This is a genomic window from Streptomyces anulatus (genome assembly GCF_014650675.1).
Lineage (GTDB): Bacteria > Actinomycetota > Actinomycetes > Streptomycetales > Streptomycetaceae > Streptomyces > Streptomyces anulatus.
The window spans coordinates 57,672-113,899 of record NZ_BMVK01000017.1 but is presented as its reverse complement, the minus strand read 5'-3'; the positions used below and the strand labels follow the sequence as shown (position 1 = coordinate 113,899).

General features: G+C 71.3%; 52 protein-coding genes (2 of these 52 cut by a window edge). 15 read left to right on the top strand and 37 right to left on the bottom strand.

The window, feature by feature from the left end; genetic code table 11:
* From IE272_RS31290 to IE272_RS31255, 8 genes are all read right to left on the bottom strand, one after another.
* Positions 1-479, bottom strand: partial view of a GNAT family N-acetyltransferase gene (locus tag IE272_RS31290; protein WP_190009155.1) — the 5' portion only. The gene continues 91 nt to the left of window position 1, outside the view; only the first 479 of its 570 coding nucleotides appear in the window; its start codon is at positions 477-479; its stop codon lies beyond the left edge, outside the window.
* Positions 476-1,753, bottom strand: a complete 1,278-nt coding sequence (locus IE272_RS31285) for a lysine N(6)-hydroxylase/L-ornithine N(5)-oxygenase family protein (protein WP_190009153.1) — start codon at positions 1,751-1,753, stop codon at positions 476-478. Before IE272_RS31285 ends, IE272_RS31290 begins: the two co-directional genes overlap by 4 nt.
* Positions 1,737-3,185: a pyridoxal phosphate-dependent decarboxylase family protein gene (locus IE272_RS31280; protein ID WP_190009152.1), complete on the bottom strand. Its 1,449-nt coding sequence runs from the start codon at positions 3,183-3,185 to the stop codon at positions 1,737-1,739. The genes IE272_RS31285 and IE272_RS31280 overlap by 17 nt, the downstream gene beginning before the upstream one ends.
* A gap of 341 nt (positions 3,186-3,526) precedes the next feature.
* Positions 3,527-4,129, bottom strand: coding sequence for a hypothetical protein (locus IE272_RS38910; protein WP_229897853.1), 603 nt, complete (start codon positions 4,127-4,129; stop codon positions 3,527-3,529).
* 659 nt (positions 4,130-4,788) lie between these two features.
* Positions 4,789-5,670 (bottom strand): siderophore-interacting protein, encoded by an 882-nt coding sequence (locus IE272_RS31270; RefSeq protein ID WP_050360915.1) that lies wholly within the window; start codon positions 5,668-5,670, stop codon positions 4,789-4,791.
* 119 nt (positions 5,671-5,789) lie between these two features.
* On the bottom strand, positions 5,790-7,214 hold the full coding sequence (locus tag IE272_RS31265; RefSeq protein WP_190009150.1) for an FG-GAP repeat domain-containing protein: 1,425 nt from the start codon (positions 7,212-7,214) through the stop codon (positions 5,790-5,792).
* Positions 7,215-7,335: 121 nt separating this feature from the next.
* On the bottom strand, positions 7,336-7,977 hold the full coding sequence (locus IE272_RS31260; RefSeq protein ID WP_056707631.1) for a GNAT family N-acetyltransferase: 642 nt from the start codon (positions 7,975-7,977) through the stop codon (positions 7,336-7,338).
* A gap of 133 nt (positions 7,978-8,110) precedes the next feature.
* A complete protein-coding gene (locus IE272_RS31255) occupies positions 8,111-9,568 on the bottom strand; it encodes an MFS transporter (RefSeq protein ID WP_056707115.1) in 1,458 nt (485 codons plus the stop codon).
* 230 nt (positions 9,569-9,798) lie between these two features.
* Between IE272_RS31255 and IE272_RS31250 the strand changes: the two genes are divergently transcribed.
* From IE272_RS31250 to IE272_RS31240, 3 genes are all read left to right on the top strand, one after another.
* Complete coding sequence (locus IE272_RS31250) at positions 9,799-10,242, top strand: winged helix-turn-helix transcriptional regulator (RefSeq protein WP_050360911.1); 444 nt, start codon at positions 9,799-9,801, stop codon at positions 10,240-10,242.
* An 87-nt stretch (positions 10,243-10,329) separates the two neighbouring features.
* The gene (locus tag IE272_RS31245; RefSeq protein WP_373304219.1) at positions 10,330-10,839 is read left to right on the top strand and encodes a DUF1707 SHOCT-like domain-containing protein; all 510 of its coding nucleotides are present in this window, start codon (positions 10,330-10,332) and stop codon (positions 10,837-10,839) included.
* A gap of 141 nt (positions 10,840-10,980) precedes the next feature.
* A complete protein-coding gene (locus IE272_RS31240; protein ID WP_050360909.1) occupies positions 10,981-11,676 on the top strand; it encodes an alpha/beta hydrolase in 696 nt (231 codons plus the stop codon).
* 86 nt (positions 11,677-11,762) lie between these two features.
* Here the strand turns inward: IE272_RS31240 and IE272_RS31235 are convergent, their stop codons facing one another.
* From IE272_RS31235 to IE272_RS31220, 4 genes are read right to left on the bottom strand one after another with little or no spacing between them, the layout of a single operon-like run.
* Entirely contained in the window at positions 11,763-12,929 is a 1,167-nt protein-coding gene (locus IE272_RS31235; RefSeq protein ID WP_050360908.1) for an acyl-CoA dehydrogenase family protein, read from the bottom strand.
* Between the two features lie 8 nt (positions 12,930-12,937).
* Complete coding sequence (locus IE272_RS31230; RefSeq protein WP_050360907.1) at positions 12,938-13,909, bottom strand: hydroxymethylglutaryl-CoA lyase; 972 nt, start codon at positions 13,907-13,909, stop codon at positions 12,938-12,940.
* Positions 13,906-15,858 (bottom strand): acetyl-CoA carboxylase biotin carboxylase subunit, encoded by a 1,953-nt coding sequence (locus tag IE272_RS31225; protein ID WP_057662958.1) that lies wholly within the window; start codon positions 15,856-15,858, stop codon positions 13,906-13,908. The genes IE272_RS31230 and IE272_RS31225 overlap by 4 nt, the downstream gene beginning before the upstream one ends.
* A 7-nt stretch (positions 15,859-15,865) precedes the next feature.
* Entirely contained in the window at positions 15,866-17,488 is a 1,623-nt protein-coding gene (locus IE272_RS31220) for a carboxyl transferase domain-containing protein (RefSeq protein WP_007452781.1), read from the bottom strand.
* Positions 17,489-17,600: 112 nt separating this feature from the next.
* On the opposite strand from IE272_RS31220, the gene IE272_RS31215 reads away from it, so the two are divergent.
* Together IE272_RS31215 and IE272_RS31210 are read left to right on the top strand one after the other, a co-directional pair.
* Positions 17,601-18,218 (top strand): SACE_7040 family transcriptional regulator, encoded by a 618-nt coding sequence (locus IE272_RS31215; RefSeq protein WP_007452780.1) that lies wholly within the window; start codon positions 17,601-17,603, stop codon positions 18,216-18,218.
* Positions 18,219-18,301: 83 nt separating this feature from the next.
* Entirely contained in the window at positions 18,302-18,967 is a 666-nt protein-coding gene (locus tag IE272_RS31210) for a GOLPH3/VPS74 family protein (RefSeq protein ID WP_050360905.1), read from the top strand.
* A gap of 25 nt (positions 18,968-18,992) precedes the next feature.
* Here the strand turns inward: IE272_RS31210 and IE272_RS31205 are convergent, their stop codons facing one another.
* Positions 18,993-19,904 carry an NmrA family NAD(P)-binding protein gene (locus IE272_RS31205; RefSeq protein WP_050360903.1) on the bottom strand — a complete coding sequence of 304 codons (912 nt, stop codon included), beginning with the start codon at positions 19,902-19,904 and terminating at the stop codon, positions 18,993-18,995.
* 119 nt (positions 19,905-20,023) lie between these two features.
* On the opposite strand from IE272_RS31205, the gene IE272_RS31200 reads away from it, so the two are divergent.
* Complete coding sequence (locus tag IE272_RS31200) at positions 20,024-20,593, top strand: TetR/AcrR family transcriptional regulator (RefSeq protein ID WP_190009148.1); 570 nt, start codon at positions 20,024-20,026, stop codon at positions 20,591-20,593.
* Between the two features lie 18 nt (positions 20,594-20,611).
* On the opposite strand, the gene IE272_RS31195 is transcribed toward IE272_RS31200, so the two are convergent.
* Both IE272_RS31195 and IE272_RS31190 read right to left on the bottom strand, forming a co-directional pair.
* On the bottom strand, positions 20,612-23,641 hold the full coding sequence (locus IE272_RS31195) for an SGNH hydrolase domain-containing protein (RefSeq protein WP_190009194.1): 3,030 nt from the start codon (positions 23,639-23,641) through the stop codon (positions 20,612-20,614).
* A gap of 23 nt (positions 23,642-23,664) precedes the next feature.
* Positions 23,665-25,365, bottom strand: a complete 1,701-nt coding sequence (locus IE272_RS31190) for a glycosyltransferase family 2 protein (protein ID WP_057662949.1) — start codon at positions 25,363-25,365, stop codon at positions 23,665-23,667.
* Positions 25,366-25,733: 368 nt separating this feature from the next.
* Between IE272_RS31190 and IE272_RS31185 the strand changes: the two genes are divergently transcribed.
* A complete protein-coding gene (locus tag IE272_RS31185; RefSeq protein ID WP_056707100.1) occupies positions 25,734-26,561 on the top strand; it encodes a phosphatase in 828 nt (275 codons plus the stop codon).
* Between the two features lie 75 nt (positions 26,562-26,636).
* Positions 26,637-27,071, top strand: coding sequence for a YdeI/OmpD-associated family protein (locus tag IE272_RS31180; protein ID WP_056707098.1), 435 nt, complete (start codon positions 26,637-26,639; stop codon positions 27,069-27,071).
* 19 nt (positions 27,072-27,090) lie between these two features.
* Here IE272_RS31180 and IE272_RS31175 read toward each other — a convergent pair whose 3' ends face one another.
* Genes IE272_RS31175 through IE272_RS31165 form a run of 3 tightly spaced genes read right to left on the bottom strand, consistent with a single transcriptional unit; the run spans position 27,091 to position 30,157 of the window.
* Positions 27,091-28,059 carry a cation diffusion facilitator family transporter gene (locus IE272_RS31175; RefSeq protein ID WP_190009146.1) on the bottom strand — a complete coding sequence of 323 codons (969 nt, stop codon included), beginning with the start codon at positions 28,057-28,059 and terminating at the stop codon, positions 27,091-27,093.
* Positions 28,060-28,097: 38 nt separating this feature from the next.
* Positions 28,098-28,982: an acyl-CoA thioesterase gene (locus tag IE272_RS31170; protein ID WP_050360895.1), complete on the bottom strand. Its 885-nt coding sequence runs from the start codon at positions 28,980-28,982 to the stop codon at positions 28,098-28,100.
* Between the two features lie 17 nt (positions 28,983-28,999).
* Positions 29,000-30,157: an acyl-CoA dehydrogenase family protein gene (locus tag IE272_RS31165; protein ID WP_056707092.1), complete on the bottom strand. Its 1,158-nt coding sequence runs from the start codon at positions 30,155-30,157 to the stop codon at positions 29,000-29,002.
* Positions 30,158-30,387: 230 nt separating this feature from the next.
* Between IE272_RS31165 and IE272_RS31160 the strand changes: the two genes are divergently transcribed.
* The 4 genes from IE272_RS31160 (at position 30,388) to IE272_RS31145 (ending at position 34,199) form a co-directional block, all read left to right on the top strand.
* Complete coding sequence (locus IE272_RS31160; RefSeq protein ID WP_190009144.1) at positions 30,388-30,729, top strand: DUF5713 family protein; 342 nt, start codon at positions 30,388-30,390, stop codon at positions 30,727-30,729.
* Between the two features lie 60 nt (positions 30,730-30,789).
* Complete coding sequence (locus IE272_RS31155; RefSeq protein WP_007452768.1) at positions 30,790-31,209, top strand: helix-turn-helix transcriptional regulator; 420 nt, start codon at positions 30,790-30,792, stop codon at positions 31,207-31,209.
* Between the two features lie 10 nt (positions 31,210-31,219).
* A complete protein-coding gene (locus IE272_RS31150) occupies positions 31,220-31,633 on the top strand; it encodes a VOC family protein (RefSeq protein ID WP_190009142.1) in 414 nt (137 codons plus the stop codon).
* Between the two features lie 178 nt (positions 31,634-31,811).
* Positions 31,812-34,199, top strand: a complete 2,388-nt coding sequence (locus IE272_RS31145; RefSeq protein ID WP_050360892.1) for an excinuclease ABC subunit UvrA — start codon at positions 31,812-31,814, stop codon at positions 34,197-34,199.
* A gap of 30 nt (positions 34,200-34,229) precedes the next feature.
* On the opposite strand, the gene IE272_RS31140 is transcribed toward IE272_RS31145, so the two are convergent.
* A complete protein-coding gene (locus IE272_RS31140) occupies positions 34,230-34,475 on the bottom strand; it encodes a DUF397 domain-containing protein (protein ID WP_057662944.1) in 246 nt (81 codons plus the stop codon).
* On the bottom strand, positions 34,432-35,229 hold the full coding sequence (locus IE272_RS31135) for a helix-turn-helix domain-containing protein (RefSeq protein WP_190009140.1): 798 nt from the start codon (positions 35,227-35,229) through the stop codon (positions 34,432-34,434). The genes IE272_RS31140 and IE272_RS31135 overlap by 44 nt, the downstream gene beginning before the upstream one ends.
* Before the next feature lie 133 nt (positions 35,230-35,362).
* Here IE272_RS31135 and IE272_RS31130 point away from each other — a divergent pair, with 133 nt between their 5' ends.
* Positions 35,363-35,701, top strand: a complete 339-nt coding sequence (locus IE272_RS31130) for a hypothetical protein (RefSeq protein ID WP_056707085.1) — start codon at positions 35,363-35,365, stop codon at positions 35,699-35,701.
* Positions 35,702-35,725: 24 nt separating this feature from the next.
* Entirely contained in the window at positions 35,726-36,310 is a 585-nt protein-coding gene (locus tag IE272_RS31125) for a GNAT family N-acetyltransferase (protein ID WP_056707083.1), read from the top strand.
* Between the two features lie 115 nt (positions 36,311-36,425).
* Here the strand turns inward: IE272_RS31125 and IE272_RS31120 are convergent, their stop codons facing one another.
* The 6 genes from IE272_RS31120 to IE272_RS31095 form a co-directional block, all read right to left on the bottom strand.
* Positions 36,426-36,830 carry a peptidase inhibitor family I36 protein gene (locus tag IE272_RS31120; protein ID WP_056707081.1) on the bottom strand — a complete coding sequence of 135 codons (405 nt, stop codon included), beginning with the start codon at positions 36,828-36,830 and terminating at the stop codon, positions 36,426-36,428.
* 169 nt (positions 36,831-36,999) lie between these two features.
* The gene (locus IE272_RS31115) at positions 37,000-38,490 is read right to left on the bottom strand and encodes a serine/threonine-protein kinase (RefSeq protein WP_190009138.1); all 1,491 of its coding nucleotides are present in this window, start codon (positions 38,488-38,490) and stop codon (positions 37,000-37,002) included.
* The gene (locus IE272_RS31110; protein WP_056707077.1) at positions 38,487-39,227 is read right to left on the bottom strand and encodes a hypothetical protein; all 741 of its coding nucleotides are present in this window, start codon (positions 39,225-39,227) and stop codon (positions 38,487-38,489) included. The genes IE272_RS31115 and IE272_RS31110 overlap by 4 nt, the downstream gene beginning before the upstream one ends.
* A gap of 223 nt (positions 39,228-39,450) precedes the next feature.
* Positions 39,451-40,365, bottom strand: coding sequence for an alpha/beta hydrolase (locus IE272_RS31105; protein WP_190009136.1), 915 nt, complete (start codon positions 40,363-40,365; stop codon positions 39,451-39,453).
* Positions 40,366-40,497: 132 nt separating this feature from the next.
* Positions 40,498-40,767, bottom strand: coding sequence for a DUF1905 domain-containing protein (locus tag IE272_RS31100; RefSeq protein WP_050360883.1), 270 nt, complete (start codon positions 40,765-40,767; stop codon positions 40,498-40,500).
* 136 nt (positions 40,768-40,903) lie between these two features.
* Positions 40,904-41,779 (bottom strand): class I SAM-dependent methyltransferase, encoded by an 876-nt coding sequence (locus IE272_RS31095; RefSeq protein WP_190009134.1) that lies wholly within the window; start codon positions 41,777-41,779, stop codon positions 40,904-40,906.
* A gap of 206 nt (positions 41,780-41,985) precedes the next feature.
* Here IE272_RS31095 and IE272_RS31090 point away from each other — a divergent pair, with 206 nt between their 5' ends.
* A complete protein-coding gene (locus IE272_RS31090; protein WP_190009132.1) occupies positions 41,986-43,410 on the top strand; it encodes an FG-GAP and VCBS repeat-containing protein in 1,425 nt (474 codons plus the stop codon).
* 85 nt (positions 43,411-43,495) lie between these two features.
* Here the strand turns inward: IE272_RS31090 and IE272_RS31085 are convergent, their stop codons facing one another.
* From IE272_RS31085 to IE272_RS31035, 11 genes are all read right to left on the bottom strand, one after another.
* Positions 43,496-43,816: a hypothetical protein gene (locus IE272_RS31085; RefSeq protein ID WP_190009130.1), complete on the bottom strand. Its 321-nt coding sequence runs from the start codon at positions 43,814-43,816 to the stop codon at positions 43,496-43,498.
* 25 nt (positions 43,817-43,841) lie between these two features.
* Positions 43,842-44,477 (bottom strand): hypothetical protein, encoded by a 636-nt coding sequence (locus IE272_RS31080; RefSeq protein WP_190009128.1) that lies wholly within the window; start codon positions 44,475-44,477, stop codon positions 43,842-43,844.
* Between the two features lie 47 nt (positions 44,478-44,524).
* Entirely contained in the window at positions 44,525-45,271 is a 747-nt protein-coding gene (locus IE272_RS31075) for an immunity 49 family protein (protein WP_308433888.1), read from the bottom strand.
* 420 nt (positions 45,272-45,691) lie between these two features.
* Positions 45,692-45,982: a hypothetical protein gene (locus tag IE272_RS31070; RefSeq protein ID WP_190009124.1), complete on the bottom strand. Its 291-nt coding sequence runs from the start codon at positions 45,980-45,982 to the stop codon at positions 45,692-45,694.
* Positions 45,983-45,994: 12 nt separating this feature from the next.
* Positions 45,995-48,628: a hypothetical protein gene (locus tag IE272_RS31065; RefSeq protein WP_190009122.1), complete on the bottom strand. Its 2,634-nt coding sequence runs from the start codon at positions 48,626-48,628 to the stop codon at positions 45,995-45,997.
* The gene (locus IE272_RS31060; protein ID WP_069754008.1) at positions 48,625-49,050 is read right to left on the bottom strand and encodes a DUF6507 family protein; all 426 of its coding nucleotides are present in this window, start codon (positions 49,048-49,050) and stop codon (positions 48,625-48,627) included. Before IE272_RS31060 ends, IE272_RS31065 begins: the two co-directional genes overlap by 4 nt.
* A 72-nt stretch (positions 49,051-49,122) precedes the next feature.
* Positions 49,123-49,434, bottom strand: coding sequence for a pore-forming ESAT-6 family protein (locus tag IE272_RS31055; protein WP_069754007.1), 312 nt, complete (start codon positions 49,432-49,434; stop codon positions 49,123-49,125).
* Between the two features lie 60 nt (positions 49,435-49,494).
* A complete protein-coding gene (locus IE272_RS31050; protein WP_030085439.1) occupies positions 49,495-49,827 on the bottom strand; it encodes a hypothetical protein in 333 nt (110 codons plus the stop codon).
* A gap of 132 nt (positions 49,828-49,959) precedes the next feature.
* A complete protein-coding gene (locus IE272_RS31045; protein WP_190009119.1) occupies positions 49,960-51,378 on the bottom strand; it encodes a DUF6177 family protein in 1,419 nt (472 codons plus the stop codon).
* A gap of 73 nt (positions 51,379-51,451) precedes the next feature.
* A complete protein-coding gene (eccCa, locus tag IE272_RS31040) occupies positions 51,452-55,444 on the bottom strand; it encodes a type VII secretion protein EccCa (protein ID WP_190009117.1) in 3,993 nt (1,330 codons plus the stop codon).
* Between the two features lie 73 nt (positions 55,445-55,517).
* Positions 55,518-56,228: the 3' portion of a MinD/ParA family ATP-binding protein gene (locus IE272_RS31035; RefSeq protein ID WP_229897851.1), read on the bottom strand. It continues 453 nt past the right edge of the window; only the last 711 of its 1,164 coding nucleotides appear in the window; the start codon falls outside the window, past its right edge; its stop codon occupies positions 55,518-55,520.

Here is a 56,228-nt window from a genome sequence, read left to right as displayed (position 1 = left end):
AGCACCTCGAAGCCGACGGCCTTGTTGAGGGCCTGCACGGCGCTGTTGGTCACGTCGGGCTCGACGACGACCCGGCGCACCGACGGGTCGGCGAACAGGAAATCCATCACCGCGGTGATCACGGCCCGGGTGAAGCCGTGCACCGGGGTGTCGGTGGGGGCGACCAGGAAGTGCATCCCGATGTCGCCGGGCTCCGCCTCGTACAGCCCCTTCAGCTCGACCTCGGTGGGGTCGTAGCGCTCGATCAGGAAGGAGGGTTCGCCGTTGTGCAGCCCGATGAACGCGTCGTGGTGGGGGTGGGCGGCGATGTCCCGGTACTCCCGTTCCACGTCCGCGAGCACGGCGTCGCCCATCAGCCAGAACGCGGCCTTGGGGTGGGTCACCCAGCCGTGCACCAGCTCGGCGTCGACGGCGGGGTCGAGCGGGCGGACGGCGAAGGCGCCGAGTGTGTCGGGGCGTCGGTTGCCGGGGCGGCTCATACGGCGAACTCCTGGAAGGCGATGGACTTCTCGACCGGGTAGACCTCGCGGTCGAGCAGCTCGCCGATGATGTACGCGTTGCGGTAGGCGCCCATGCCGAGGTCGGGCGAGGTGATCGAGTGGGTGTGCACCGAGGCGTTCTGGAGGAAGACCCCGCGCCCGGTGGTGTCGATGCTGTAGTTGCGGGCCACGTCGAAGCGGCCCCGGCTGTCGTGGCGCAGCCGCCCGGTGATGGGCGCGAGGAAGGCGGGCGCCTCGTACCGGTAGCCGGTGGCGAGGATCAGGCCCTCGGTGGTCAGGGAGTAGTCCTTGCCCTGCTCCTCCTGGCGCAGGGCAAGGCTGTACGCGCCGCCCTCCTCGTCGTAACGTGCGCTGACGAGCGCGGAGTTGGTCAGCAGCCGGGTCGGCGCGGGGCCGGACAGGTTCTTCTGGTAGAGCAGGTCGAAGATCGCGTCGATCAGCTCCCCGTCGATGCCCTTGAACAGCCCCTTCTGGCCGGTCTCCAGCCGGTAGCGGGTCTCCTCGGGCAGCGCGTGGAAGTAGTCGATGTACTCCGGGGAGGTCATCTCCAGCGTCAGCTTGGTGTACTCCAGCGGGAAGAACCGCGGGGAGCGGGTGACCCAGGTGAGCCGGTAGCCGTACGTGTCGATCTCGGAGAGCAGGTCGTAGTAGATCTCCGCCGCGCTCTGCCCGCTGCCGACCAGGGTGATCGACTTCTTCTTCTGGAGCTCGGCCTTCCCCGCCAGATAGCGGGAGTTGTGCAGGAAGTCCCCGCCGAGCCCCTGGCAGGCGTCGGGAATGTGCGGCGGGGTGCCGGTGCCGAGGACCAGGTGCCGGGACCGGAACAGCTCACCGGAGGCGGTGCGCACGGTGTAGAGCTCGGAGCCCTCGTCGTACGTCACCGTCTCCACGGTCTCGCCGAACCGGATGCTGCTCAGTTTCGCGGCGGCCCAGCGGCAGTAGTCGTTGTACTCGGTCCGCAGCGGGTAGAAGTTCTCCCGGATGTAGAAGGAGTAGAGCCGGCCGCGCTCCTTGAGGTAGTTCAGGAACGAGTACGGCGAGGTCGGGTCGGCCATGGTGACCAGGTCCGACATGAACGGCGTCTGGAGATGGGCCCCTTCGAGGAACATCCCGGCGTGCCACTCGAAGTCCGGCTTGGACTCCAGGAAGACGCCGTTCAGCTCGTCGATCGGCTCGGTCAGGCAGGCCAGGCCGAGGTTGAACGGGCCGAGCCCGATCCCGATGAAGTCGTGGGGTTCAGGAAGCGCGGTCAAGGGAGTCTCCCAGGTACTTCTCGGCGTGGCCGGAGATCAGATCGAGGACCGCGGCGATGTCCCGCACGGTCGTTTCGGGGTTGAGCAGGGTGAACTTCAGGTACTGGCGGTCGCCCACCTTGGTGCCCGCGACGATCGCCTCGCCGGAGGTGAACAGCGCCTTGCGGGCGTGGAGGTTGGCGCGGTCGATCTCGTCGGGGGAGGTGACACCGGCCGGGATGTAGCGGAAGACGAGCGTGGAGAGCTGCGGCTCGACGACCACGTCGAAGCGCGGGTCGGCGGCGAGCAGCTGCCAGCCCTCGGCGGCCAGGTCGCAGACCTCGTCGAACAGCTCGCCGATGCCGTCCGCACCCATGACGCGCAGCGTCATCCACAGCTTGAGCGCGTCGAACCGGCGGGTCGTCTGGAGGGACTTGTCGACCTGGTTGGGGATCCGCTCCTCGGCCATCCGGCGCGGGTTCAGATACTCCGCGTGGTACGTCGCGTGGCGCAGGGTCGCCCGGTCGCGGACCAGGGCGGCCGATGAACTCACGGGCTGGAAGAAGGACTTGTGGTAGTCCACGGTGACCGAGTCGGCGTGCGCGATGCCTCTCAGCAGCCCGCCGCGCTCACGGGAGGCGAGCAGCCCGCAGCCGTACGCGGCGTCCACATGCATCCAGACGGCGAACTGCTCACACAGGGCGGCGATCTCGGGCAGCGGGTCGATGGAGCCGAAGTCCGTGGTGCCGGCGGTGGCGACGACGGCCATCGGGACGGCCCCCTCGGCGACGCACTGTTCCAGTGCGCGGGCGAGGGCCACGGTCTGCATCCGCTTGTCGCGGTCCACGGGCACGGAGACGACGGCGTCCGGGCCGAGGCCGAGGAGTTTGGCGGACTTCTGCACGCTGAAGTGGCTGCACTCGGAGGTGAAGATCCGCAGCCGGGTGAGGTGCTCCGGCCGGATCTTCGCCTCCTCCCGCGCCAGCAGCAGGGCCTGGAGGTTGGACTGTGTGCCGCCGCTGGTGAAGATCCCGTCGGCGGCCGGTCCGAGCCCGATCCGCTCGGTGGTCCAGTCGATCAGCCGGCGCTCGATGAGGGTGCCGCCCGCGCTCTGGTCCCAGGTGTCCAGGGAGGAGTTGATCGCGGAGAGCACGGCCTCGCCGAGCACGGCGGGTATGACGACCGGGCAGTTGAGGTGGCCCAGGTAGCGGGGGTGGTGGAAGTAGACGGCGTCACGGAGGTAGACCTCGCCCAGCTCGTCGAGGGCCGCGGCGGCGTCGCCCAGCGGCCGGTCGAGGTCGATCGCGTCGACGAGAGGGGAGAGCTCGTCGACACCGATCCCGCTGAAGGGGCGCTCGGTGGCGGCGAGCGTGGCCGCGACCCGTTCCACTCCTGCGGAGACGGTGTTCCGATAGTGCTCCGCGGTCGTGCTGTTGAGCAGGTGCGCACGCATGTAGGGGGTCCTCCCGGGTGAGGGGAACTTCATCGCGGCCCTCCGGGCAGGAAGGGGGGACGAGGGCGCGATGCCGAAGTAAGGCGAGCCTAACCTAACTCGGAATCGATCGTTCCCCTCACCCCCCTCACCCCCCTCACCCCCCTCACCCCCCCGCCCCCCTCACCCCCCCGCCCCCCTCACCCCCCTCGGCGGCCCTGAGGCCGCCGCCCGCAGCCATCCGCGCAAACGGCCGCCGCCGCCCCCGTCGGAACGGGAGCGGCGGCGGCCGAGGAGCGTGTACGGCGTTCAGGTCCGGTGCGTGGACCGCGCCCCGACCGACCGGCCGGGGCGGTGCCGGCTCAGTGCTTCGACGGGTTGGTCACCACCCAGTCGGAGTCCCGGTAGTGAGTGGAGACCCCGTTCCCCTCCTGGGACTTGTCGGGAGGACCGGAGCTGGGGAACAGCGACGGTGCGATGGGTCGGCCCAGCCGCTCCTCCCATACGGTCGACCACTTTTCGAGCTCCGGGAAGGCCTCCCGGACCGCCGTCCGGTTGATGAAGCTGTACTTCTGATGGACGAATCCCTTGCGGATGTCCTCATCGCTGAGCTTTCCCGCGCTCTTCAGCTCATCCCACTTCGCGCGGGCCTCGGCCACCATGAGGTCGGACGAGATATGGAAGTCCCCGTCGCTGGGTCCGAACGGCTTCCCGTTCTCGTCGAGCATCCCCAGCTTGTGCAACGCGTCGAACGGGCGGCGCGCCGGGCGCTCGGCGAGGGGTGTGGAGCCCATCCACTCCTGGAACCTCGCCTGCGCCACCGGCTGCCCCGCCAGGTCCCGTTCGGTCGGGAAGTCCTTGTGGCGGCCCGAGAAGAAGAACGCCCATGATCCCTGGAGCCGTACGTCATAGTCCTGGGGGCGCTCGCAGGCGGAGCACAGGACCTTGAACAGGGAAGCCGACATGCGCTTGAACTGGTGGGGAGTCGTACCCAGCGGAGCCCGATAGTGCCGCCACCACCTGACCTGCTGCTGCGTCAGTCCGAGGAATTCCAGGTCCCGGGGCTGGATGCGGTATCCCGTGTCATCGTGTGGCCATGCGCGGCCCCCCTCGCTCTGACTTCCCGGGACTCTGCCGTCGGCATCGATGAGTCCCTCGGCCTGGGCCTTCTGACGCCTCTTGAGATAGCCCGGGTCCTCGTCGGCCGACGGACCCGCCAGGACGGCCTGCCCGTGGATGCCCGCGGTGACCGGCCAGGAGGTTACCGCCGCGGTCGGGGCAACCGCGGGACCTGACAGAACCAGTGCCGCAAGGGCCAGTACTCCCAGCCTCAGACGCTGACGTGACACTCTTTCGCCTCCAGTGGCAAACACTTCGCAGGGTCCGCGCTTCTCGCGTTCCATGACTCAGGGTTACGCATATCGCTGCGTGTCACCGTCACAGCCACGCCGACCTTGACGGCCCGAGCCCCCGCCGCGCCCGGAGGCAGGGCATGTGCGGTGGGTGGCCACCGGGGCGATCACGGGTGGCCCGCGTCGTCGGGCGGCGTTCCGGGGACGACCACCGGAACGGGTGAACCTCGGACGGGCCACCCCCCCCGCCGGTGGCGGCCGTCACTTCACGGTCATCGTGGTTCCGCTTCCGCCCTCCGCAGCTGCTCCTCGGGGAGTCCACGCCGCCAGTACGCGGCGGACATCACCCGCTCACGGTCGAAGCCCCGCTCATGGACGAGGTGATGGCGCAGCGCCCGCACCCCGGACGCCTCGCCCGCGATCCACGCGTACGGCGTGCCCCCGGGCAACTCGGCAGCGCGCACGGTCTCCACGCCGCAGGCGGCCCCCTCGTTCCGGACGAGCCAGCTGATCCGGGCCTTCGCCGCGGTGTTCAACGCCTGGCGGTCCTCGGTGCACGGGACCTCCAGCCAGACCCGGGCCGGCAGCCCCGCGGGCAGCCACTCCAGGGCGGCGGCCGCGGCGGGCAGGGCGGTCTCGTCGGCCCGGATCAGTACCCAGTCGGTGTCGGCCGGCGGCCGGAAGCGTACGGCGGTGTTGTCCGCCTCGGTGGGGCCCAGCACCGCGAGCCGGTCGCCGGGGGCGGCCGCCAGCGCCCAGCGGCAGCCGGGGCCGCCGGCGTCGTGCAGCACGAAGTCGAGGTCGACCTCGGTGGAGCCGTCCGCCCGCAGCCGCTGGGCCCGTACGGCATACGAACGCGGCACCGCCCGTTCGTCCTCGGGCAGTGCCCGCCATTTATCGTGCCAGGCCCCGCCCCCGCCCGCCGGGGCCAGTGCCTCGCTCCGACCCGGCCGGGGCAGTGCCTCGCTCTGACCCGGGCGGGGCAGCAGGACCGACAGGCTCTGGTCGCGGCCCCCGCCGCTGAAGCCGTCGGCTCCCGGCCCGCCCAGCGTGATCCGGAGGATGGACGGGCCCAGCCGCCTGGTCCGCAGAACGATCAGCTCGAAGGGCCGGAACGGGGCGACTTCGGGGGCGGTGGCGGTCGTCGGCGTCAACGGGGGCTCCTCCGGGACGAGCCGGAGCGGCGGACGGACGGGCCCGGCTTCCGACTGGGGCGATCCGAAGGAAGGTTAGCCTATCCTTGCTTCCCGGAGGAGTGGTGTGACGCCCGCGTCTACTCCGGCAGATCCGCCCCGGTCTCCCGCAGCACGATCGAACCGGCGCCCGTCACGCCGCCCTTCGCCCCGGGCAGGATCCGCACCGTGTTCCCGCCCGGCACCGCGACCGCCAGATCGGCGCGCCCGTTCCGGTCGAGATCCCGCAGCCGCAGGTCGTAGCCGAAGTAGTCCTGGGCCGCCGTGCCCCCGGCCACCCCCGGCAGCGTCTTGTCGAACACGGCGGAACGCGACCCCTTGAGCCCGCCCGAACCGCCTCGGAACAGATACGCCGCGCCGGACGCGCTCTTCTTCCCGACCGTCTCGCCCGGTACGCCGACCGCGAGGTCCCCGTACCCGTCCCCGTCGGCGTCCCCTGCCGCCAGCGACGTGCCGAACGCGTCGTCCGCCTCCGAGGCCCCCGTGATCCCGGCCGTCGACTGGCTGAAGGAGAGGCTCCGCGATCCCGGCCCGGCCGAGGCCCCGTACCAGAGGGTGACCGAGCCCCGGCCGCCGCTCGCGTTCGGATTGCCGACGGCGATGTCTCCGTAACCGTTCCGGTCGAAGTCGCCGATGACCGCGTCGAGCCGTTCGTGCGGCTTGCTGTCGATGACCTTGGCCGGTCCGGAGGAGAGACCGGCGGCGGCGCCCTTCAGGAACCACGCCTCGGTCCTGAACGTGCTGCCGATGCCCCGGACCCCGACGACGACCAGGTCGGTCTTCCCGTCACCGGTGACCTTCCCGGCCGCCAGGCTGTCGGCGTACCAGCCCTGCCCCTCCCGGTCGTACACGCTGACCTTGCCGAGGCCGCCGGACTTGGTGAACCCGCCCCGGTACAGCAGGACGTCACTGGCGCTGACGGTCGCGATGTCGGGCCGGCCGTCCCCGTTGAAGTCACCGGTCGCGATGTCCCTGCCGAACCCGCCACCGCCCTTGCGGGGCAGGGCTGTTCCGCCCTTGAGTCCCTTGGCTGAGCCCCACACGACGGTGACCGAGCCGACGGGCGTCTTCCCGGACTCCTCGCTCGGATTGCCCACGACGAGGTCCGCGTACCCGTCCCGGTCCAGGTCCGCACTGGCCAGCGCCCCGCCGAACTGGTCGTTGTCCTCCCCGGCTCCGGGGACCCCGGGCGAGTCCTGGTGGACGAGCTGCGTCTTCGTGGTCAGCCCCTTCGGGCCGCCGAAGGTGACGAGCACCGCGCCGCCCGAGAAGGAGACCGTGCCGTCGACGATGCCGTTGTACGCGTACGGCAAGGCCAGGTCGCGGTAGCCGTCCCCGTTGAAGTCGTCGTAGTGCTTGGCGGCGGCGGCCGACGCCGGAGCGGCCAGCAGAAGCGGGGCCGGGCAGACGGCGAGCACGACGCCCGCGGCGACCGACGCCGCGCGGAGGCGGGGGAGGCGTCCACGGGAGGTGCGGGCGCGGGGGAGGAGAGAGGACTGGATCATGAAGGGCTGCTGCTCCTGCGGTTCAGGGCCGTGTCCGTGACCGGGGCACGGCTGCCGACGACACAGCGAAGACCCGTGCCGGGGGCGAAGGGTTGTACGACCGGAACCGGGAAGGGCCGCCTCAGACCCCGAACTCAGCCCGGCAGGCGTCGAGTCCCTCCACGGTCACGTCCACGCTCCGGTGCGCCTCCCACCGGGCCCGGTCCAGGCGCAGCCGCCGCAGGGTGACGGCAGCCCCGCGCACGACATCCGTCTCCAGGCCGTCGTCCAGGTATCCGAGCCGCCGCGAGACCCCGAGCGAACGGGGGTTGTCGGTCATGGCGGCAGAGACGGCGTACCGCGCGCCGAGCCCGGCGAACGCGAGGTGGAGGGCGGCGGCGCGCATCTCCGTACCGAAGCCCTGACCCTGGTACGGGAGCCCGAGCCACGACCCGGTCTCCGCCTGCCGTCGCACCCCGAACCCCCGCCCCATCAGGTCCTGCCGCCCGATGACCTTCCCCCCGTGGAGGACGGCCAGGCTGAGCGTCCAGTCCTGTACGGACCAGCCGGCCACGGTCCCCAGCACATGCTGGAGCACCGCCCGCCCCACCTCGTCGGGGGTCCCGTCGGTCCACGGCACGTTGAACGGCATACGGTCCGGGTCGTGCACCCCGTGGGCCGCCACCGAGGCCAGCTCGTCCACGAGTCCGAGGCCGGGCAGCCGCAGTTCGAGGCGCGGCGTACGGAGGCGAAGCCCGTAGAGGGGCCAGTGCCGGAGGTCCATGTGATCCATGAGATCCATGGGGGGACTCTGCCGGACACCCGCGAGAGGTGTCGACCGCATTACGGAGGGGGCGGCGTACGGCCGTGGGGGCGGCCGGGTCCACCCGGCCGCCCCCACTCCCTCGCCGGCGGGCTCAGGCGCCGATCGGTGCGGGCCGCTCGACGCCGCCCGCAGCGTCGTTGACGCCCGGCGAGGCGCTGCCGCCGGAGGACGGCCCGCCCGTCGCCGCCGCCCGCCGGGCGCGGAGACCGAACGCGCTGACGGCGGCGGCGGTCAGGGCGGCGGCCAGCGGGACGACCAGGGCCGCCCGGTATCCGTCGAGGAGGGCGGCGGACGACGTGCCGTCCGTGGCGGCGATGTTGACGGCGGCCACCGCCGACAGCCCCAGCGCGGCCCCGAACTGGAAGGACGTGTAGAGCAGCCCGCCCGCCACGCCCTGCTCCTCCTCGGCGATGCCGTCGGTGGCCACGATGGTGAGGGGCCCGTAGACCAGGGAGAAGGACACGCCCAGGAGGAGCAGGCCCGGGAACATCGCCGCGTACGTCCAGTCCTCGGCGATCGGCAGGAACAGGGCGTACGACAGCGACGCGACGAGCAGCCCGCCGAAGATGACCCGGGCGTTGCCGAACCGGGCCACCAGCCTCGGGGTGAGGAGCGGCGAGAGGACCGCGTCCACACCGATCACGATCAGCGCGAAGCTGGTCTGCAGGGACGACCAGCCGCGCAGCTCCTGGAGGTAGAGCACGGCGATGAACTGGAAGCCGAAGAACCCCGCGGCGAACAGCAGCCCCGACACATTGGCGCGGACCAGCGCCCCGCTGCGGAAGAGGCCCAGCCGCACCAGCGGTGAGGACGAGGCGCGCTCGATGAGGACGAACGCGAGGAAGAGGAGCAGGGCCGCGCCGATCGTGCCGACGGTCCAGGCGGCCGGGACGTGCGTGGCCCGCTCGACGCCGAAGACGAGCAGCAGGATCCCGGCGGTGACGGCGACCGCTCCGGCCAGGTCGACGCCCTGCCCGGCGCGGTCCGGCCGGGGCGAGGCGGGGACGAGCGCGAGTGCGGCGAGAAGGATGCCGAACGAGAGGATGACCGGGGCGAAGAACACCCAGCGCCAGTCGATGGCGGAGAGCAGCCCCCCGACGACCAGACCGATCGAGAAGCCCCCGGCGGCGGTGCCCGCGTAGACCAGCAGGGCCTTGTTGCGCTGCGGCCCCTCCGGGAAGCCGGTGGTGATGATCGACAGGCCGGCCGGGGTCATGAAGGCCGCGGCGATCCCCGTCACGAAGCGGGCGACGACCAGCATCCAGCCCTCGGTGGCCAGCCCGCCCAGACCCGAGAAGAGCAGGAACACCACGAGCCAGAGGACGAACATCCGGCGGCGGCCGAACAGGTCGGCCGCCCGTCCGCCCAGCAGCATGAAACCGCCGTAGCCCAGGACGTACGCGCTCATCACCCACTGGAGCGTGCCGGTGGACAGATCCAGATCGTCCCGGATCGCGGGCAGGGCCACGTTGAGCATGGCCACATCGATGCCCTCCAGGAAGATCGCGCCGCACAGGACGAACAGCACGCCCCAGGCGCGTCCGGTCATGCGGTCACTGCTCGAACTCGACGGGGACGGTTCCGAAAGGGACGGTGATGAGGACACGGGACTTCTCCTTGTACGCGGACGAGTGGGCATGGCGAGGCACCGCAACGGCGGTCGCGTGAAGCGGGGTTGATGTGCGGAGACCTCAAGCGGGGCGGAGCAGCGGCGAGTTACCGAAGTGCTGGTCGGTTCCCTCTTGTAACCACTCGAAGCTTGCGGCACCGTGGGGAGGTATGGAAGAAGGCACTTCGAAGTCACCGAGTAACTGCGTGGATACCGGCGCCGGTCAGGACTACGACATCAGCCAGTGGGACGTCCGCGAGGGATGCGAGGTGCGGCAGATCCTCGACCGCGTCGCGGACAAGTGGTCGCTCCTCGCCATCGCCCATCTGGACCGCCGCACGCTGCGCTTCTCCGAGCTGCGCCGGCTGATCGAAGGCATCAGCCAGCGCATGCTGACGGTGACCCTGCGCCAGCTCGAACGCGACGGCCTGGTGCGGCGCACGGTCTACCCCGTCGTTCCGCCGCGTGTGGAGTACGAGTTGACGGAGCTGGGCGCGACGCTGCACACGACGATCAGGTCCCTGGTGGACTGGACCGAGAGCCACCAGCAGGAGATCGCGAAAGCGCGTGCCGACTACGACGCCCGCCAGGACGTCGAGGCGTCGGCCTCCTGAGACCGCGCGCCTTCACCCATGTCCGGGGGGCCGGGGCCGCATTAGAGTGAAGCGGTGACCTCACCTCAGGGAAACGCCGCGTCACGCGTGGGCGAAGACGACCGCGAGAGCGCCGTACGGCGCGTGCGGGAGGCGTACGCCGATGGGCACATCGCGCACGAGGAGATGGACGAGCGCCTCGGCCGGGTGCTGGCCGCCACGACGCACGGCGAGCTCGCGGCCGCCCTGGACTCGCTCCCGGCGGAGGACCCGGGCGCCACCGTGACGATCGCCGCGGCCGCGGGGCGGATCAAACGACGCGGCGCATGGCGGGTGCCCCGCGTCCTCAAGGTCGAGTCCGCCTTCGGGCGGGTGCGTCTGGACCTGTCCCGGGCGGTCATCGACCACCCGGTCGTCGACATCGAGCTGAGCCTCGGCACCGGCAACGCGGGCATCACCGTGCCGCGCGACGCGATCGTCGAGGTCGAGGGCCTGACCACCGGCTGGAAGGACCTGCGCTACAGGCCCCGGCAGCCGACCCGCCCCGGCGCGCCGCGCATCCGCTTCTCGGGGGCGCTGGGATACGGACGGCTGAAGATCCGCCACGCCTGGCGCTGAGGCGGCCCGGCGGGACCGGCAGCGGGACCCGTGCCCGGGGCGCCACCTGAATGACGGCTCCGGCATGCGGGGGCGGGCGGACGGGCGTCTGCTGGGGACGAACGGCTTGTGCCACGCCACCCCCTCGAAAGGCTCCGCCGGATGGCTGACAAACCCGCGATCGTCCTGGTCCACGGCTTCTGGGGCGGCGCCGCCCACTGGGCCAAGGTCATCACCGAACTGCACCGCCGCGGCTTCGGCTCCCTGCACGCGGTGGAGAACCCGCTGACCTCGCTGGCCGACGACGCCGAGCGCACCCGCAAGATGGTCCGGCAGATCGACGGACCGGTGGTCCTGGTCGGCCACTCCTACGGCGGCGCGGTCATCACCGAGGCCGGCGACCTGCCCCATGTCACCGGACTCGTCTACATCGCCGCGTTCGCCCCGGACGCAGGCGAGAGCCCCGGACAGATCAGCCAGGAGAAGCCCCCCGCCGCGTTCGAGAACCTCGCCCCGGACTCCGACGGCTACCTGTGGGTCAAGCAGGACAAGTTCCACGAGAGCTTCGCCCAGGACCTGTCCGAGGAGGAGGCGCTGGTGATGGCGGTGACGCAGAAGGCGCCGCTGGCCTCGACGTTCGGCGACAACGTCACCGCCCCTGCCTGGCGGTCCAAGCCCACGTGGTACCAGGTCTCCGCCGCCGACCGCATGATCCACCCCGACAACGAGCGCCGCATGGCGGCACGCATGCAGCCGCGCAGGACGATCGAGCTGGACGCCGGTCACGCCTCCCTCGCCTCGCAGCCCGGTCCGGTCACCGACCTCATCGAGGAGGCGGCTGCCGCCTCGGCGGGATGACGCGCCCCCTCCCGTCCGCCCGGCCGCCCCGGTCACCGTGAGCACATCCACGGCGGCCGGGGCGGCGGTCAGCACATCGATCGGGCTCAGCCCGGCAGCCCCAACTCCCGTGCGATCAGCATCCGCTGCACCTCGCTCGTCCCCTCGCCGATCTCCAGGATCTTCGAGTCGCGCCACATCCGCGCCACCGGGTACTCGTTCATGAAGCCGTAGCCGCCGTGGATCTGCGTCGCCTCCCGGGCGTTGTCCACCGCGACCGTCGAGGAGTACAGCTTCGCGATCGCCGCCTCCTTCTTGAACGGTTCGCCCGCCACCAGCCGCGAGGCGGCGTCGCGCCAGCCCACCCGGGCCATGTGGGCGCGCATCTCCATGTCGGCGATCTTGAACTGGATGGCCTGGTTCGCGCCGATCGGCCTGCCGAACGCGTGGCGCTCGGCCGCGTACTTCACCGACTCGTCCACGCAGCCCTGCGCCAGGCCCGTGGCCAGCGCCGAGATCGCGACCCGGCCCTCGTCCAGGATCCGCAGGAACTGCGCGTAGCCCCGGCCCTCCTCGCCCAGGAGGTTCGCCGCCGGGACGCGGACGTCGGAGAAGGACAGCTCCCGGGTGTCCGAGGCGTTCCAGCCGACCTTGGAGTAGGGGGCGGCCACAGTGAAGCCGGGGGTGCCGGAGGGGACGATGATCGCGGAGATCCGGGGACGGCCGTCCTCCTTGCGGCCCGTCACCGCCGTCACGGTGACCAACTCGGTGATGTCCGTACCGGAGTTGGTGATGAAGCACTTCGAGCCGTTGATGACCCACTCGCCCGTGGCCTCGTCCAGCACCGCCGTCGTACGCGTGCCGCCCGCGTCCGAGCCGCCGTCCGGCTCGGTCAGGCCGAACGCGCCCAGCGCCTCGCCCGCGCAGAGCTTCGGCAGCCACTGCCGCTTCTGCTCCTCCGTGCCGAACAGGTGCAGCGGCATCGCGCCCAGCGAGACCCCGGCCTCCAGGGTGATCGCCACCGAGGAGTCGACCCGGGCCAGCTCCTCCAGGGCGATGCCGAGCGCCAGGTAGTCGCCGCCCATGCCGCCGTACTCCTCCGGGAACGGCAGCCCGAACAGGCCCATGCGGCCCATCTCGCGCACGATCTCGTACGGGAACTCGTGGCGCTCGTAGAAGTCGCCGATCTTCGGCGCGACCACGTCGTGCGCGAACGCCTCGACCGTGCGGCGCAGTTCCTCGTGTTCGGCGGTCAGCCGGTGGTCCAGGGACATGGTGTGGCTCACTCCTTGTGGGAGGGGGAGGAAGAGGGAGGTGTCAGGGCGCGGACCGTGCGGGATGGGCTCGGCCGGCCCAGGTGTCCGGCCATCCAGACACTGGTGGCGGTCAACTCGTCGAGGTCGACGCCGGTTTCGATGCCGAGGCCGTCGAGCATCCACACGAGGTCCTCGGTGGCGAGATTGCCCGTGGCGCTCTTCGCGTACGGGCAGCCGCCCAGGCCGCCCGCCGAGGCGTCGACCGTGCTCACCCCGTGCTGGAGCGCCGCCAGGGTGTTGGACAGCGCCTGGCCGTACGTGTCGTGGAAGTGGACGCCGATGGATTCCGTGGGGACGGACGCCTCGTTCAGCGCGGTCAGCAGTGCGCTCACGTGGCCCGGCGTCGCCACCCCGATCGTGTCGCCCAGCGACAGCTCGTCGCAGCCCAGGTTCATCAGCGCCTTCGCGACCCCGACCACCTGCGCCACCGGCACCGCGCCTTCCCACGGGTCGCCGAAGCACATCGACAGATAGCCGCGCACCTGCGCCTTCTCCGCCTTGGCGCGGGCCACCACCGGCTCGAACATGGCCAGCGACTCGGCCACGGTCCGGTTCAGGTTGCGCGCGGCGAACGTCTCCGTCGCCGAGCCGAACACCGCGATCGACCGGGCCCCGAGCGCCAGCGCCCGGTCCAGTCCGCGTTCGTTCGGCACGAGGACCGGGAGGGAGACGTCGCCCACGTCCGCGATCTCCCCGAGGAGCGGGAACAGGGCTTCGGCGTCCGCCAGTTGGGGCACCCACTTCGGGTGGACGAAGCTCGTCGCCTCGATGGTGGTCAGGCCGGCCACCGCCAGGCGGCGGATGAACTCCGCCTTCACCTCCGTGGGAACGATCCCCTTCTCGTTCTGGAGGCCGTCCCGCGCACCCACTTCATGGATGCGGACCCGGGGCGGCAGACCGGGGGCCGGGACCTTCATGGGGAGCGCGCGCGTGGTCATGAGCCCTCCCCGGCCGCGACGGGCGCCACTACCGCCAGGATCTGGTCCATCGCGACCGTCGCGCCCGCGATGACGTCCAGCTCCGTGACGGTTCCCGCGTGCGGGGCCGAGATCACGTGCTCCATCTTCATCGCCTCCACCACGAGCAGGCTCTGCCCCGCCTCGACCGCGTCGCCGACGGCGACCTTCACCACCGTGACCGTGCCCGGCATCGGGGCCGCCAGCGTGTCCGCCCCGCTCCGGCCCGCCCCGCTCAGGGACGCCTCCACCGGATCGTGGTCCTGGACGTGCCAGGTGTCGCCGTCCCGGCCGAGCCAGTCGCCGGAGCGGTGGAAGTGGCCCACCGTGCCGTCGAGTTCGACCGTGACCCGGTCGGGCGTGACCGTCGCCGAAGCCGGCGCGCCGTACGTCACCGGGTCCGCGCCCGCCACCCGCAGCGGGAACGTCAGCGGCGCCGGCACACCGCCCGTCCGCCAGCCGCTCGGCACGGAGAACGGGTCCGTCCAGCCGCCCGCGTCCGGCCGGGGGGCCAGCGCGTCCCGGCGGACCGCGGCCGCCGCCGCGTACACCTCGTCCGGCACCCCGTCCGGCACCAGGCCCTCCGCCTCGCGCTCCACCAGCCCGGTGTCCAGATCGCCGGAGACCACGTCCGGGTGGGCCAGCAGACGGCGCAGGAAGCCCGCGTTGGTCGGGACGCCCAGGATCACCGTGTCCGCGAGGGCCGCCCGCAGCTTGCGGAGGGCGCTCGCGCGGTCGGGGCCGTACGCGATGACCTTCGACAGCATCGGGTCGTACAGGCTGCCCACCGGCACGCCCTCGCTGAGCCCGGAGTCCGTCCGTACCCCGCCGCCCTGCGGCTCGCGCAGCGCCAGCACCGTACCGCCGGACGGCAGGAAGCCCCGGGCGGGGTCCTCGGCGCAGACGCGGGCCTCGATCGCCCAGCCGGTCAGGGTGATGTCCTCCTGTGCGTACGGCAGTCGCTCGCCGGACGCCACCCGTAGCTGCCACTCCACCAGGTCCAGGCCGGTGACCAGCTCGGTGACCGGGTGCTCGACCTGGAGGCGGGTGTTCATCTCCATGAAGTAGTACGAGGCCGGGTCGTCGCCCGGCACGATGAACTCCACGGTGCCCGCGCCCGCGTACCCGCAGGAGCGCGCCGCCTGCACGGCCGCCTCGCCCATCGCCGCCCGGGTCTCCTCGTCGAGGAAGACCGAGGGGGCCTCCTCGATGATCTTCTGGTGGCGGCGCTGGAGCGAGCACTCGCGCTCGCCGAGGTGGATTACGTTGCCGTGGGTGTCGGCCAGCACCTGGATCTCGATGTGGCGCGGCCGGTCGATCCACCGCTCCACGAGGAGGGTGTCGTCGCCGAAGGAGGCCCGTGCCTCGCGGCGGGCCGCCGCGATCTCCTCCGCCAGCACCGAGGCGTCGCGGACCAGGCGCATGCCCTTGCCGCCGCCGCCCGCCGAGGGCTTCAGGAGGACCGGCATGCCGATCTCCTGGGCCGCCGCCTCCAGCTGGGCGTCGGTCAGGCCGCTGCCGGAGGAGCCCGGAACCACCGGGACCCCGTACGCCGCGACCGTCTCCTTGGCCCGGATCTTGTCGCCCATGAGGGAGATCGCGGAGGCGGGCGGGCCGATGAAGACCAGCCCCGCGTCGGCGCAGGCCTGCGCGAACTCCGCGTTCTCCGCCAGGAATCCGTATCCGGGGTGCACGGCCTGCGCGCCCGTGCGGCGGGCCGCCTCCAGGAGCGCGGGCACCGAGAGATAGCTCTCCGACGCGGCCGGCGGGCCGATCCGGACCGCCGTGTCCGCCTCCCGTACGTGCCGGGCGTCCGCGTCCGCGTCGCTGAAGACCGCGACCGAGCGCACGCCCTGCTCCCGCAGGGTTCGGATCACCCGGACCGCGATCTCGCCTCGGTTGGCGACCAGAACGGTGTCGAACATCGTCATCTGTTCCTCACATCCGGAAGACGCCGAAGCCGGGCCCGGCCGGGTCCTTCTGGGGCAGCGGGGCATTGGCGCAGGCCGTGAGCGCGAGGCCCAGGACCTGCCGGGTGTCCACGGGGTCGATCACACCGTCGTCCCAGAGCCGGGCGGTCGCGTAGTACGCGTTGCCCTGGGTCTCGTACTGGGCGCGGATCGGGGCCTTGAACGTCTCCTCGTCCTCGGCGCTCCAGTCGTCGCCGAGCTGGTCGCGCTTGACGGTGGCCAGGACGGAGGCGGCCTGCTCGCCGCCCATGACGGAGATCTTGGCGTTGGGCCACATCCACAGGAAGCGGGGCGAGTACGCCCGGCCGCACATGGAGTAGTTGCCCGCGCCGTACGAACCGCCGACCACGACCGTCAGCTTCGGCACGCGGGTGCAGGCCACGGCCGTGACCATCTTCGCGCCGTGCTTGGCGATGCCGCCCGCCTCGTAGTCCCGGCCGACCATGAAGCCGGAGATGTTCTGGAGGAAGACGAGCGGGATGCCGCGCTGGTCGCACAGCTCGATGAAGTGCGCGCCCTTCTGGGCCGACTCGGAGAACAGGATGCCGTTGTTCGCGACGATCCCGACCGGGTGGCCGTGGATGCGGGCGAAGCCGGTGATCAGCGTCTGCCCGTACTCCGCCTTGAACTCCTGGAAGCGGGAGCCGTCGACCACGCGTGCGATCACTTCGCGTACGTCGTAGGGCGTCCGTGAGTCCACGGGCACCGCGCCGTACAGCCCGGCCGGGTCCACCTTCGGCTCCTCGGCCGGCTCGACCGACCAGGGGAGCGGGGTGCGGTCCGGGAGGGTCGCGACGATGTTGCGGACGATCCGCAGCGCGTGCGCGTCGTCCTCCGCGAGATGGTCGGTGACCCCCGACGTACGGGAGTGGACCTCGCCGCCGCCCAGCTCCTCGGCCGTGACGACCTCGCCGGTGGCGGCCTTCACCAGCGGCGGGCCGCCGAGGAAGATCGTGCCCTGGTTGCGGACGATGACGGCCTCGTCGCTCATCGCCGGGACGTACGCCCCGCCCGCCGTGCAGGAGCCCAGCACCGCCGCGATCTGCGGAATGCCGGCCCCCGACATCCGGGCCTGGTTGTAGAAGATCCGCCCGAAGTGGTCCCGGTCGGGGAAGACCTCGTCCTGCATCGGCAGGAACGCGCCGCCCGAGTCGACCAGATAGAGGCAGGGGAGACGATTCTCCAGCGCCACTTCCTGGGCGCGCAGGTGCTTCTTCACGGTCATCGGGTAGTACGTGCCGCCCTTGACGGTCGCGTCATTGGCGACGATCACGCACTCCCGGCCGCTGACCCGCCCGATCCCGGCGATCACCCCGGCGGCCGGGGCGGCGCCCCCGTACAGCCCCTCGGCCGCCAGCGGGGCCAGCTCCAGGAACGGTGAGCCCGGGTCGAGGAGGGTGTCCACCCGGTCCCGGGGGAGCAGCTTGCCGCGCGCCTCGTGGCGGGCCCGCGCCTTCTCACCCCCGCCCAGCCGTGCCGTGGCGAGGCGTCCCGCCAGCTCGTCGGAGAGCGCGCGATGCGCCGCCTCGTTGGCCTGCCAGGCCTCCGAGGCGGGATCGGCCGCGCTCGCCAGGACCGGTGCCTGCTGCATCGTGTCGAGCCCCCTTGCCCGTACCGCGATAGTCAACCGCTGCTGTTAGTGATCGTTAACGCGTTTCCCACAGGTTAACGAGCGCTAACGACCCTGTCTAGAATGAATCCTCATGAGCACCCATGCCGCCGCCCGCGTCGCGGCCCCCACCCGCCGCGAGCAGATCCTCCGGGAGGCCGCCCGCCTCTTCGCCGAGCGCGGCTTCCACGGTGTCGGCGTCGACGAGATAGGCGCCGCCGTCGGGATCAGCGGTCCCGGCCTCTACCGCCACTTCCCCGGCAAGGACGCGATGCTCGCCGAGCTCCTGGTGGGCATCAGCGAACGGCTGCTGGAAGGCGGCCGCATGCGGGTGTCGGAGGACGCCGCCCGGGGCGACGGCTCCCCGGAGGCCCTTCTGGACGCGCTCATCGAGGGCCACATCGACTTCGCCCTCGACGACCGCCCCCTGATCACCCTCCACGACCGCGAGCTGGACCGGCTGCGCGACACGGACCGCAAGCGGGTGCGGCGGCTGCAGCGCGAGTACGTCGAGGTCTGGGTCGGCGTCGTCCGCGCCCTCTACCCGTCGCTGGCCGAGAACCGGGCCCGCGTCACCGTGCACGCCGTCTTCGGCCTGCTGAACTCCACCCCGCACCTGGCCCGCCCCGAGGCCCTGCCCGGCCGGGCGGTGACCGCCGCCCTGCTGCACCGGCTGGCCCGGGGCGCCTTCGCCGCAGCGGAACCTTCCTGAGCAGCGGTTTCGTCCCCTGAGCAACCTCGGACGGGGCTCGTACGTCTGTCCGGTCGACACGTAACGAATCGGGGAGCCGCACCATGGCCGTCTCACTGGGCGAAGAGATCATGCTGCTGTCGCTGGACGACACGACCGGCGCGGCGAAGGGGGAGAGCGCGGCCCGCTGGGGCGTGGCGGCCGGCATGCTCCTGGAGCTGGTCATGACGGGCCGTGCCACGGTGAAGGGCGGCCGCGTCGAGGTCTTCGACCCGTCCCCGACGGGCGACCCGCTCCTGGACGGCCGGCTCGACCGGCTGGCGCGCTGGGTCCACGGGACGTCCAGCAGCCGCAAGGTGACCGACTGGCTGACCCGGGACCACGCCAAGGGTTCGCAGGACGTCGTGGAGAGCCTCGTCGCGCGTGGTCTGGTGACCGAGGAGAAGCACCGGGCGCTCGGCGTCTTCCCCGTGCGCCGCTACCCGGAGGCCGACGGAACCGTCGAGCGGGAGCTGCGCGCCCGGCTGGCCGCCGCGGTGCTGCACGGGGCCGAGCCGGACGCCCGCACCAGCGCCCTCATCGCCCTGCTGCACGCCACGGGCATGCACCCCCAGGCCTTCCCCGGTCTGCCGAAGAAGCAGGTCGCCCCACGTATGGCCCACATCGCCGAAGGCCACTGGGCGGGCGTGAGCGTGCGCGAGGCGATCCGCAACCTCCAGGCGGCGATCTCCACGGTGACCGTGGTGACGGTCCTCTCCGTGGTGCCGTAGGACCGCCCGGAGCGCTCCCGGGCCGTCAGGCCTCCGCCGTCAGGTTCCGGTGGGCCCAGTCGGCGAACGAGGTCACCGGAATCCCCAGCTCCGCGGCGAATTCGGGGCGGGCCGGCTGGGTGATGGCGTTGCTCCACAGGTGACCCGCGCCCCATGCGGGCATCCCTGCCGCGAGGGCCTCGTCGAGATCCATCGAGGGGGCCTTCACCGGTACGCCCCACACGGCCGACAGCACCCCGGCCACCTGCTCCATCGTGAGCCGGTCGCCCGCGAGCTCCAGCTCCACCCCGTGGAAGCGGTCGGGGTCCCGTACGGCGTGGGCGACGGCCGCGCCGATGTCCTCGCACGCCACCAGCGCCAGGGTCGTGTCCGGCCGGACGACCGTCGCCAGACCGCCCCGGGGTCCGGCGGGCGCCAACTGGGGCAGGTTCTCCATGAAGAACGCGGGCTTGACCACGGCCCAGCGGGCGAAGCCCGCCCCGCGCACCTTCTCCAGGATCGCCTGCTTGGTGTCGAAGTAGGGCTCCAGCGCCGCCCAGGTGCCCTCCGCCCAGCCCGGGGTCTCGGTGTGGCGTCCGGTCCCGCTGGTCGAGGACTGCACGAACTGCGGCACGTCCGCGGCGCGTGCGGCCTCGACGAGGTGCGTCGCCTGTGCCAGCTCTCCGGCGAAGTCGACGCCGCTGTCACTCATCGGCGGCATCTGCACCGAGAACACGGCCCGGACGCCGTCGCACGCGGGGTCCAGCGAGGACCGGACGGAGAGGTCGCCGGTCACCAGCTCGGCGCCCAGCGCCTCGACGTCCTTCGCGCGCGGCGCCAGCGGGTCGCGCACCAGCGCGCGGACCGGCAGTCCGGCGGCCAGCAGGGCCCGGGCGGCTGCCCCGCCCTGGCGGCCGGTGGCGCCGGTGACCAGTACGGGGGCGGTACGTGATGCCATGGGGGTGTCTCCTCGCAACCGGGGAACGCAAAGCGGCGGGGCCCGCCGTTTCCTTCCCGGCTACGATATGGCGGGGCCCACCACTTAGCAACATGGCCACTTAGCACCATGGAGAGAACGTGACCGGTCAGCGCGCGGACGCCCGCCGCAACTACAGCCGCATCCTCGCCGTGGCGGAGGCCGAGGTCGCCCGGCACGGAGCCGCCGCCTCCCTCGAACAGGTCGCCCGCACGGCGGGCGTCGGCTCCGCCACCGTGCGCCGTCACTTCCCCACCCGCCAGGCGCTCCTGGAAGCCGTCTTCCAGGAGCGCATCCAGGCCCTCCGCGGGCGCGCGGACGAGCTGGGCCGGACCGAGGACAGCCGCGCCGCCCTGCTGGACTGGCTGCGCGGCCTCGTGGAGTACGCCGTATCCGCCCGGGGGCTCGCGGACGCGCTGACCTACGAGCCGCCGACGGACGCGCCCGCCGGCGACGCGCCGCACTCCTGCGGCGCGGTGCTCGCCGACGCGGCGGCCCCGCTGCTGGCCCGCGCCCTGGACGACGGGGCGGTCAGGGCGGGCACCACCTTCCACGACCTGCTCACCCTCGCCGTCGGCATCGCCCTGGCCACCGAGCACCACGTCGCACCGTCGGTCCAGGCCGACCGCCTCTTCACCCTCGCCGTCGAAGGGTTCAGCCCGAGCCCCTGAGGGGGCGTGGTTCCCCGGTCAGCCCGCCGCGCTCCTGGTGGCGACCCTGACCCGGTCGACCCGCATCGGGTGACCCGGCTCGGTCGCGGGGCCCACCGTCGCCCCGTCGGCCTCCGGCAGCTTGCCGCCGACCGCCACGTTCAGGATCAGGAACACCCCGTGGTCCACGGCCCGCTTCCAGGTCCCGGCGTCCATCGCGTCGGCCCGCACCCGGTGGTACACCCGGTCGTCCCGATACCAGCGCACCTCCCGCGCCCCGGGCGAGAGGTCGACCTCGACGGCGTACGTGTGGAACGCCTCGCGGCAGTCCGCGCACGCCTGAGGGCCCGACGTCAGCCCCACGGGCTCCTCGCACGGGCCGCCGTCCAGGACCCCGCAGTGCATCGAGCCGAAGACGGTGTCCCGGCCGTTGACCGACTCCATCACGTCCAGCTCGCCGACCCCCGGCCAGCCGGTGTACCCGTCGCGCAGGTCCGCGCCCATGGTCCAGAACGCCGGCCAGTAGCCCGCCGCCCCCGGCCCCGTCACGTCCGGCAGCGCGATCGACGCCTCGATCCGCAGGACCCCGCCGGGCGGCGGCGCGAAGTCGGACCGCACGGTCGTGATCCGGCCCGAACTCCACCGCCGGTCCTTCCTGGTGGGCACGATCTCCAGCACGCCCTTCCCGTCCAGGCGCACGTTGTCGGCCGAGTCGGTCATGGTCTCGATCTCGCCGGTGCCCCACCGCGGCGCCGGGCAGCCGGGGTAGCACGTGCCGAGGTCGTAGCTCCAGTTCGCGGGGGAGGGGCGGCTGTTCGCCGGTCCGTCGAAGTCGTCCCGCAGCAGCTCGGTCCAGCCGCCCGCCCCGGGTGCGGCGGACGGTGCCGGAGCGGGCGCACCGGCCGGGGGCAGAGCGCCCGACTCCGTCAGCAGCCGCTCCAGCCGGGGGGCCAGCACGATCGCCGCCACGTTCGTCAGATGGGCGTCGTCCCGGTAGAGCAGGATCCGGTCCCGTACCGCCGGGCACGTCGGGCCGTTCCCCGGGCACAGCACCGGGTTCACGCTGACGGACCGCACGCCCGGCACCGCACCCGCCGCGATCCGCCGCGCCAGCGGGTCGGCCGGAACCGCCTTCGCCCGGCTGAACGCGCAGGCCGCCGCCTCGTCCGGAGCGCCCGACACGCACGCCGGGATGTCCGTACCCGGTACGGGGGTGTCCTCGATGTACACGATCGGCGCGCCGGTCGCCCGCAGCCGCTTCAGCGTCTTCTCCCAGGCGGCGGAGAGGAGTTCACGGTCGGCGGTGTACCGGTTGAGCGAGGCGATCACGATGAGCCGGGGCGCGGGCCCCGTACGCAGGCGGTCCAGGGCGTCGTCCCGCCAGCTGTCGCACTCCCGGTACTCGCGCCCCAACTGGGGGTTCGTCACGGTCAGTTCCGGCAGCGGGCAGCCCTGCTTCACCAGCTCCTGGAGCGCCCAGCCGCGCTGGGAGGCCAGCGCGAGCAGCGGGGAGAACCACTGCCCGGCGTGCGAGTCGCCGAGCAGCACGACACGGTCCGGGCTGTCCACCGCCCCGAACAGGCACTCCGGGCTGCGGGTCACCGCCGGGGCGACCTGGCAGGCCCCGTCCGGCGGGAAGTCCTTGCGCGCCTGGGCGGGTCCCGGCACCAGCGGGCCGTCCGCGAGCGGGGAGCCGTCGGTCCGGGCGAGCAGCGAAGGGCCGGCAGCCGCACCCGGCGGGAGGCCCTTGGCGTCGACCGGGGTGGCCGGGCCCATCAGCTGGAGGGTCGTGGTGCCGACGACCAGCGCGAGCACGACCGGCAGGACGATGGCGGAGATCCCCACCGCCAGTCCCCGGCGCGGGAGTTCGGAGACCGTACGGCTGCGGCGCAGCGGCTGCTCGACCCAGCGCATCGTGGCGAGGGCGGGCAGCGCGGCGGCCAGCGTCAGCGCCGTCCTCGCGGGCCAGCCGAGCGCCCCGAGCCGGGCCTCGGCGAGGACGAGCACCGGCCAGTGCCACAGATAGAGGTTGTAGGAGAGCCGTCCGACCGCCCGAGGGGCCCGGCCGCTCAGCAACCGCCCGACACCATGGGTCCCTTGGACCTCGCGCTCGCCCCGGCCCGGGATCGCGGCGAGGATCACGGCGGCCGTTCCCAGGGTGGGGACGAGCGCCGCGTATCCGGGGTACGGGGTCGACGCGTCGTACGACACGACGCACCAGACGATCGCCGCGGCCCCCGCCCATCCGCAGACCAGCCGCAGCGGTCGGGGCCCGCGCAGCAGGTGCCAGGGCAGCAGTGCCAGCAGCGCGCCGACGGCGAACTGCCAGACCCGCGAGGGGGTTCCGAGGTACGCGAGCGAGACGGAGTCCCGCGTCCAGTGCAGGGACAGCGCGAACGAGGCGAGCGCCACGGCGGCGGTGGTGACGGCCACGACCGCGCGCACGGCCCGGCCCCGGCGGACCGCACGGGCGGCGACCAGCACGATCACCGCCAGCAGCGGGGCCCAGAACAGGTAGAACTGCTCCTCGACGGCGAGCGACCAGAAGTGCAGCAGCGGGCTCTGGTCGTGCCCGGCGGCCAGGTAGTCGGTCTGCTGGGAGACGAACCGCCAGTTGGCGACGGAGAGCGCGGCCGCGAGGACGTCCTGCTCCAGGTCGGCGCGGAGCAGCGGTACGGTCAGCCACGCCCCGGCGACCGCGACCGAGGCGAGGACGACGGCGGCGGAGGGCAGCAGCCGGCGGGCCCGGCGGGAGAAGAAGTCGCCGAGCCGGATCCGGCCGGTGGTGATCGCCTCGCGGACCAGGAGCCCGGTGATCAGATAGCCGGAGACGACGAAGAAGACGTCCACCCCGACGAAGCCGCCCGCCGCCCCCGGTATCTGGGCGTGGAAGGCGAGGACCGCGAGGACGGCGACCGCGCGCAGCCCCTCGATGTCGGGGCGGAACGTGGACCGGTGCGGACTGGGCCCGGACTCGCCGCCCGGGCCGCCCGGGCACGGGGGTGTGGCCGACGGTGGCGGGGGAGCGGACCGCTTCCGGCGGGGGCCGTGGGAGAGGAGGAACGGCATCGGGTGGCGCCTTTCGGTGCGGCTCAACTCAGCCACGGGAGCATCGGGTCGACCCACCCGGAGGCGAGCAGGCCGGTGAGCAGGAGGACGGCCGAGGCGGCGAGGGCCTCGGGCCAGCGGCGGGGCAGCATGCCCGTCCGGGACCGGCTCCGCGAACGGTGGACGGCGGGCACCTCGGCGGCCCCGGCGGGTGCGCGGCCGTCCGGCCGCAGTTCGGCCGACAGGTCGCGGATCAGGGGCACGTTGATCTGGAGCTGGACCAGGAGGTAGAGGCCGAGGCCCCAGGTGGGCTCCCAGCCGTTGCGGGCCACGGCCAGCGCGAGCCCCCCGGCGGCGGCCCCGTTGGACACGATCAGCCAGACCAGCGAGACGCCCACGACCCGGCGGGCCATCGAGCCCGAACTCCCGCTGCTCCGCACCCCCGTGGGCACCCAGGCGGCGCTGCGGCCCCGCAGGGTGTGCCAGAACGCGGTGGCGGCGGCCACGCTGGTGAGGACGTTGGCGCGGATCACCTCCACCCGCCACCGGGTCCGGCTGATCCGGGGCAGCAGCACCTGCCACAGCCACAACGGGGCGAGCAGCGGCAGGACATGCCAGGGGCGGATGTCGTCCGGGTACCAGAACATCATCACCAGCGGCGGCAGCGGGGCGGCGAAGGTGTTCACGGCCGTGGTCAGGTAGCCGACGACGCCCTCGTAGAAGCAGAGCCGCATCCGCCAGGGCGCGCCCATCCGCTTGAGGACCGGGGTGCCGAGGAGGTGCAGGTTGCCCATCGCCCACCGGTACTGCTGGTTGACGAACGAGGTGACGGTGTCGGGCGAGGTGCCCTTGGCGACCAGGACCGGGACGTACTGGGTGCGGAACCCCCGCTCGTGCAGGGCGAGTCCGGTGTACAGGTCCTCGCTGTGGTCGAGCCGGGCGAAGCCGCCCGCGAGGTCGATCGCGGAGCGCCGGTAGACGGCGTTGCTGCCGCAGCAGATCGCCGCGTCGCTGGCGTCCCGGGAGGGCTGGATCCAGCGGAAGAACCACTCCTGCGCGGCCCCGGCGGCGCGCTGGATCCAGTCCATGCCCGCGTCGGTGTCGAAGCACTGCGGGCTCTGCACGATGCCGACGGCGGGGTCCGCGAGATACGGGACCAGATGGCGCAGGAAGTCCGGCCGGGGTGCGAAGTCGGCGTCCAGGATCGCGATGAACTCGGCCTCGGACAGCGTGAGCGCGTGGTTGAGGTTCCCGGCCTTCTTCAGATGGCCCCGGTCGGGGCGCACGACGTACCGGTAGCCGTGCTCGGCCGCGAGGTCCGCCACCTCGGCCCGGTCGGCGTCGTCGAGCACCCAGACGGTGAGCGCGTCCGGCCAGTCGAGGGCGGCGACCGCGCGATAGGCGTTGGCGAGGACGGGGAGGGGCTCGCCGCAGGTCGGCAGGTAGAGGTCCACGCCCGGCAGTCCGGCGGGCCGCCAGGCGCGGACGAGCACCTCGTGCGAGGCCCGGGTCAGCCGGCGCTGACGCAGGCTGTTCACGGAGGACAGCAGCAGGGCCACCACGTTCAGCCCGAGGATCGCGAGGAAGGCCCACAGCGCGGGGGTCCGTAACGCGAAGGTGAACATCGTCGCCGCCGTGAACACGAAGGCCAGCGAGCTGCTCACCAGCACCCACCGGCGTTGCGGCCCGAAGTACCAGTAGAGCTCGTCGTCGGACGGAGGTTGCGGAAGGTGATGCACGGTCATAAAGCCCCCCACGGCTGTGTATGTGCCCGTTTCAGGTGGCCCACCCTAATGTCAAAGGTATAGACCACTTACCCGAGAGCGCCCCGACGGAGAGAATCGGACACCGGTTTGGCTCGACTCAATTGGTCCAGACCTCTGGGTGATCCCATTCGAGCCCGGCGCCCACCCGACGGAGGAAGAAGCAGGTCACGCGGGGGTGAACAGTCCCGGAAGAGTTGCCGGGCCGAACGTCGGGCCGGACGCCTGACCGGCCGCCGACCCGCATGTCCGGCCGGAAGCGGACCCTCCGCCGGACAGAACGCCCGGCACACCCGTCCGTCGGGCAAGACACCGGGCACACCCCGCACACCGGACGGCACAATGGGTCCATGCCGATACCCAGCCGCGCCGCCCTCGTCGACCACCTCGTCCGTACGCGTATCGCGGGGGACGTCGCCACGCCACGCGACAACAACCTCTCCCACTACCGCAAGCTCGCCAACGGCGACCGCCACTACTGGCTGGGGCTGGAGCTGGGCGACCGCTGGACCGACGAGCAGGACGTGCTCGCCGTGATGGCCGAGCGCTGCGGCGTCAACGACGACCCGGCGCACCGGCAGGGCCAGGACACCATCGACCCGGAGCTGACGGTCGACGCCCTGGAGCGGATGGCGGCCCGGCTGCGCAAGGCGGCGGACGGCCGCGAGCGGGTCCTGTTCGCCACCGGGCACCCCGGCGGCATGCTGGACGTGCACCGGCAGACGGCGGACGCGCTGCGCCGCGCGGGCTGCGAGATCGTCCGTATCCCGTCCGGACTGATGGCGGACGAGGGCATGGTCTTCCAGTTCGCCGACGTCGCGATGCTGGAACGCGGGGCGACCCTCTGGCACACCCACTCCCCGGCCCCGATGGCCGCCATCCTGGACGCCATGGCCCACCTCGGCCGCCCGCTGCCCGACCTGGTCGTCGCCGACCACGGCTGGGCGGGCTGCGCGGGACAGCGGGGACTGGACGCGATCGGTTACGCGGACTGCAACGACCCGGCCCTGTTCCTCGGGGAGGCGGAGGGCACCCTCCAGGTCACGGTCCCGCTGGACGACCACGTCACCGACCCGCGCTTCTACGACCCGATGACGGACTACCTGCTGCACGCGGCGGGGCTGCTGGAGGAGGAGCGGGTGGAGTCCGCCGAACCCGTGGAGGAGCCCGCCGCGTAGCCGACGGGGGCCGGCGATGAGTTCCGGGCCCGGCAGGCGTCTTCACTGACACGACGCAGACGTGAGGGGCAGGCCATGAAGTTCAGCACGACGATGTTCCGGACCGGGAACAACACAGGTATCGAGGTGCCGGAAGCCGTGGTCGAGGCCCTCGGCGCGGGCAAGCGCCCTCCGGTGAACGTCACGGTCAACGGGTACGCGTACCGCTCGACGATCGCCCCGATGGGCGGGCAGTACCTCATCCCGTTCAGCGCCGACAAGCGCGCGGAGACCGGCATCGGCGGCGGGGACGCCATCGAGGTGGAACTGACCCTCGACACCGCGTCCCGTGCGGTGGCGCCGCCCGAGGACCTGGCGGCGGCGCTGGCCGGGGCCCCCGGGGCGGCGGAGGCGTTCGCCGCGCTCCCGCCCAGCCGGCAGAAGGCGCACGTCACGTCGATCGAGGGCGCGAAGGCCCAGGAGACACGGGAGCGGCGCATCGCGAAGACGGTGGCGGAGCTGACGCCGTAGGGACGACACCCCCTGGGCCTCAGGAGCCACCGCGGCGCAGCCGCTGCGCCCGCCCCGGCGTCGGGTCCAGATAGACCCGCCGCACCGACGGGAACCGCTCGCGCAACTGGGCCTCCGCCTCCTCGCAGGCCCACTCGACCTCTGCCGCGGTGGCCATGTCCCGGAAGTCGATCTTCGCCGCGATCAGGATCTCGGACGGCCCCTGGATCAGCGTGGTCAGCTCCAGGACCTCCACGATGTGCGGCACCGACAGCAGCTCCTCGCGCACCCCGGACCGCATCGCCGCGGGCAGCGGCCGCCCGATGAGCAGTTGAGCGTTGGCGCGGCCGAGCACCCAGGCCACGTACACGAGCAGCAGGCCGATCAGGCAGGACGCGATCCCGTCCCAGACCCCCGACCCCGTCAGCTGCCCGCCCAGCAGGCCGCCCGCGGCCAGCAGCAGGCCGGTCAGGGCCGCCGAATCCTCCATCACGACGGCCTTCACCGCCGTGTCGGGGGTGTGGCGCAGGTAGTACGCGTCCGGCACCCGCAGCCGTGACGCCTCGCGCCGCACCTGCTTGACCCCGGTGCGCAGCGAGTAGCCCTCCAGGAGGAAGGCGACGCCGAGGACGATGTAGGAGACGAGCGGGTCGCCCAGCTCCTCGCCCTCGACCAGGGTGTGGATGCCGTCGTAGAGGGAGAAGACGGCCCCGCCGACGAAGGTGGCGATGGAGGCGAGCATCGCCCAGATGTAACGCTCGGGGCCGTAACCGAGGGGATGGTCCTCGTCGGCCGGCTTCCCGCTCCGTTTGAGCGCGGCGAGGAGCATGACCTCGGTGACGGTGTCGGCGACCGAGTGGGCCGCCTCGGAGAGCATCGCGCTGGAGCCGCTGATCAGCCCGGCGACGGCCTTCGCCACGGCGATGCCGAGGTTGGCGACGGCCGCCACGATCACCGTGAAGGTGGACTCCCCGCCATCGTTCTCACTGCCCGCTTTCGCGTCGCTCATGGTGGGGAGTATGTCCGAAATGGTGCTTCAGGTGGTGCTCATCCCCGGGGGATGCGGACGACGCCTTCCTGGATGACGGTGATGGCGAGGCGCCCGTCGGCGGTGTAGATCCGGGCCTGGCCCAGTCCGCGACCACCGGAGGCGGAGGGCGACTCCTGGTCGTACAGCAGCCACTCGTCCGCCCGGAACGGCCGGTGGAACCACATCGCGTGGTCCAGGCTCGCGCCGACCACGTCCCCGACCGCCCAGCCGCCCCGCCCGTGGGCGAGGAGCACCGAGTCGAGCAGGGTCATGTCGGAGACGTACGTGGCCATGCAGACGTGCAGCAGCGGGTCGTCCGCGAGCTTGCCGTTCGTCCGGAACCACACCTGGGAGCGCGGTTCGCGCGCCTCGCCCACCGTGCCGAACGGCGGCGCGTCCACGTACCGCAGGTCCACCGCCTCCCGCGCCTCGATCAGCCGGTCCACCACGCCCGGATCGCTGAAGCGGTCCGCGTACCGGGGCAGCATCTCGGCGGCCGTCGGCAGGGTCTCCGGATCCGGGGCGGCGGGCATGGGCGCCTGGTGCTCCATGCCCTCCTCGTGACTCTGGAAGGACGCGGAGAGGTGGAAGATCGGCTGCCCGTGCTGGACGGCGACGACGCGGCGGGTGGTGAAGGACCGCCCGTCGCGGATCCGGTCGACGCTGTAGACGATCGGCGCGCCCGGGTCGCCCGCCCGCAGGAAGTACGAGTGGAGGGAGTGGGCGGCCCGTTCGGCCGGGACGGTGCGGCCCGCGGCGACGAGCGCCTGGGCCGCGACCTGGCCGCCGAACACCCGGGGCACGAGCGCGCTGCGGCTCATGCCCCGGAAGATGTCCCGCTCGATCTGCTCCAGGTCGAGCAGGTGGAGCAGATCGAGCAGGGGATCGGGACTCTCGTTCATGGAGGGAACGTAACCCCTTACAGGCCCATGGACTTGGCGATGATCGACTTCATGACCTCGCTGGTGCCGCCGTAGATGCGGTTGACCCGGTTGTCCGCGTACAGGCGGGCGATCGGGTACTCGTTCATGAAGCCGTAGCCGCCGTGCAGCTGGAGGCAGCGGTCGATGACGCGGTGGGCGACCTCGGTGCAGAACAGCTTCGCGGAGGCGGCCTCGGCCGCCGTCAGCTCACCGGCGTCCAGGGCCTCCAGCGCGCGGTCGGCGACGGCCTGGGCCGCGTCGACCTCGGCCTGGCAGGCGGCCAGTTCGAACTTGGTGTTCTGGAACGAGGCGACCGTCTTGCCGAAGACCGTGCGCTCGCGCACGTAGTCCGAGGCGAAACGGACGGCGGCCGCGGCCTGGGCGTACGCGCCGAAGGCGATGCCCCAGCGCTCGGAGGCCAGGTTGGTGCCGAGGTAGCCGAAGCCCTTGTTCTCCTCGCCGAGGAGGTCCTCGGCCGGGACCTTGACGTCGACGAACGCCAGCTCGGCGGTGTCGGAGGTCTTCAGGCCGAGCTTGTCGAGCTTGCGGCCGACCGAGTAGCCCGCGGACTTGGTGTCGACGGCGAAGAGGGAGATGCCGAAGCGGCGGTCGTCCTCGCGGGGGGCGGCGGTGCGGGCGCAGACGATGACGCGGTCGGCGTGCACGCCGCCGGTGATGAACGTCTTCGCACCGTTGAGGACGTAGTGCGTGCCGTCCTCGGAGAGCTTGGCGGTGGTCTTCATGCCCGCGACGTCGGAGCCGGTGCCCGGCTCGGTCATCGCCAGGGCCCACATCTCCTCGCCGGTGGCGAACTTCGGCAGCCAGCGCTTCTTCTGGTCGTCGGTGGCGAGCATCTTCACGTAGGGCAGGCCGAGCAGCGTGTGCACGCCGGAGCCGCCGAAGGAGACGCCCGCGCGGGCGGTCTCCTCGTAGATGACGGCCTCGTACTTGTGCGAGTCGATGCCCGCGCCGCCGTACTCCTCGTCGACCTCGATGCCGAAGATGCCCAGCTCGCCGAGCTTGAGGTAGAAGTCGCGCGGCACCTGGCCCGCGGCGAACCACTCGTCGTAGACCGGCACGACCTCGGCCGCGATGAAGGCGCGGATGGTCTCCCGGAACGCCTCGTGGTCCTCGTTGAATACCGTACGGCGCACGGGATGCCTCCTAGGTCGGCAGTCGATTCGATCTCGGCTAAGCGCTTGCTCAGACTTCCTTCGAAGTTACCCGCCGGTTGTGGTCGCTGTCCAGGGTGATGCTCGGCACGCGGAGAGCCGGTGGACACCGGCCCGGACCCCGTGTGCGGGCCGATTGTCAGTGGTGTGGGGGAGGATCGGAACGACGGCGAAGGAACGTGCGAACGTACGGACGTATTCGGGAGACCACCGTGACCATCACGCGCGAGCAGCTGGCGGAGTACACGTTCCTGGCCCTGCTGTACGAGGACGACTATTTCCCCGACCACGTCCTGGACAAGGGCACGGCGGTCCTGCGCGCCCTGTGCGAGCGGATCGAGGCCGAGAAGCCCGAGGACCTCACCGCCCTGTACGCCCTGACCGTCGCGCCGACCCTGGCCTTCAACGACCTGGAGGCGGAGTTCGAGGCGGCGGGCAGCGAGATCGAGACGGTCGCCCGCGAGGAGATAGGCGAGGCCTTCTGGATCATCGCGACGGCGTACGGCTTCACGGACGCGGACCCGGAGCAGCTGATCGCCGAGCGCGAGTGGTGATCGGGTTCCGCCGCCGCGGGAGGACGGGCCGGGCGCCGGCGGGCGTGGGAGGGTGAGGGAGTGAGGCTGGAGGACCTGGCCCGGTTGCGCCGGGCCCGCGACCGCATGGACCGCGAGTACGCCGAACCGCTCGACGTCCCCTCCCTGGCCCGGGACGCCCTGATGTCGGCGGGCCACTTCTCCCGCAGCTTCCGGGCCGCCTTCGGCGAGACCCCGTACAGCTATCTCATGACCCGCCGCATCGAGCGGGCCAAGGCACTGCTGCGCCGGGGCGACCTGTCGGTCACGGACGTCTGCTTCGCCGTCGGCTGTACGTCGCTCGGATCGTTCAGCTCCCGCTTCACCGAGCTGGTCGGCGAGAGCCCGAGCGCCTACCGGGCCCGCCCCCACGACGCGGGCGAGACCATTCCGGCGTGCGTCGCCAAGATGCTCACCCGACCGGTCAGGAATGGAGAAGCGGATCGCAGGCCCCGCCCGTAGCGTGAAATGCATGGACATCAAACTCTCGCAGTGCTTCATCGCCGTCGACGACCACGACAAGGCGCTCGCCTTCTACCGCGACGCCCTGGGAATGGAGGTGCGCAACGACGTCGGATTCGAAGGCATGCGCTGGGTGACCGTCGGGTCCCCCGCCCAGCCGGACGTGGAGATCGTCCTCGAACCGCCGCTCGCGGACCCGAACGCCCCGGCCGCCGACCGCCAGACCATGGCCGAGCTGCTCGCCAAGGGCATGCTGCGCGGTGTCATCCTCTCCTCCGAAGACGTGGACGCGGCCTTCGAGAAGGTCCGCGCGGCAGGCGGAGAGGTGCGCCAGGAGCCGATCGACCAGCCGTACGGCGTCCGCGACTGCGCCTTCCGGGACCCCTCCGGCAACATGCTGCGCATCACCCAGGCCAAGAAGTAGCACCCGCCCACCAGCCCGCAGGGGCCGGGGCCGAAACAGGCCCCGGCCCTCACGCACGACCAGTAGGCTCCGCGCACCGGCGGGCGCCCGCACCAAGCCGCACCAGCCGTACCAGCAGGGCTCCCGCACCAGCAGGCTCCGCGCACCAGTAACGGCCAGTTATGGAGAGACGACGAGCATGGCTCCGAGAACGAAGACCCCGCAGCCGCCCGCGCCGCACGCTGCCGACAGCCACGACCTGATCCGCGTGCACGGTGCGCGGGAGAACAACCTGAAGGACGTCAGCATCGAGCTCCCGAAGCGCCGGCTGACGGTGTTCACCGGGGTCTCCGGCTCGGGCAAGAGCTCACTGGTCTTCGCCACGATCGCCGCGGAGTCCCAGCGGCTGATCAACGAGACCTACCCCGCCTTCGTCCAGGGCTTCATGCCCACGCAGGCGCGGCCCGACGTCGACGTCCTCGACGGGCTGACGACCGCGATCATCGTCGACCAGCAGCGGATGGGCAGCGACCCCCGCTCCACGGTCGGCACCGCCACCGACGCCAACGCCATGCTGCGCATCCTCTTCAGCCGGCTGGGCAAGCCGCACATCGGCCCGCCCGGCGCATTCGCGTTCAACGTCCCCTCCGTGACGGCGAGCGGCGCGATCACCGTCGAGCGCGGCAACAAGAAGGCCGTCAAGGCGACCTTCAGCCGCACCGGCGGCATGTGCCCCCGCTGCGAGGGCCGCGGATCGGTCTCCGACATCGACCTCACCCAGCTCTACGACGACTCCAAGTCGATCGCCGAGGGCGCGTTCACCATCCCCGGCTGGAAGTCGGACAGCTGGTGGACCGTGCGGATCTACGCGGATTCCGGCTTCCTCGACCCGAACAAGCCGATCGCCAAGTTCACCAAGAAGGAGATGCAGGACTTCCTCTACCGGGAGCCGACCAAGGTGAAGGTCGAGGGCTCCACCCTCACCTTCGAGGGCCTGATCCCCAAGATCCAGAAGTCGTTCCTGTCCAAGGACCGCGAGTCGATGCAGCCCCACATCCGGGAGTTCGTCGACCGGGCGGTCACCTTCACCACCTGCCCCGAGTGCGAGGGAACCCGGCTCACCGAGGGCGCGCGCTCCTCGAAGATCAAGAAGATCTCCATCGCCGACGCCTGCGCGATGGAGATCAGGGACCTCGCGGAATGGGTCCGCGGCCTGGACGAACCCTCCGTCGCCCCGCTCCTCGAAGCCCTCCAGCAGACCCTCGACTCCTTCGTGGAGATCGGCCTCGGCTACCTCGCCCTGGACCGCCCCTCCGGCACCCTGTCCGGCGGCGAGGCACAGCGCGTCAAGATGATCCGCCACCTCGGCTCCTCGCTGACCGACGTCACGTACGTCTTCGACGAGCCCACCATCGGTCTGCACCCGCACGACATCCAGCGCATGAACGACCTCCTGCTGCGCCTGCGCGACAAGGGCAACACGGTCCTGGTCGTGGAGCACAAGCCCGAGGCCATCGCCATCGCCGACCACGTCGTCGACCTCGGCCCCGGGGCCGGTACGGCAGGCGGCACCGTCTGCTTCGAAGGCACCCTGGAAGGACTCCGCGCCTCCGACACCGTCACCGGCCGCCACCTCGACGACCGGGCCGTCCTCAAGGACGAGGTGCGCAAGTCCACCGGCGCGCTGGAGATCCGGGGCGCGACCTCGCACAACCTCCGCGACGTCGACGTCGACATCCCGCTCGGTGTGCTCACCGTCATCACCGGCGTCGCCGGCTCCGGAAAGAGCTCGCTCGTCCACGGTTCGATCCCGGCGGGCGAGAACGTCATCTCGGTCGACCAGAGCCCGATCAAGGGTTCCCGCCGCAGCAACCCGGCGACGTACACGGGCCTCCTCGAACCGATCCGCAAGGCCTTCGCCAAGGCCAACGGCGTGAAGCCCGCCCTGTTCAGCGCCAACTCCGAGGGCGCCTGCCCCACCTGCAACGGCGCGGGCGTCATCTTCACCGACCTCGGCATGATGGCGAGCGTCTCCAGCCCCTGCGAGGACTGCGAGGGCAAGCGGTTCCAGGCCTCGGTCCTGGACTACCACCTGGGCGGCCGCGACATCAGCGAGGTCCTCGCCATGTCGGTCTCCGAGGCCGAGGAGTTCTTCGGCTCCGGAGAGGCGGCCATCCCGGCCGCGCACAAGATCCTCGACCGCCTCGTGGACGTCGGCCTGGGCTACCTGAGCCTCGGCCAGCCGCTCACCACCCTGTCCGGCGGCGAACGCCAACGCCTGAAGCTGGCGACGCACATGGGCGACAAGGGCGGCGTCTACGTCCTCGACGAACCGACCACCGGCCTGCACCTCGCGGACGTCGAGCAGCTGCTCGGCCTGCTGGACCGCCTCGTCGAATCCGGAAAGTCGGTGATCGTCATCGAGCACCACCAGGCGGTGATGGCCCACGCCGACTGGATCATCGACCTCGGCCCCGGCGCCGGCCACGACGGCGGGCAGATCGTCTTCGAGGGCACCCCTGCCGACCTGGTCGCCGCCCGCTCCACACTGACGGGCGAGCACCTGGCGGAGTACGTGGGGGAGTGAGGCCCGGGCCCTTTCCGCCTGTCTTCCGGGTCAGGCGGAAAGGGCCCCGCGCTTGACCGCGTCCACGAAGGAGGTCCACCCGGCGGCGGGGATGAGCAGGGCGGGCCCGCCGGGGACCTTGGAGTCGCGGACGGGGACGGCGGTGGGGTGGTGGTCCTGGACTTCGAGGCAGCTGTCTTTGTCAGGGCCGCTGTACGACGACTTCCGCCAGGCGGTGAGCGGGTTGGTGTCTTCACTCACGGTATCCGTACTCCTTCGCCGCTGCCCTGAGCACATTCAGTGACTCGGGGAGGGACAGCGCGTCGCTCATGGCCAGAGCGTAGGTGGCCTCGATCCGCTCGACCAAGTGCGGTGCATCGTGCACCTTGGCCACCTGCGTGCCTTCGGAGTACGCCACCGGTGGCTGATCCTCGAAGTGCATCAGCGTCACCATGCTCTGGTGCAGATTGCAGATGGGACCGCCCAGAGGCAGCACATGGGCGCGGATTCGGCCACGCTCGGCCAGACGCACCACGTGCATGATCTGTTCCGCCATGATGTCCGCACTCCCCGCCACGCGCCGGAGGACAGCTTCGTCCAGCACCGCCCAGACTACGGGCGACGTGGGGCGCTCCAGGACTTTGGCCCGCTCCAGTCGTGAGACGACGGCCTTGTCACGTTCCTCATCGCTGTACGGCGGAAACGCTGTGCCCAGCACCGCATCCGCGTACCGGCGCGTCTGGAGGATTCCAGGAAAATAGGCGATGGCGAACTCGCGGATGAACGTCGCCTGTTCCTCAAGCTTCCGAGCAGCCTTGAATCGTTCCGCGACGGAACGGTCATCTGTCTGGGGCCGGAAAGTGGTCAGTACATCCCCTGTACCCAGCGCCCTGTCCAGCCGCAGGGCGTCCTCCTCGCTCGGCATGCGACGCCCCGCCTCGATGTGCGAGATATGCGACCGCGTCATGATCGCCATGTCCGCGAGTTGCTGCTGCGTCAGCCCGGCCGCTTCACGCTGCGACTTCAACCATGTGCCATAGGTATTACTCACATCCAACTCCCATGCGACGAGCGCGATGTCACCCCGTACCCCCTGGCGAGCCTAGCCGCGCCCATCGCACGCTGTGAGTGGATCGCTACGCAGCGAAGAATTCACCCCCACCGCACACGGAGTTGACGCCCCCATGAACGAACAGCCCCAGAACGCCGCGCGCCTGCTCCCCTGGGCCGGAGTGGAGGGCAGGCCCTGTTACGTCGCGGGCGACGGACAGGTCTCGCGTACGGCGGACCGGGTCGAGGCCATGCAGCTCGGCATGGCGTACGAACTCCTCGACCACGCCGACGACATGGTCGAGGACGACCGGTCCACGGCGGTCCAGCTCCGCCACGTCGCGGCCGCCCTGACGCACTCCCTGAGGGACGTCCACAGGGTCGCCCGGAGCCGGGGCCTGAGGCTGGGGATTCCCGACGCCTTCGAGCCCGGTCACCCGTCGGGCCCGGGGCTGGTCCGGCTGCGGCCGTGAGGTGTTGCGGGTGATGATGGGGCCATGGATCGCGCTCTGTCGACACCGCCCGCCATGGCCACGGGCTGCCTCGCCGGCGCACCGCAGCCCGTACTCCCGGCCACCGGCGGCCTGCTGCTGCGCCCCTGGGAGCGGGAGGACGCGGCGGCGTACCTCTCCGCCTACCAGGACGAGGAGACCCGCCGCTGGCACACGCACCGGCCGTCGACCGAGGCCCAGGTCCAGGAGTGGTTCGCCGGGTACCGCCGGGACTGGGAGCGCGAGAAGGGCTGCCACTGGGCCGTCGCCCGCGACAGCGGCGAGGTGCTCGGCCGGATGGCGCTGCGCGGCCTGGACTTCGACGACGGCATCGCGAACGCGGCGTACTGGGTGCTCCCGGACGCACGCGGCGCGGGGGTCGCCTCCCGAGCACTCGCGGCGGTCAGCGCGTGGGCGCTGGACGACATCGGCTTCCACCGCCTGGAGCTGGACCACTCGACACGCAACCACGTCTCGTGCAGGGTCGCCACGAAGGCCGGCTACCGCCTGGAAGGCACCAAGCGCAACGCGGCCGTTCACGACGACGGCCGGCACGACATGCACCTGCACGCCCGGGTTCGGGGCGACTGACCTGTCGTCGACCCCTCTGCGCGGGGTGCTGGGCGACGGGGACGGCGGGCCGCCCACCTTTCGGGGAGGCCCGCCGCAGGGATTCACAGGAATGCGCAGGGACGCGCGGGATGGTTCAGCAGCTGGTGACCCACTTGTGGGAGCGCAGCTTGTAGGTGCCCGCGAGGTTGCCCTTGTTGCCGCTGGTCGTGCAGCCCTTGCGCGTCTGGTAGTTGGCGCCGCTGTAGTAGACGACGGCCTTGCCGCTGGTGCCGTTGTTGTAGATGGACCTGACGTTCTTGTCCGCGGCCCACGAGCACTGGATGGCGCCGTTGCGCCAGTCGCTGTCGAAGCCGTCCCAGTTGCACCGTTCGCCGGTGCCGTTGTCGCCCGTGTAGAAGCAGACGTCCCCCTCGGGGCAGCTGTAGGCGAGGGCCTTCGCCTGGGCGGGGACGGTGGCGGCCCCGAGGCCGACGCCGGCGAGCAGCGTCACCCCCGCGACGAGACCGGCCTTGCTCCGCAGTGCGCGTACATGCTTCATGGATCGTCCTCCTGGTCGATGGTGCTGGAGGGGTCTGGTGTGCGTTCCCCCGATGTACGCGCCGCCGTCCACTGCGGCGGCGCAGGCACCATGCTGGAGCGCGACGGCCGTGAGCGGCACCTCGAACATTCCAGGGTCGGCCGGAGCCATTGGATCCGCCGGCCGGGGCTCAGTCCAGCACGGACAGGATGCGCCCCACCGTCGACGACTCCCCGGCAGCGCAGCTGGCGACCAGCCGGTGCGAGCGCGGCGCGTACGTGCCCGCCAGGTTGCCCATGGCCTGGTGCTTCGTGCAGCCGGTGCGCTGGGCCTCCCGAGTGCGGTCGAAGCCGGCGGGCTCGAAGTCCGAGCCCCGGTAGTAGGCCACGTCGCGGCGCTTCCGGCCGTCCGCGAGGTTGTTGAAGATCGAGCGGACCGGCCCGCCGCCCGCCCACGCGCACGGGCGGTCCCCCGCCGGCCAGTCCGCGTCGTCGCCCCGCCAGTCGCACATCTCGCCGTTGCCGTTGTGCTCGCTGAAGAAGCAGACGCTGTCGGGCGGGCAGCGGTGATAGCCGAACGACGTCGCGCCGCCCGACCGGGTCGGGGCCCTCGATGCCGCCGGCAGCGCTTCGTACACCGGTGTCCCGTCGTCGTAATGGACGTACGCGTACCCCCCGCCGACCAGCGATGCCGGGAGTACCAGTGCGGCGGCCAGCAGCGCGGCCACCACCGGATGCCGGTGCCGGAAGGGGGCGCGCAAGCGTGGCAGACGGGCCGAGCGCGGGACGTCCGCCGCGCGCTCCACGAGCCGGAGCAGGGGCTCGGCGGTGATGCGCCGTGCGTGGGTGGGGGCCAGGCAGGCCAGGACGATCCGCCGCCAGGGTTCGGGGAGTCCGGGGGAGAGGCGCAGCTCCTCGGCGCCGCGTGCGTAGCGGGTCGCCGCGTCGGCGCGGGCCTCCGTGCTGCCGCCGGGCAGCGGGAACGTTCCGGACAGGACGAGGTGTGCGAAGACGCCGAAGGCCCAGATGTCGGCGGACGGGCGCACCCGGGCGCCCCGCTCGTCCATCTCCGGCCAGAGCAGCTCCGGCGCGGTGTAGTCGGGCGTGGCGAAAGCGGGGGCGTAGGCGTGGGTGCCGTGCAGCTCCGCCGCCATGTTGAAGTCGGCCAGACGTACCGAACCGTCCCCCATGAGCAGCACGTTGGCCGGCTTCAGGTCGCCGTGGACCCAGCCCGCGCGGTGCAACTGGTACAGGCCCTCGCAGACCTGCGCCAGCATCGCGGGCCCCGACGCCGGTCTCGGGTCGTGGGCGAGCACGGAGTCCAGGGAGCCCTCCGCCCGCTCCAGGACGATGACGGTGGCCCCGTCCAGCTCCGGGTGGTCCGGGTCGTCGACGGTCAGCGTCTCGAACATGCGGATGAGGCGGGGGGTCCGCAGCCGGGCCAGCACCTCCACCTCGCGTTCGGAGAGTTCGCGGAGGTGGCGCAGTTGGCGCGGGGTGCGCGTGCCGGTCGGCAGGAACTTGAGGGCGGCCCGGCGAGGCAGGGCCGGATCCGCCCCGGCGGCGGCCCTGCCCGCGTAGACGGTCGCGAAGGCCCCGGACGCCAAGGGCTCCCGCACCTCCCAGTTCCCGATGCGGTAGCCGTGCGGGACCAGGACCGGGTGCGGGTGCCGACCGGTCATCCGGCCACCTCGGACCGGGCCGCGCCCAGGACGGCCAGGTCGCCCTCGTGGACGAGGTCGAAGCGCAGCGCGAGCGAGACCAGGGAGTCCTTCTTCCCGTTGGCACGCCGTGCGGGTCCGCACCCGTCCGCGTCGGTCCGTAGGCGCAACTTGACGGCCAGGTAGTCGATGTTCCAGTAGACCGCGCTCCGGGTGACCGTCGGCCACACCGGCCGTAGGCGCTCCACCAACTGCTCGACCGCCGGGAGGGGCGCGTGCGGCTCGCCGCGCAGCCGGGGCTCGCACAGGGCGGTCAGCACCGCGAAGTACCGCTTGGTCCGGTCGAGGGCGAACGCCGGGGCCGTCAGGTCCCCGGCGAGTCCGCTGCGTGCGACGCTGCGGAAGGCGTGGCGCGGCGCCCAGACGTCGAAGGCGAGCAGGTCGCCCGCCGCGGGCAGGACCACGCGTGAGAACTCGAACGGCACCGGGGCGTCCACCCGGCCCGGGGCGACCTTGATGTGCTCGCCCGCGCCCTCCGGGTTCTCGACGACGTAGGTCTGGTCCTCGCTGAGGTTGCTGAGCAGCCAGAAGGCCAGGTGGGCGGTGATCTCCCCGGCGGCCCGGGGTACTCCTTCGTGCGCGATGGCGAGGCCGCCGCCGGCAGATGCCCTGCCGAAGGTGAGCCGGTCCCCTGTGGCGATCCTGATCTGGTCGTGCGGCCCGGCGCAAGCCGGTGGTACGACGATGATGCTGTGCACGGATCCGTCCCCTCCCCGATGGTGAGGGCTGCCCTCCGGCGCCCTCCCGCAGACCTCCCCGGCGGACAGGGGGCAGAGTAGGGGAGACATCGTGCGGATCGCGAAGCTTTGCCCCGACACGGCGCGTCCCCCCGAACGTCAGTGCCGGGGCGGCCGGGGAGGCCGAACGGCCGTGCTAGTGAAGGCCGTTGGCATTGTCCCAGGGTGGGTGCGTGGTGCTCCGTCAGGACGTGATGCGGTCGCGCAGCCAGGAGTTGACGCCGTCGAGCGCGGTGGCGGCGAGGGCGGTGGGATGGCCGGTGAAGCCGTGGGGCGACGCGGGATAGACGCGGAGCTCCACGTCGTTGCCGGCCGCCGACAACCGGCCCGCCAGCGTCAGGTTGTCCTCCAGCAGCACGTCCTCGCTGCCCACGACCAGCAGTGCCGGGGGAAGCCCGGACAGGTCGGCGTAGAGAGGGGAGATGTCGGGAAGGGTGCGGTCGGCCACGTGGCCGGCGTACGCCTGGAGGAAGTACTCGTCGGCGATGAGGCGGCCGCCCGGGGTTCCCGCACTCAGGTCCCACGTACCGAAGCGGAGCGCGGCCCCGGTGAACCGGTCGACGACACCCCGGTCCCGCAGCCGGAGCAGGGTCGCCAGGGCGAGGGTGGCCCCGGCGGAGCTTCCGCCGATCGCGAGCCTGGAGGTCCCGAAACGGGCCTCGGCCTCCTCGATGAGCCAGAGCGCCGCGGCTTCGCAGTCGTCGGGTGCGGCCGGCCAGGGGTGCTCGGGCGCGAGCCGGTAGTCGACGCCGACGACCGCGATGCGCAGGGCGTCCGCGAGCTCGCGGTGGCGTTCGTCGCCCTGCGCCGCGGAGCCCATGTAGAAGCCGCCGCCGTGGATGCCCAGGTAGACGGCCCGGGGCGGGCCCCCGGAGGGAAGGAAGATCCGGACCGGGACGCGTACTCCGGCGGCTTCGACCGTCTCTTCGACGGCAGGCGGAACGGTGGCACGAGGAGCGGGCTTCTTCGCGCGGGCCTCCTTCAGCTCCTCGAACGATGCGGGCCCGCGGCCCGCCACCCTCGACCGGTAGAAGGCACGGGCCTCGGCGACCTGCTCGGCCGGCACGTCGACCAGCAGTGCTTCCAGCGCGAATCGCACGCGTCGCTCCCTATCCGTCGCCCTGCCTGGTCCTGCCTGTGCCCGGCTGACAATGTAGCGGCGGATGGTGCTGGTCGGTTCGTCGCGGCTGCCGTGATCGCCGCTGCCACGACAGGGCGATCGCTCCGGAGGTCAGGCGTCCAACCGTTCCTCCAGACGGACGGTCACGCTGTCCCCTTCCTCCTTGCCGATCGCCCTGCGCACGTCCGCCTTCACCGGCAGCTTGTGGGTGCCGTCGCCCAGAGCCATGAACGAACTGCGGAACGGATGGCCGTCGATGGTGCCCCGGACCTTCACCAGGCCACGGGTGCCGAAGAACTCGGCAGACTCGGGCCACACGACGTAGGTCCAGCCACCCTTCTCCGGGCTCTTCCGCAGGGTCGCGGTGAACTGCTTGTCCATCGTGGATACCGCCTGTCCGGGAACTTTCGATGCGCATGGGCTGTTGCCGATGCCGTCCACCAGTAGGACCGGGGCGGCCGGGGAAACTCATCGCGGCCACCTGCCAGGGCCGACGCCGTCCGGGCCGGGGCCCGGCTCAGGCGGGGCGGCGGGCCATCCACGTCTCGCGGGTCGACCGTACGACGAGGTCGCCCCGGTGGCGTACGTCCTCGGGCCCGCCGTCGATGAGCCGGTCGAGCGCGGCCAGGTCCTCCGGCGAGACGCGCCCGACCAGGTTGTCGCGGATGCGCTCGAAGACGAGATAGGCGTACCGGCCCGCCCCCTCGGGAAGCGGGGCGCGCAGCTCCCACGGTTCGGCGCGTTCCTGCTCGACGGAGAAGCCGGCGGTCGCCAGCAAGGAGCCCCAGTCGGCCCCCCGGTGCGGCAACTGCTCGGCGTGCAGACCGTCGAGGGCCTCCCGGCAGCGGCTCTCCAGCGCACCCGGCTCCCCGCCCTCGGGCAGGAAGGTCGGCATCCCGTCCACCTCCGCGACAGCCAGCAGCCCTCCGGGGCGCAGCGCGGCACGGATGCCGGCCAGGGCGGTGGCGGGGTCGTCCAGGTGGTGCAGGGACGCCGACGCCCAGACGAGGTCGGCGTCGACGACCCCGGGCAGCCCCTCACCGGCGTCGGCCTCCAGCGTGTGCACACGATCGCCGAGCCCCCGGTCCCGGGCCGCCGAGGCGAGCCGCTCCAGCATCGCGGGGGAGCTGTCGACAGCGGTCACCCGGGCGGTCGGGAACCGCTCCAGCAGGGCGAACGTGCCGGTCCCGGTGCCCGAGCCGAGGTCGACGATGTTCCGGACGTCGTCACCGGCGAGGCAGGCGATACGGCCGGTGAGAGCGGTCAGGTGGGGCGCGAAGAGGGCGGCGTCGAGGTCGAGGATCTCGGGGAGACCGTTCGGCGTCGCCGCGGCGGGGGCGTGGGAGTGAGCCCCATGTCCGTGCTGGTGCTGGTGCTGGTGTTCGTGAGCCATGAAATCGAGCGTACGGGTTCTTGCGCCAGATGCATGTCAGCTTGCCAACAACGCAAGAAGATGGCTCCGGAGCCACCCTCCTACGCAAAGGAATCGGGTCCGGAGTGCACCGGAGCGGGCAACCATTCGCTGCCCGAATGGTCTTCCTAAGCACATGAGCACGTGAGCACACGGGCATGTGTGCGCAACAGGGGGATGACCAACCGATGAAGACTTCTCGACTCCGTACCGCTTCGGCGATCTTCGTGACGCTCGCGGCCACGACGGCCGCAGTACCGGCCTTCTCCGGTACGTCGGTGGCGGCGGCCGCGCCGGCCTCCGCCGCTCGTCAGCAGGTCGATTTCAACGGGGACGGGTACGAGGACATGTACGCCTCGGTGCCCGACGGGACCGTGTCCGGCCTCAAGAAGGCGGGGTACCTGGTCGTCTACCCGGGCGACGCGAAGGGCATCGGCCCGGCCCGGCACCAGGTGATCAACCAGAACACCTCCGGCGTCCCCGGCTCGGCCGCGGCGAACGCCCGCTTCGGCGCGGGAACGCCCGCCGACATCGACCGCGACGGCTACACGGACCTGCTGGTCTCGGCCGGCAACGGCCCGCGGATCATCCTGTTCGGCGGCACGAGCGGCCTCGGCACCCGGGCCGTCGAGTACCGGGGCCAGGGGTACGCGCTGGGCGACTTCGACGGCGACGGCCGGACGGACGCGGCCGGGATCGACCGCACCGAATGGGAGGGGAAGATCGTCCTGGACGAGAGCATCGGCGCGGACGGCTCGGTCGGCAACACCCGCACGGCGCTCACCGCCGGCGGCGTCACCGTCTACGAGGGCGTGCAGGCCGTGGACATGAACAACGACGGCAAGGACGACCTGCTGGTGAGCAGCGGCTGCGACGACGAGCCGGACTGCGGCGGGCGGTCGCTGTACCTGTCGACGGGCACGGGCTTCACGTACACGCCCATCGTCACCGCGCCGGGGACGTACCTGGAGCACTCCACGGTGACGGTCGGTTCGGTCAACGGCGACGCGTACCCAGACCTGGTCTTCACCCGGCAGCCCACCGGCATGGACAGCGACGTGGACTTCCCGAGCAAGGGCGGCGCGGTGGCGGTCGTCCTCGGAGGCCCCAAGGGCCAGAACACCGCCGTGAAGCCGAAGTGGATCACCCAGGCCACCGCAGGCGTGCCGGGCGCCGACGAGAGGGGCGACGCCATGGGCGCGAGCGCCTCGGTGGGAGACCTGGACGGCGACGGCTACGGCGAGGTCGTCGTGGGCCTGCCGGGCGAGGACGTGGACACGGCCAAGGACGCCGGCGGCGTCCTGGTCTTCAAGGGCCGCGCCTCGGGCATCACGGGGGCCGACACGAAGGTGATCGGCCAGTCCACGGCGAACATCCCCGGCGTCGACGAGACGGGCGACGCGTTCGGCGGCGAGGTCCACGTGGTGGCCCCGGCCAAGGGCGTACCGGCCACACTGGCCCTGGCCGCCCCCGGCGAGAACACCGGCCAGGGCGGCGTCTGGCTCCTCAAGGGCAGCCGCACGGGCCCGGTCACGAAGGGCAGCGTCTCCTTCGGCGAGTCGAGCCTGGGCGTGACGCCGTCGGCGGTCCGCTTCGGGTGGTGGTTGGGGTGAGGGGTTCCTGCCCGAGCCTCCGGCGCACGAAGGGCGCCGACCCGAGCACGAACAAGGCGAAAACGGCAACCCGTTGAAGCCCCGGCTAGGCGAGGAGCCCAGTGTCGCGGAGACCGTATGCGGCGTGCAGGTTGGCCGCAAGGTCGGTCACCATGACACCGCAGGCTAGGTCGAGGCCGATCCGCTTGCCGCGGAGCAGGAAGAAGGCGGCAAGCGGATCGAGGACCGCGAGCGACGACCAGTAGAGGTTGAGCCGGCCGGGGGCCCATGCGTAGGGCCACAAGCCATGGCGTACGAGATCGGCGACATGCGCGACACCGCCCACGAGGACCAGCGCAGCCGCGATCACCCAGACCACGACCACCGTCGACCGGGGCGTACGGCTCCGGCTCATCCATCCGCTCACGCCGGGCATCGTTCCACGCCCGACCTCAGCACCGCAGCCCGACGACGCCCCAACCACGCAGCTCGGCTCGGTCGATGACGTCGCCCCATCCCCGGAGCAGCTCGACGAACGTGTCGAAGTCATTGATCCGTCCGAAGTCGGCGCGGGAGTGCTGGCCGAACGGGCTCCTCAGCAAGCTCAGTTCAGGGCCGACGAAATCCCAGAGACGCTTCAGCGAGGAAACGGCTGCCGGCCGGCACCACGACAGATGGTCCGAGGGCGCACTGGACTCACCTGCGGACACGGTCGACGGGGCGTCGGCGTCCTGATCGGGCATGTACTCAAGCCCGCCCCAGAAGAGAGGATCGATGAAACGGTCCACGGCCGAGCGCAGCCCCGGCTCGACGAACGACCGGATCTCCTCCCACCGCTCACCCGCCCAGAAGTGATCCTTGTACGAGTAGCCGACGTCCCCGAAGTCGAACTTTCCGAACCAGCCGACGGCCGGGGGAGAGGGCCAGAACCACTGAGGCCCGACAGACGACGGACGGTTCGGCTCGGCGTCCCACCACTCCTCGTCCACCGAGGTGCCGGCCTCGTGCAGCACGGCGTAGTGCTGATCCTCCGGTACCGACATGAGGTAGTCCCAGTCGACGATCAGCACATCGATGCACATGCCCATGGCGAAAAGGGTAGAAGGTCGCCGGTACCGCTTGTGGTCCTGGGGGATCAGGTGGGGAATTCGCCGAGCCAGGTGCGCTGGAGGAGGTGCTTGGGGAGGTAGTCGGATTCGATATCGAGGGGGAAGTCGGCGTCGTAGGCGAGGCAGGCGATGGCGAGGGGGCCGAGTGCGATGCTGCCGTCGATGTCCGTGGCGCGGTCCTCGTTGAGGGTCCAGTAGGTCCTGTGGAGTTTGAGCGAGTCTGCGAGGGCGGGCGCGAAGCCGCCCCGATCGTTGCGGACGTAGTGGTAGAAGAGGTTGATCGGCGGGTAGAGCACGGCCTGGAGCAGGTCTTGTGGTGCGATGCGGGCGACGGCCGGGTCGGATGCCTCGATGGTGGCGATGAGCTTGTCCGCGAGGTCGGGTCGGCGGAGCCACCAGGTCTGGAGGGCGTCGACCCAGTGGTAGATGTACTCGTCGTAGGAGCCCTCGGGTGAGCGCAGCCGCTCCAGGGGAATCTCGCTGAGCTGGGTCAGGCGTTCCTGGTCGCGGCAGATGACGGCCAGCCAGAAAGCCGACAGCCAGGTGCCCGCATCAGCCGTCGGACGGGACGCGGGAACGGGGAGAGACCTCTGCTTTCGGTCGATGCGGCACTCGACGGTTCCCTCCGTCGAATAGGTTACAGCGAAGAGCGCCGCCCCAAGTTGCATCGAATTGACTGTCGACTCCCATGTCTCAACTGCTGCTGCCCTGGGGTCTGCTACGCAATGTGCACACATGGCTGAAGACGCAGTGCTAAAAGCGAAGTCGATCATGTCTGTGGAATCTTCGAGGTCTTCAATGCGCTTGGATACGCGCTTACTCAGACGTTCCGCAAACTGCTCGGCGTCGGGCCCGGAAGGCAGAGTGTGCCGAGTGATGATCTCAATCACGGGAGAGTTCCTTGCGGTCAAAGTAGGCGGTCTAGCCGCCTTTGCCTGCACCTTTGAGGGTTCCTTAATATTGTGAACGCCGCCTCCGGCGCGGTCGCGTCCTCAGGTAGGTGCAGGGCAGCCTCGGCGAATTTGAACCGTCGTCTTGACAGACCCAGACCTGGAAATTTTCGCTTCCTGATGTTCTGGGTGCTTTAAGGTCCCGTGGTGTGTGATCGCTCAAGGTGGTTGGGGTGTAGTCCTTGACTTCACCTGATTAGAATTCACGCGGTGGATCAAAGTTCAATACTTCGCGTAGGAGTATTAGTAGCCCGGTGGCATCGGCTGTTCCGGTGCATCATTGAACAGGTAGTCGTACATGTTGCGGAGATAGGTGTGAAGAGTTTCCCTGTCGGGGAATTCGATGTCGGTCAGCCTTTCATACTCGTCCGGCCCGAAGGTGTCGTCCGCCATAATCTGCTCGAATCCCTCGCGAATCAATTTCACGTAGGAATCGCTGAAGCTTAGCAATGTAGGCCTCAATTCGCCTGTATTCTCGTACCCTCGCTCAAGATCCAGATATACTCGGAAGAAATTCCTGAAATCCGTGTCCATTGAAATGATTCCTTACGGATGGCGGCCGGGGGCCGGATTGGCAAACATGGTATGCAGGCGATACTGTCCGTCGGGGAGTTGATGGTACACCGGTACGATAGTTCCGCCTTTGAAGTCCACCGACTTGAATTCGTCAAGGTTGGCCGGGTCGCGATAGTAGCCTGTAAAATTTTTCGAGGCTTCGGACCCGAGTACGTCCTCGATTGACGTCTCCCCGGAAACTTTCCCGGTACGTGCCATCTCGTCGCGGAAGTAGGCGTCGGCGCGCACCATGTCTTCCGCATTGTCGAAACGCGTCGCGAAGGCGCCGACGCGGTGCGCACGGCCGGTCACACCGTCCACTGCGGTACCGGTCAACGGGTCGATGTTGTTCTCGGACTTGACCAGTCCCGGATAGTTGGAGTTCGGCCCGTACAGCTTCGGCGCCCCGTTACTGTCTCGGAGTACTGAACCGAGTCGGTCGGCCAACGCCTGGTCATCTGGGTGGAGGTGGCGGCCTGGCGCATGCCCTTGGCCGCCTTGCCGATCGTCCAACTCCTTGATGCGTTCGTCGACCACCTTGGGGTCCATCGGCTTGTCTCCGGCATCACCGGGCGACGAGTTGGGTGCATCGTCAGGGCTGCCTGCATCGGAGCCACCCGGAGTGTCGTGGCCCCCGTTGCCACCCTGGTGAGGGATGCCTGAGCCGCCACCGTCACCGCCTGTTGCAGGGGTGTTGTCGTGGGAGGCGGTTCCTCCGTCCGACGCATGGGTGCCGGTGCCCCCGCGAATGTCGCGGCCGCCGGTGCCCGCGGGGCCGCCACCGTCCACGCTGTTCGCAGGCAGATCGCCGCCCTGGCCGCCGCGCGAACCACCGCCGGGCGCGCCGTTGTCCACGCTGTTGGCCGGCAGGTTGTTCGCCGTTCCGCCCGGAGCCCTGTCGAGGTTCGCGGCGTCGTTGCCCGTCCGGCCGAGATCGTCGCCGATCCGCCCCGTGTCGCCCAGGTCCGAGCCCAGCCGTACCGTGTTGCTGCCGCCGCGTGCGCCCGCGCCCACGAGGGCCGACTGTTCGGCAGGGGTGCGGGGCAGGGGGCTGTCCGCGTCCGTCCTGACGGAAGCGCCGTCCGTCGGGTTCTCGCGTTGGGCGGCCGTGTGGTGCTGCTTGAGGGTGCCGTCCTCCCCGAGGATGTTGCCCTGACGGTCGAGGTGGACGACGTTGCCCTCGGCGTCGAAGTCCTTGAAGGTGCCCTCGGGCAAGGCGGTGGTGCCCTCGGGGAGTTTGAGGGCGCCTTCCTGGATCGGCAGGGAGCCTGCGGGCGGGGTCACGCCTTCGGGGAGGTGGACCACGCCGTCGCCGAGGTCGACCGCTCCGGCGGGGATCTCCGCTCCAGCTGGAAGCTTGACCGAGTTCCTCGGGATCTCGAACGCGCCGTCCGGGAGCGCCGCGCCCTCGGGCAGGTGCAGGGTGCCGTCGGCGAGTTTGAACCCGCCGTCCGGCAGGGTGATCGCGCCCGGCGGCAGTGACGGGATCTCGATGCTGCCCGTGCCCTTGAGGCCGGCCATGACGTCGCTGATCTTGGTCAGGCCCGCGCCGGCGCCCTTGAAGAGGTACGTCGTCGGGTCGACGAAGCGGCCCGCCTTGTTCGCGAAGGACAGGGCCTTCGCCGCGACCGCCGCCTTGCCGGCGCCGGAGACCCCGCCTCCCGCGCCGCCGGTGAAGACCGTCGTCAGGACGTTGAAGGTGACCGCGCCGCCGGCGCGGGCCGGGTTCTCGCCCCACTGGTCGTAGGCGATGAGCGCTTTGCCGGTCTCCGTCATCGCCTTGCGTGCGTCGCGGGCGAAGCCCGGCAGCTTGTCCTCCGGGGTGAGCCACAGGACGTGGGGTGCGGCGATGGTGAGGATGACGCCGGTGGTGAGATTGCCCAGGCCGGTCCAGGCCTGCTTCGCGGCGTCCCAGCCGTCGAACCCGACCAGGGTGCCCAGCCCCTTGACCGTGGCCCAGACGCCGTCGACAGCGAAGCCCTTGACGAAGTCCCAGGTGTGTTCGTGGATGTGGTACCAGGGTGTGGATTCCTTGACCGGGTCGCCCCAGGGCAGACCCTTGGCCTGCTTCAGGGCCTCGGCGTCGTAGCCGTACATGCCCTTGCCGCCGGACCCGTCGCCGGTGGTCAGCGGGGTGCCGTGAGGAACCAAGGAGATGATCTTGTTGTAGCAGGCGCGCTCCACCGCCTGGAACGCGGCCCAGGTCTCGGCGATCTCGTCGCGGCGGCGGTTGTTCTCCTCGACCAGGTCGCCGTCCTCGCGCCACTCGTCGTCCGCGTTCGCCTTGACGAGGAACGCACCCGCGTCCCTCTTGAGCTGCCTCAGCTTCTCGACGAGCGGATAGGCGTCGTCCGAGTACGTGCCGAGCGCACCGGTGATGGTGGCCAGGTCCGACTTCAGCGCCGCCCCCCGGTCGGCGACCGGTTTCGTCGTCGCGAACAGCTGGTCCGCCTCCGGGGCCTTGTAGAAGGCCTGCAGACCGCCGAAGCTGCTGTGGATGTCGCCCGCGGCCGTGGCGACCTTCGCCCCGTCCTTGGCCAGAGCGGACACCTTCGTGTCCAGCAGGGCCAGGTCCCCGGTGAAGACCGGGATGCCCTCCAGGATCACCGGCTCACTGTCGCTCACCGGCCGGCCCTCATGTCCTTGAGCAGGTCCAGACGAACCGACTTGGCGGCGTTCTGCGCCTGCTTCGCCGTGTCGAGGTCACCCTCCACGTACTCGTTCGTCGCCGTCGCCGCACCCAGGACCGCAGCCTGGATCCGCTCCGACATCGACTTCAGCTGGGCCTGCCGCGCCTGCGCGTACTCACCCAGCGCGGCCGCCACCGGCCCCGTCGCCGCCCGCGACAACGGCGCCTGCCCCGGTGCCACCGGCCCCTGCAACGGCGTACTGGCTGCCGTGCCCGGCACAGCCGTCCCCGCCGCCTGAGCCGCCTCCCCGAGATCCTTCATCAACGCGTTCAGCGCCTTCTCCAGCTCACCGGCGTGCCCGCCGACCACCTTCAACTGGCCCTGCACACCCTGCGGCTTGATATCCCACCCGGTCATCCCACGCCCCCGTACGCACAACAAAGCCGACCCACCCCGCATGGTGGGCGAACACCTGAATCACCCCGGCGGTCAGCCGATGCCGTCGACCGCGGCCTTCGCCCGCGCCAGCGTCTGCGTGGCCGTACCGTCGTTCTTCTCCAGCGTCGTCCGCAGCAGCCGGATGATGTTCCGCACCTCCTGCGACGTCGCGTTCCACCGCAGTTCCTTGCCGTGGTACTCATCCGCCACACCGTCGGCCGCGAAGTCGTTCATCGCCGCCTTCACCTGTGTGTCCCGCGCCGTGATCACCTGCTCCAGACGGCCGATCACCACCTGGAGAGCCGCCTGCACCTCCGTCGAAGCACCCGTGTCGTACGAACGCCGATCCGTGCTGCCCGCCATCAGTCCTTCAACTCCCCGTCAGACAAAAAAGTATGGCCGAACCGGTCACCGAGACCGGTGTCAGCGACCGCCGAACCGCGCCGCGTCGAAATTCGCCGACGCCATCTGCGACTTCGCGTTCTCGCCCTGTTCCTGATCACCGGAACCGAACGCCGCGTCCATCCCCGACTGACCGCCGAGGATCCCCGACAACGATGCGTTCAGCGCCTTCGTGATCTCGTCCGAACGCGCCTTGAAATCGTCGAAGGCGACCTTCCCGGCTCCGTTGAACTTGCCCTCCAACGGCTCCGCCGCCGCGATCAGTTGCTGGATCAGCGTCCCCAGATCCGTACTCGCACCCTGCGAGTCCGACAGCAGCCTCGACAGGACCGACGCCCCCATGTCGAACTTCATGACATCCCCCGTTACATCGAACGCATCGCATGCATCGAACGAACGCACGCGTACTTGCGCGTACATCCTTGTCTATCAATCTCGCCGTCGCTACTGCAATCTGCAACCAGCCAGATTCTCGCCACGCAGCCCCTACGCCCCTTTGAGGTGCCGCATCAGCTTCTCGAAGTCCCGCCACCCCGCCAGATCCGAGGGGTTCCCCGGCAGCGGGTAGTACAGCGCCGGCCTGGTTCTCGGGCCGAGCCGCACCGGCTGTTCGGACAGCGGTGTGCGCCGTGCCCGGTCTCCCGGCATCGCGCGGACCTCCTCCGCGCCCAGCACGAAGGCCAGCGGGACTCCCGGGCCCTCGAAACGCGGCGGTACGGTCACATCGCGGCGTGCTTTGCGAAGTTGTACGAGCATCGACTGGAGGCGGTGGCGCGTGGCGAGCGCCTCGGCGGCCGCGGGCAGAGCGTCCAGCGGAGGCTCCTCGTCGGCGCCGTAGCCGAACGCGAGCGTGACCTCCTCCTCCACGCCCGCCTTCGTCCGCGTGACGCGTACGGTCGCGACGCCCGGTCGCGAGCGGTTCCCGACCGCGACGAACCAGGTGGGTTCCGGCGCCCGCTCGTGCGCGACGTCGGTCAGGCGGGCCGGGGACCAGGGGAGGTTGGCCGGTTCCGATGTGCCCCAGCCGGCCGGCGGTTCGCCCGTCAGCTCCCGCCACACCGTCTCCAGGCCGCCGCCCAGTACCAGCCGCTCGTCCGCCGGGTGCACCATGCGGAACGTCAGGCCCAGTTGGCGGTCACCCGTGTCATGGACCTCCTGGTACGCGGCTGCCACCGGAGTGCGCGCGTCGTCCTCCGTGGCGTCGGGGGAGAGCACCGGGTCGAACGCGCCGTCCTGCCAGCGCAGTACGGCTCCCGTCAGGCCGTCGTAGTAGCCGTCCCGTTCGTCCTGGACGATCCAGCGTGACGGCCAGCCGCCCAGCGCGTCCCGTACGACGGGGGAGAGCGTCGTGCCCGCCGGGCTGACGATCTGCAGGCCGAGGCCCGCCTCCGCCGCCGCCCGGAAGGCGTCGGACAGCCAGGCCGTCATCGCCACCACCGGGCGGTCCTGGATGACGACCGCGACCTTTTCGGTGAGCACGTCGATGGCAGGCTGCGCGGCGGCGGGTTCCGGCGCGACGCTCACACCGTCCGACTTCACCACGGCGAGCGAACCGGCCGCGTCCGGCGGCCAGGCCGAACCGCCCACCAGCGCGGCGAGCCGGGTCGCGAAGGCGCCCGCGAGCTGCTCCGCCTCCGCGACGCCCGTGGTGGCGCGGGCCTCCGTCCACCAGTACGGGACCGGTGGCGCCGCGGCCCCGAGCAACCGCTCGGCCTCGCCCTCCACGGAGACCAGCAGTGGCGCCTCCACCGAGACGAGGGGGCGGCCCTGTGCGTCGCAGAGCTGAATCACCGCGCCCTCGCCCCGCGTGCCCACCAGTCTGTCCGGACCGCCCGAGAGCAGGCCCGCCAGTACGGCCCACGGGTCGGGCATACGGGGGGTGAGGGCGATGACGTCCTTGGTCATGGAGTGGTCGTCCGGTCCTTCGTCGTTCGGCGGCAGGCATGAGCGGGCGGGCAAGGTTCTGGGCCGATAGGTCTCACATCGGCGCGTACACCGTCTGGATCAGGCGGTTCGGCTGGCCCCGGCGGACGAACACACCGCGCCCCGGAGCCTGTTGCGACGCGTACACGCCGGGGAACAGCTGGCCCTCGCTGCGGTCGCCCGCCATCAGGAGCGCTGAGGCCCCCGACTCCCGCAGGCCCTGCACCAGCGGTTCGTACATGCCCCGCGAGGCGCCGGCGACCCGACGCGTCAGGACGAAGTGGAGGCCGATATCGACCGCCGAGGGAATGTACGGGAGGAAGGCCGAAAGCGGGGACTGTCCGGCGGTCGTGAGGACGTCGTAGTCGTCGACGAGGACGACGATGCGCGGGCCCGCGCCCCAGTTGCCGGGCTCCAGGTCCTCCAGCCGGGCGTTCTCGTCGGGCAGGCGCTTCTCCAGCTCGGTGGCGATGCCCGCCGAAAGCCCGGCGCACAGCTTGGAGTTGTAGGCATAGCCTCCGTTGAACTCCTCCGGGACCACACCGCGCAGCGAGCGCCGTGGGTCCATCACCGCGAAGACCAGCTCGTCCTCGCCGTAGCGGTCGATGAGACCGTGTGCGACGGTCCGCAGCAGGTTCGTCTTGCCGCATTCGCTGTCCCCCAGGACCAGCAGGTGCTGGTCGTGCTGGAACAGGTCGAGCAGCACGGGCGCGAGCGCCGACTGGTCGAGACCGATCGGTACGCGCGTGGGCTCGGCGGCCGGCCCCGGCAGCGAGTGCGGCTCCAGAACCTGCGGCAACACCCTTACCGGCTGAGCGACTTCGCCGCTCCAGGTGGCCCGGACCGTACGCGCCGTGCGCTCCAGGACCGCGCCGAGGTCCGCCGTGTCGGCGATCCCGTCCGTACGGGGGAGCGCCACCTGGGCGAAGAGCTTTCCGTCGGTGAGGATGCGCCCGGGCTCGTCGGGCGACAAGGTCTCGGCGAGCTTGCGGTCGATGCTGGACTCGCCGGGGTCGTTGAGGCGCAGCTCTACGCGGGTGCCGAAGTTGGACTGGATGGCGATGCGTACGTCGTTCCAGCGCAGCATGCCCGCGACGACGTGGATGCCGTAGCCGCCGCCGCGTTTGAGGATGTCGGCGATCGCGTCGTCCAGCTCGTCGAAGTCGTCGCGGAGCGCGCCGAATCCGTCGATGACGAGGACGACCTCGGCCGAAGCGAATTCGGGCAGGCGGCCGGCCGCGTGCAGGGTGCGCAGTTGCTCGACCGAGTCGATTCCGTGCTCGCGGAAGAGGTCCTCGCGCAGCGCGAGCATCGTGCGGACCTCCTCGACGGTGCGGGCCGCCCGTTCCCGGTCGGCGCGGCCCGCGATACCGCCGACGTGCGGCAGGCCCGCCAGCGCGTGGAGACCGCCGCCGACGAGATCGAGGCCGTAGACACCGACCTCGCGCGGGGTGTGGGTGAGCGCCAGGGAGAGGACGAGAGTGCGCAGCAGCGTTGTCTTGCCCGACTGGGGCCCGCCGATCACCGCCGCGTGGCCGCCTGCCGTCGTGAGGTCCAGGAACCACTGCCCCTGCCACTGCTTGGCGGGGTCGTCGAGCAGTCCGACGGGAATGCGGAGAGGCCTCCGGCGCCCTTCCGCGACCGCTCCGGTCAGCCGCATGCCGCGCGGTCCGATGTCCAGCGGACCGGCGACGGTGTCCAGTGCGGTGGCCGTGGGCAGCGGCGGCAGCCAGATGCTGCGTACGGGCGGCGCCGCGTCCGTCAACTGGTCGACCATGACGCCGAGTTCGGTCGGACCCGTCTCGCGGCGACGGGACGCCGGCTCGGCGGGCCGACGGGCCTCGTCCGGCCCTGCCAGCGTGTTGAACGCCTCGTACGGCAGCGCCAGCGGGCCGGTCTCCTCCGCGTCGGTGCTGTGGACCGGACCGCGATAGCCGCCCGACACATAGCCCGCCTTGAACCGGGCGTAGTGGCTCGTGTCGACCTTCAGATAGCCGAAGCCGGGCAGCGGAGGCAGATGGAAGGCGTCCGTCGTGTCCAGGACGGTCCGGGACTCGTCGGCGGAGAAGGTTCGCAGGCCGAGGCGGTAGGAGAGGTAGGTGTCCAGGCCCTTGAGCTTGCCGCCCTCGATGCGCTGGCTGGAGAGCAGCAGATGCACGCCGATGGAGCGGCCGATCCGGCCGATGGAGAGGAACAGGTCGATGAAGTCGGGCTTGGCGGTGAGCAGTTCGCCGAACTCGTCGATCACCACGAACAGGTGCGGCAGCGGGTCCAGGTCCGGCCGCTTCTCGGCGCGCAGAGCCGCGTAGTCCCCGATGTCCGCGACGTTCCCCGCGTCCTTGAGGGCCTGCTGGCGGCGCTTGACCTCACCGGCGAGGGAGGAGTGGACCCGTTCGACGAGCCCCGCCTGGTTCTCCAGGTTGGTGATGACCCCGGCCACGTGGGGCAGGCCGGCGAACGGTGCGAACGTCGCCCCGCCCTTGTAGTCGACCAGCACGAGCGCCAGGTCCTCCGGCGGATGGGTGGCCACCAGGGCGAGGACCAGGGTGCGCAACAGCTCCGACTTGCCCGAGCCTGTCGCGCCCACGCACAGGCCGTGCGGGCCCATCCCCAGCTCCGAGGACTCCTTGAGGTCCAGCAGCACCGGCTCGTGGGAGTCGCTGATGCCGATCGGGACGCGCAGGAAGGCGCGCTCGCCGCGCGGCGCCCACAGCCGCTCCAGGTCGAGGCGTGCCACATCGTCGATGCCCAGCATCGCGGCGAACTCCACCGGTCCGGACAGAGGGGCGTCCGCCAGGGATTCGGCGGACAGCCGCAGCGGCGCGAGCATCCGGGCCAGCCCCTCGGCGAACGGAATGCCCGCCTCGTCCACCGTGCCGTGCGCCTCGACGGGCTCCTGCGTCCGCAGGTCCTCGATGGTCACATCCGTGCCGTCGACCGTGATCCGTACGCTGACCTGGCCCGGCTCCTGCACCCGCTGCTCCAGCAGATGCAGCACGGTGACGCCCATCTCGCGCAGGCCGACGGCCTCGTCCGGGCGTGGCAGGTCGACGGCGTCCTCTCCGTGCCCGTCGGTGACGACGAGCAGCCGGGAGTTCATGGACAGCGCGTCCCGGCCGGCCAGGCCCCGACGGACCTCGGCCGCGTACGAGGCCCGGCGGCGCAGCTCCGCCCCGATCTGCCGGGCGAGCTGCGGGGCGGACGGGGCGATGCGGCGGGCGGCGACCGGTCCGTCGAACTGCTCGGTGTCGAGCAGGTGCGGCAGCCACTTGGCCCATTCCCAGTCGGCCATGCGGTCCCCCGGCGCCGCGACGGCGATGGCCACGTCGTCGGGTGCGTGCAGGGCGGCCGTCTGGACCAGCAGGGCACGGGCCACCCGCAGACAGTCCTCGCGGGGGCCGATCACACTGACGTTGCCGATCCGGTCCAGCGGTACGGTGAGCGGCAGTTCGGTGCCGTTGCGGAACCGGTTCACCAGCGCCGACGCCTCGTTGAGCATGAACAGGTCGGGCGGTGTGAGCACCGTCGAACCCGGCTCGGCGATCCCCAGATCCCGAACGGGCATCTCGCCGGTGCCGACCCGCACGCGCAGGAAGTCGTCGTCGACCCTGCGCCGCTCCCAGAGGCGCGCGGGGTCCCGCACGATGTCGTACAGGGCGTACGGCGGGGGGTTCAGGACATCGGCGCGCTCACGCCGCTCACGCTCCTCGCCCGACAGCTCCTCCCGCAGGTCCTCCACATAGGCGAGATACGCCTCGCGCTGGGTGCGCCGGGTGCGCTGCGCCTTGCCCCGCTGCGAGAAGAGCAGCGCCACGGAACCGATGACGGTGACCACGAGGATAATCGCGCCGAGGGCGGCGAACTGGCTGTTGCGGACGACCGTCATCATCACGACGGACGACATGACTCCGGCGACCGGCAGCAGGGACATCGCGATGTTGCCCGCCTTCCCCTCGGGGAGGTTGGGCGGGGCCTCGATGGTGCGGGGCGCGGGGGCGGCCGGCGGACGGGTGGTCCGGGCGGGGCGGTGGATCAGTCGGGTGCTCATCGGCATGGTCCGGCGTTCGCGGTGGCGGAATCGGTGGCTGTACCCGTGGCGGAAGCAATACGCCGCATCGGGGTCACCGGCGCTTCTGGGAGAGCTGGAAGACCTCGGCGGCCAGCCGGGTGGCGGCCAGGCGCGTCGGCCGGGCGAGCAGTTCGGTGCGGAGTGCTCCGCCCGCCGCCAGATGCCGGTCGTGGGGCAGCACATGGACGGTCGCACCGGTGGACCGGAGCTTCTCGGCGGCGTCCTCCACATCGATCCCGGGGCGGGACGTCGTGCTGGTGAGCGCCACCACGGTCCCGGCGATCATGTGGCTCGGCAGCCCCTGCATCCACTGGAGGACTGCGTACGTGCTGGTGATGCCGTCCAGCGTGGCGGGGGCGGCCAGCACCCGGGCCTGGGCGGCGGAGAGCGCGACCCGGGCGACCTCGGCAGGCAGTGTCTCGCAGTCGACCACGGTCACCCCGAAGTAGCGGCGGAGCGCCACCATGACCCGCTCGTACGCCGCCGTGTCCAGCATCGCCCCGATGCGGCCCTGACTGCCGGGCAGCAGCCAGGCGTTGTCGGGGAGCTGGACGAGATAGCCGGTGACGTCGAGCAGCGACATCTGCGGCTCCACGATGTCCGCCAGGTCGGCCGTGGTCCAGCGCAGCGTCTCGGCTCCGAGGCGCAGGGGCAGTGAGCCGAGTGCCGGATCGGCCTCGACCAGGAGGACCGGGTCCTGGCGGTAGTGCGCGTACGCCGTGCCGAGCAGGGCGGCCACCGTCGTCTTGCCCGCACCGCCCCG

Excerpts from the sequence above, each read along its gene's own strand:
- IE272_RS31195 (WP_190009194.1), bottom strand. The coding sequence starts at position 23,641 with ATGCCGTTCCTCCTCTCCCACGGCCCCCGCCGGAAGCGGTCCGCTCCC.
- IE272_RS31175 (WP_190009146.1), bottom strand. The coding sequence starts at position 28,059 with ATGAGCGACGCGAAAGCGGGCAGTGAGAACGATGGCGGGGAGTCCACC.
- IE272_RS31220 (WP_007452781.1), bottom strand. The coding sequence starts at position 17,488 with ATGCAGCAGGCACCGGTCCTGGCGAGCGCGGCCGATCCCGCCTCGGAG.
- IE272_RS31240 (WP_050360909.1), top strand. The coding sequence starts at position 10,981 with ATGGCTGACAAACCCGCGATCGTCCTGGTCCACGGCTTCTGGGGCGGC.
- IE272_RS31095 (WP_190009134.1), bottom strand. The coding sequence starts at position 41,779 with ATGGCTCACGAACACCAGCACCAGCACCAGCACGGACATGGGGCTCAC.
- eccCa (WP_190009117.1), bottom strand. The coding sequence starts at position 55,444 with ATGAGCACCCGACTGATCCACCGCCCCGCCCGGACCACCCGTCCGCCG.
- IE272_RS31045 (WP_190009119.1), bottom strand. The coding sequence starts at position 51,378 with ATGACCAAGGACGTCATCGCCCTCACCCCCCGTATGCCCGACCCGTGG.
- IE272_RS31100 (WP_050360883.1), bottom strand. The coding sequence starts at position 40,767 with ATGGACAAGCAGTTCACCGCGACCCTGCGGAAGAGCCCGGAGAAGGGT.
- IE272_RS31250 (WP_050360911.1), top strand. The coding sequence starts at position 9,799 with ATGGAAGAAGGCACTTCGAAGTCACCGAGTAACTGCGTGGATACCGGC.
- IE272_RS31280 (WP_190009152.1), bottom strand. The coding sequence starts at position 3,185 with ATGCGTGCGCACCTGCTCAACAGCACGACCGCGGAGCACTATCGGAAC.
- IE272_RS31050 (WP_030085439.1), bottom strand. The coding sequence starts at position 49,827 with ATGAAGTTCGACATGGGGGCGTCGGTCCTGTCGAGGCTGCTGTCGGAC.
- IE272_RS31080 (WP_190009128.1), bottom strand. The coding sequence starts at position 44,477 with ATGGGCATGTGCATCGATGTGCTGATCGTCGACTGGGACTACCTCATG.
- IE272_RS31060 (WP_069754008.1), bottom strand. The coding sequence starts at position 49,050 with ATGACCGGGTGGGATATCAAGCCGCAGGGTGTGCAGGGCCAGTTGAAG.
- IE272_RS31260 (WP_056707631.1), bottom strand. The coding sequence starts at position 7,977 with ATGGACCTCCGGCACTGGCCCCTCTACGGGCTTCGCCTCCGTACGCCG.
- IE272_RS31150 (WP_190009142.1), top strand. The coding sequence starts at position 31,220 with ATGGACATCAAACTCTCGCAGTGCTTCATCGCCGTCGACGACCACGAC.
- IE272_RS31185 (WP_056707100.1), top strand. The coding sequence starts at position 25,734 with ATGCCGATACCCAGCCGCGCCGCCCTCGTCGACCACCTCGTCCGTACG.
- IE272_RS31215 (WP_007452780.1), top strand. The coding sequence starts at position 17,601 with ATGAGCACCCATGCCGCCGCCCGCGTCGCGGCCCCCACCCGCCGCGAG.
- IE272_RS31210 (WP_050360905.1), top strand. The coding sequence starts at position 18,302 with ATGGCCGTCTCACTGGGCGAAGAGATCATGCTGCTGTCGCTGGACGAC.
- IE272_RS31115 (WP_190009138.1), bottom strand. The coding sequence starts at position 38,490 with ATGACCGGTCGGCACCCGCACCCGGTCCTGGTCCCGCACGGCTACCGC.
- IE272_RS31145 (WP_050360892.1), top strand. The coding sequence starts at position 31,812 with ATGGCTCCGAGAACGAAGACCCCGCAGCCGCCCGCGCCGCACGCTGCC.
- IE272_RS31225 (WP_057662958.1), bottom strand. The coding sequence starts at position 15,858 with ATGACGATGTTCGACACCGTTCTGGTCGCCAACCGAGGCGAGATCGCG.
- IE272_RS31190 (WP_057662949.1), bottom strand. The coding sequence starts at position 25,365 with ATGACCGTGCATCACCTTCCGCAACCTCCGTCCGACGACGAGCTCTAC.
- IE272_RS31205 (WP_050360903.1), bottom strand. The coding sequence starts at position 19,904 with ATGGCATCACGTACCGCCCCCGTACTGGTCACCGGCGCCACCGGCCGC.
- IE272_RS31120 (WP_056707081.1), bottom strand. The coding sequence starts at position 36,830 with ATGAAGCATGTACGCGCACTGCGGAGCAAGGCCGGTCTCGTCGCGGGG.
- IE272_RS31130 (WP_056707085.1), top strand. The coding sequence starts at position 35,363 with ATGAACGAACAGCCCCAGAACGCCGCGCGCCTGCTCCCCTGGGCCGGA.
- IE272_RS31140 (WP_057662944.1), bottom strand. The coding sequence starts at position 34,475 with ATGTGCTCAGGGCAGCGGCGAAGGAGTACGGATACCGTGAGTGAAGAC.
- IE272_RS31075 (WP_308433888.1), bottom strand. The coding sequence starts at position 45,271 with ATGATCGACTTCGCTTTTAGCACTGCGTCTTCAGCCATGTGTGCACAT.
- IE272_RS31230 (WP_050360907.1), bottom strand. The coding sequence starts at position 13,909 with ATGACCACGCGCGCGCTCCCCATGAAGGTCCCGGCCCCCGGTCTGCCG.
- IE272_RS31255 (WP_056707115.1), bottom strand. The coding sequence starts at position 9,568 with ATGACCGGACGCGCCTGGGGCGTGCTGTTCGTCCTGTGCGGCGCGATC.
- IE272_RS31235 (WP_050360908.1), bottom strand. The coding sequence starts at position 12,929 with ATGTCCCTGGACCACCGGCTGACCGCCGAACACGAGGAACTGCGCCGC.
- IE272_RS31170 (WP_050360895.1), bottom strand. The coding sequence starts at position 28,982 with ATGAACGAGAGTCCCGATCCCCTGCTCGATCTGCTCCACCTGCTCGAC.
- IE272_RS31180 (WP_056707098.1), top strand. The coding sequence starts at position 26,637 with ATGAAGTTCAGCACGACGATGTTCCGGACCGGGAACAACACAGGTATC.
- IE272_RS31265 (WP_190009150.1), bottom strand. The coding sequence starts at position 7,214 with ATGATCCAGTCCTCTCTCCTCCCCCGCGCCCGCACCTCCCGTGGACGC.
- IE272_RS31125 (WP_056707083.1), top strand. The coding sequence starts at position 35,726 with ATGGATCGCGCTCTGTCGACACCGCCCGCCATGGCCACGGGCTGCCTC.
- IE272_RS31070 (WP_190009124.1), bottom strand. The coding sequence starts at position 45,982 with ATGGACACGGATTTCAGGAATTTCTTCCGAGTATATCTGGATCTTGAG.
- IE272_RS31090 (WP_190009132.1), top strand. The coding sequence starts at position 41,986 with ATGAAGACTTCTCGACTCCGTACCGCTTCGGCGATCTTCGTGACGCTC.
- IE272_RS38910 (WP_229897853.1), bottom strand. The coding sequence starts at position 4,129 with ATGTCGGCTTCCCTGTTCAAGGTCCTGTGCTCCGCCTGCGAGCGCCCC.
- IE272_RS31055 (WP_069754007.1), bottom strand. The coding sequence starts at position 49,434 with ATGGCGGGCAGCACGGATCGGCGTTCGTACGACACGGGTGCTTCGACG.